Annotated in this window: 61 protein-coding genes, 2 pseudogenes and 2 other annotated features (2 of these 65 running past the window's edge); of the genes and pseudogenes, 18 read left to right on the forward strand and 45 right to left on the reverse strand. The window is 37.8% G+C overall.

Annotated features, from left to right (window positions below; translation table 11 throughout):
- A protein-coding gene (locus AC4PID_RS04815; RefSeq protein ID WP_492134434.1) for an HD-GYP domain-containing protein crosses the window boundary here: on the forward strand, positions 1-802 show its 3' portion. Its footprint begins 314 nt before the window's first position; only the last 802 of its 1,116 coding nucleotides appear in the window; its start codon lies beyond the left edge, outside the window; its stop codon occupies positions 800-802.
- Between the two features lie 207 nt (positions 803-1,009).
- Here the strand turns inward: AC4PID_RS04815 and AC4PID_RS04820 are convergent, their stop codons facing one another.
- Positions 1,010-2,386 (reverse strand): tryptophanase, encoded by a 1,377-nt coding sequence (locus AC4PID_RS04820; protein ID WP_492135359.1) that lies wholly within the window; start codon positions 2,384-2,386, stop codon positions 1,010-1,012.
- Positions 2,387-2,622: 236 nt separating this feature from the next.
- Between AC4PID_RS04820 and AC4PID_RS04825 the strand changes: the two are divergent.
- The 3 genes and pseudogenes from AC4PID_RS04825 to AC4PID_RS04835 all read left to right on the forward strand — a co-directional run.
- Positions 2,623-2,859, forward strand: a pseudogene (locus tag AC4PID_RS04825) (PAS domain-containing protein); the annotation flags it as partial.
- Positions 2,860-2,916: 57 nt separating this feature from the next.
- Entirely contained in the window at positions 2,917-3,204 is a 288-nt protein-coding gene (locus AC4PID_RS04830; RefSeq protein WP_492134435.1) for a helix-turn-helix domain-containing protein, read from the forward strand.
- Between the two features lie 8 nt (positions 3,205-3,212).
- Complete coding sequence (locus tag AC4PID_RS04835) at positions 3,213-4,031, forward strand: alpha/beta hydrolase (protein WP_492134436.1); 819 nt, start codon at positions 3,213-3,215, stop codon at positions 4,029-4,031.
- A 127-nt stretch (positions 4,032-4,158) separates the two neighbouring features.
- On the opposite strand, the gene AC4PID_RS04840 is transcribed toward AC4PID_RS04835, so the two are convergent.
- Together AC4PID_RS04840 and AC4PID_RS04845 are read right to left on the reverse strand one after the other, a co-directional pair.
- Positions 4,159-6,738, reverse strand: coding sequence for an EAL domain-containing protein (locus tag AC4PID_RS04840; RefSeq protein ID WP_492134437.1), 2,580 nt, complete (start codon positions 6,736-6,738; stop codon positions 4,159-4,161).
- 21 nt (positions 6,739-6,759) lie between these two features.
- Positions 6,760-7,776 (reverse strand): pirin family protein, encoded by a 1,017-nt coding sequence (locus AC4PID_RS04845; RefSeq protein ID WP_492134438.1) that lies wholly within the window; start codon positions 7,774-7,776, stop codon positions 6,760-6,762.
- A gap of 163 nt (positions 7,777-7,939) precedes the next feature.
- On the opposite strand from AC4PID_RS04845, the gene AC4PID_RS04850 reads away from it, so the two are divergent.
- The gene (locus AC4PID_RS04850) at positions 7,940-8,572 is read left to right on the forward strand and encodes a TetR/AcrR family transcriptional regulator (RefSeq protein WP_492134439.1); all 633 of its coding nucleotides are present in this window, start codon (positions 7,940-7,942) and stop codon (positions 8,570-8,572) included.
- Positions 8,573-8,575: 3 nt separating this feature from the next.
- Positions 8,576-9,445, forward strand: a complete 870-nt coding sequence (locus AC4PID_RS04855; protein WP_492134440.1) for a GNAT family N-acetyltransferase — start codon at positions 8,576-8,578, stop codon at positions 9,443-9,445.
- A gap of 76 nt (positions 9,446-9,521) precedes the next feature.
- Here AC4PID_RS04855 and AC4PID_RS04860 read toward each other — a convergent pair whose 3' ends face one another.
- From AC4PID_RS04860 to AC4PID_RS04890, 7 genes are all read right to left on the reverse strand, one after another.
- Positions 9,522-10,187, reverse strand: coding sequence for an MBL fold metallo-hydrolase (locus tag AC4PID_RS04860; protein ID WP_492134441.1), 666 nt, complete (start codon positions 10,185-10,187; stop codon positions 9,522-9,524).
- Positions 10,188-10,195: 8 nt separating this feature from the next.
- Positions 10,196-11,929: a methyl-accepting chemotaxis protein gene (locus tag AC4PID_RS04865; protein WP_492134442.1), complete on the reverse strand. Its 1,734-nt coding sequence runs from the start codon at positions 11,927-11,929 to the stop codon at positions 10,196-10,198.
- Between the two features lie 156 nt (positions 11,930-12,085).
- Positions 12,086-13,354, reverse strand: coding sequence for an MFS transporter (locus tag AC4PID_RS04870; RefSeq protein WP_492134443.1), 1,269 nt, complete (start codon positions 13,352-13,354; stop codon positions 12,086-12,088).
- A 322-nt stretch (positions 13,355-13,676) separates the two neighbouring features.
- Positions 13,677-15,971, reverse strand: a complete 2,295-nt coding sequence (locus tag AC4PID_RS04875) for a DNA topoisomerase (protein ID WP_492134444.1) — start codon at positions 15,969-15,971, stop codon at positions 13,677-13,679.
- Positions 15,972-16,107: 136 nt separating this feature from the next.
- Positions 16,108-17,247 carry a DEAD/DEAH box helicase gene (locus AC4PID_RS04880; protein WP_492134445.1) on the reverse strand — a complete coding sequence of 380 codons (1,140 nt, stop codon included), beginning with the start codon at positions 17,245-17,247 and terminating at the stop codon, positions 16,108-16,110.
- A gap of 162 nt (positions 17,248-17,409) precedes the next feature.
- The gene (locus AC4PID_RS04885; RefSeq protein ID WP_492134446.1) at positions 17,410-18,243 is read right to left on the reverse strand and encodes a deoxyribonuclease IV; all 834 of its coding nucleotides are present in this window, start codon (positions 18,241-18,243) and stop codon (positions 17,410-17,412) included.
- Positions 18,243-19,019 (reverse strand): formate/nitrite transporter family protein, encoded by a 777-nt coding sequence (locus tag AC4PID_RS04890; RefSeq protein ID WP_492134447.1) that lies wholly within the window; start codon positions 19,017-19,019, stop codon positions 18,243-18,245. The genes AC4PID_RS04885 and AC4PID_RS04890 overlap by 1 nt, the downstream gene beginning before the upstream one ends.
- 220 nt (positions 19,020-19,239) lie before the next feature.
- On the opposite strand from AC4PID_RS04890, the gene AC4PID_RS04895 reads away from it, so the two are divergent.
- Positions 19,240-20,091, forward strand: coding sequence for a DUF4438 domain-containing protein (locus AC4PID_RS04895; protein WP_492134448.1), 852 nt, complete (start codon positions 19,240-19,242; stop codon positions 20,089-20,091).
- 108 nt (positions 20,092-20,199) lie between these two features.
- Here AC4PID_RS04895 and AC4PID_RS04900 read toward each other — a convergent pair whose 3' ends face one another.
- Positions 20,200-20,853: a hypothetical protein gene (locus AC4PID_RS04900; protein ID WP_492134449.1), complete on the reverse strand. Its 654-nt coding sequence runs from the start codon at positions 20,851-20,853 to the stop codon at positions 20,200-20,202.
- A gap of 41 nt (positions 20,854-20,894) precedes the next feature.
- Positions 20,895-22,817, reverse strand: a complete 1,923-nt coding sequence (locus AC4PID_RS04905) for a HAMP domain-containing methyl-accepting chemotaxis protein (protein ID WP_492134450.1) — start codon at positions 22,815-22,817, stop codon at positions 20,895-20,897.
- Between the two features lie 383 nt (positions 22,818-23,200).
- Between AC4PID_RS04905 and AC4PID_RS04910 the strand changes: the two genes are divergently transcribed.
- The 4 genes from AC4PID_RS04910 to AC4PID_RS04925 are packed head-to-tail and all read left to right on the forward strand — an operon-like array spanning position 23,201 to position 27,774.
- Positions 23,201-23,446 carry a (2Fe-2S) ferredoxin domain-containing protein gene (locus AC4PID_RS04910; protein WP_492134451.1) on the forward strand — a complete coding sequence of 82 codons (246 nt, stop codon included), beginning with the start codon at positions 23,201-23,203 and terminating at the stop codon, positions 23,444-23,446.
- Positions 23,443-25,155: a [Fe-Fe] hydrogenase large subunit C-terminal domain-containing protein gene (locus tag AC4PID_RS04915; RefSeq protein WP_492134452.1), complete on the forward strand. Its 1,713-nt coding sequence runs from the start codon at positions 23,443-23,445 to the stop codon at positions 25,153-25,155. The genes AC4PID_RS04910 and AC4PID_RS04915 overlap by 4 nt, the downstream gene beginning before the upstream one ends.
- Before the next feature lie 10 nt (positions 25,156-25,165).
- Positions 25,166-26,323: a SpoIIE family protein phosphatase gene (locus AC4PID_RS04920; protein WP_492135360.1), complete on the forward strand. Its 1,158-nt coding sequence runs from the start codon at positions 25,166-25,168 to the stop codon at positions 26,321-26,323.
- Positions 26,324-26,346: 23 nt separating this feature from the next.
- Positions 26,347-27,774: a 4Fe-4S dicluster domain-containing protein gene (locus AC4PID_RS04925; RefSeq protein ID WP_492134453.1), complete on the forward strand. Its 1,428-nt coding sequence runs from the start codon at positions 26,347-26,349 to the stop codon at positions 27,772-27,774.
- Between the two features lie 105 nt (positions 27,775-27,879).
- On the opposite strand, the gene AC4PID_RS04930 is transcribed toward AC4PID_RS04925, so the two are convergent.
- Genes AC4PID_RS04930 through AC4PID_RS04940 form a run of 3 tightly spaced genes read right to left on the reverse strand, consistent with a single transcriptional unit; the run spans position 27,880 to position 29,349 of the window.
- Positions 27,880-28,185, reverse strand: a complete 306-nt coding sequence (locus AC4PID_RS04930; RefSeq protein ID WP_492134454.1) for a branched-chain amino acid transporter permease — start codon at positions 28,183-28,185, stop codon at positions 27,880-27,882.
- Positions 28,182-28,874, reverse strand: a complete 693-nt coding sequence (locus AC4PID_RS04935) for an AzlC family ABC transporter permease (RefSeq protein ID WP_492134455.1) — start codon at positions 28,872-28,874, stop codon at positions 28,182-28,184. Before AC4PID_RS04935 ends, AC4PID_RS04930 begins: the two co-directional genes overlap by 4 nt.
- A 4-nt stretch (positions 28,875-28,878) precedes the next feature.
- Complete coding sequence (locus tag AC4PID_RS04940; protein ID WP_492134456.1) at positions 28,879-29,349, reverse strand: GNAT family N-acetyltransferase; 471 nt, start codon at positions 29,347-29,349, stop codon at positions 28,879-28,881.
- A gap of 87 nt (positions 29,350-29,436) precedes the next feature.
- On the opposite strand from AC4PID_RS04940, the gene AC4PID_RS04945 reads away from it, so the two are divergent.
- Positions 29,437-29,736, forward strand: coding sequence for a DUF4870 domain-containing protein (locus AC4PID_RS04945; RefSeq protein ID WP_492134457.1), 300 nt, complete (start codon positions 29,437-29,439; stop codon positions 29,734-29,736).
- Positions 29,737-29,845: 109 nt separating this feature from the next.
- On the opposite strand, the gene AC4PID_RS04950 is transcribed toward AC4PID_RS04945, so the two are convergent.
- Together AC4PID_RS04950 and AC4PID_RS04955 are read right to left on the reverse strand one after the other, a co-directional pair.
- On the reverse strand, positions 29,846-30,442 hold the full coding sequence (locus AC4PID_RS04950) for a GNAT family N-acetyltransferase (RefSeq protein ID WP_492134458.1): 597 nt from the start codon (positions 30,440-30,442) through the stop codon (positions 29,846-29,848).
- A complete protein-coding gene (locus tag AC4PID_RS04955; protein ID WP_492134459.1) occupies positions 30,429-31,643 on the reverse strand; it encodes an MFS transporter in 1,215 nt (404 codons plus the stop codon). The genes AC4PID_RS04950 and AC4PID_RS04955 overlap by 14 nt, the downstream gene beginning before the upstream one ends.
- Before the next feature lie 153 nt (positions 31,644-31,796).
- Between AC4PID_RS04955 and AC4PID_RS04960 the strand changes: the two genes are divergently transcribed.
- Positions 31,797-32,132 carry a winged helix-turn-helix domain-containing protein gene (locus tag AC4PID_RS04960; protein WP_492134460.1) on the forward strand — a complete coding sequence of 112 codons (336 nt, stop codon included), beginning with the start codon at positions 31,797-31,799 and terminating at the stop codon, positions 32,130-32,132.
- A 145-nt stretch (positions 32,133-32,277) separates the two neighbouring features.
- On the opposite strand, the gene AC4PID_RS04965 is transcribed toward AC4PID_RS04960, so the two are convergent.
- The 13 genes and pseudogenes from AC4PID_RS04965 to AC4PID_RS05025 all read right to left on the reverse strand — a co-directional run bounded on the left by AC4PID_RS04965 (position 32,278) and on the right by AC4PID_RS05025 (position 42,881).
- Positions 32,278-33,000, reverse strand: coding sequence for a hypothetical protein (locus AC4PID_RS04965; protein WP_492134461.1), 723 nt, complete (start codon positions 32,998-33,000; stop codon positions 32,278-32,280).
- An 85-nt stretch (positions 33,001-33,085) separates the two neighbouring features.
- Positions 33,086-33,808: an amino acid ABC transporter ATP-binding protein gene (locus AC4PID_RS04970; RefSeq protein WP_492134462.1), complete on the reverse strand. Its 723-nt coding sequence runs from the start codon at positions 33,806-33,808 to the stop codon at positions 33,086-33,088.
- Positions 33,801-34,439: an amino acid ABC transporter permease gene (locus AC4PID_RS04975; protein WP_492134463.1), complete on the reverse strand. Its 639-nt coding sequence runs from the start codon at positions 34,437-34,439 to the stop codon at positions 33,801-33,803. The genes AC4PID_RS04970 and AC4PID_RS04975 overlap by 8 nt, the downstream gene beginning before the upstream one ends.
- Positions 34,439-35,332 carry an ABC transporter substrate-binding protein gene (locus AC4PID_RS04980; RefSeq protein WP_492134464.1) on the reverse strand — a complete coding sequence of 298 codons (894 nt, stop codon included), beginning with the start codon at positions 35,330-35,332 and terminating at the stop codon, positions 34,439-34,441. The genes AC4PID_RS04975 and AC4PID_RS04980 overlap by 1 nt, the downstream gene beginning before the upstream one ends.
- An 18-nt stretch (positions 35,333-35,350) precedes the next feature.
- Positions 35,351-36,745: an argininosuccinate lyase gene (gene argH, locus AC4PID_RS04985; protein ID WP_492134465.1), complete on the reverse strand. Its 1,395-nt coding sequence runs from the start codon at positions 36,743-36,745 to the stop codon at positions 35,351-35,353.
- A 104-nt stretch (positions 36,746-36,849) separates the two neighbouring features.
- A pseudogene (locus AC4PID_RS04990) lies at positions 36,850-38,040 on the reverse strand (argininosuccinate synthase); the annotation flags it as partial.
- Positions 38,041-38,168: 128 nt separating this feature from the next.
- Positions 38,169-38,411: a binding site (T-box leader), on the reverse strand.
- Between the two features lie 89 nt (positions 38,412-38,500).
- Positions 38,501-39,724, reverse strand: a complete 1,224-nt coding sequence (locus tag AC4PID_RS04995; protein WP_492134466.1) for a metallophosphoesterase family protein — start codon at positions 39,722-39,724, stop codon at positions 38,501-38,503.
- A 136-nt stretch (positions 39,725-39,860) separates the two neighbouring features.
- A complete protein-coding gene (locus AC4PID_RS05000; RefSeq protein WP_492134467.1) occupies positions 39,861-40,025 on the reverse strand; it encodes a hypothetical protein in 165 nt (54 codons plus the stop codon).
- 119 nt (positions 40,026-40,144) lie between these two features.
- Positions 40,145-40,365: a binding site (T-box leader), on the reverse strand.
- Between the two features lie 80 nt (positions 40,366-40,445).
- Positions 40,446-40,637, reverse strand: coding sequence for a hypothetical protein (locus tag AC4PID_RS05005; protein ID WP_492134468.1), 192 nt, complete (start codon positions 40,635-40,637; stop codon positions 40,446-40,448).
- Between the two features lies 1 nt (position 40,638).
- The gene (gene aac(6') / locus AC4PID_RS05010) at positions 40,639-41,094 is read right to left on the reverse strand and encodes an aminoglycoside 6'-N-acetyltransferase (protein WP_492134469.1); all 456 of its coding nucleotides are present in this window, start codon (positions 41,092-41,094) and stop codon (positions 40,639-40,641) included.
- 4 nt (positions 41,095-41,098) lie between these two features.
- Positions 41,099-41,608: a cysteine hydrolase family protein gene (locus AC4PID_RS05015; RefSeq protein ID WP_492134470.1), complete on the reverse strand. Its 510-nt coding sequence runs from the start codon at positions 41,606-41,608 to the stop codon at positions 41,099-41,101.
- Between the two features lie 17 nt (positions 41,609-41,625).
- Positions 41,626-42,144: a YcxB family protein gene (locus tag AC4PID_RS05020; RefSeq protein WP_492134471.1), complete on the reverse strand. Its 519-nt coding sequence runs from the start codon at positions 42,142-42,144 to the stop codon at positions 41,626-41,628.
- Positions 42,144-42,881 (reverse strand): metallophosphoesterase family protein, encoded by a 738-nt coding sequence (locus AC4PID_RS05025; protein WP_492134472.1) that lies wholly within the window; start codon positions 42,879-42,881, stop codon positions 42,144-42,146. The genes AC4PID_RS05020 and AC4PID_RS05025 overlap by 1 nt, the downstream gene beginning before the upstream one ends.
- A gap of 141 nt (positions 42,882-43,022) precedes the next feature.
- On the opposite strand from AC4PID_RS05025, the gene AC4PID_RS05030 reads away from it, so the two are divergent.
- Positions 43,023-43,565, forward strand: coding sequence for an HD domain-containing protein (locus AC4PID_RS05030; protein WP_492134473.1), 543 nt, complete (start codon positions 43,023-43,025; stop codon positions 43,563-43,565).
- Here AC4PID_RS05030 and AC4PID_RS05035 read toward each other — a convergent pair.
- From AC4PID_RS05035 to AC4PID_RS05055, 5 genes are read right to left on the reverse strand one after another with little or no spacing between them, the layout of a single operon-like run.
- Positions 43,535-43,771 carry a DUF2164 family protein gene (locus tag AC4PID_RS05035; RefSeq protein WP_492134474.1) on the reverse strand — a complete coding sequence of 79 codons (237 nt, stop codon included), beginning with the start codon at positions 43,769-43,771 and terminating at the stop codon, positions 43,535-43,537. The genes AC4PID_RS05030 and AC4PID_RS05035 overlap by 31 nt on opposite strands.
- Positions 43,764-44,147 carry an iron chaperone gene (locus tag AC4PID_RS05040; RefSeq protein WP_492134475.1) on the reverse strand — a complete coding sequence of 128 codons (384 nt, stop codon included), beginning with the start codon at positions 44,145-44,147 and terminating at the stop codon, positions 43,764-43,766. The genes AC4PID_RS05035 and AC4PID_RS05040 overlap by 8 nt, the downstream gene beginning before the upstream one ends.
- A gap of 11 nt (positions 44,148-44,158) precedes the next feature.
- Positions 44,159-44,608 (reverse strand): 2-thiouracil desulfurase family protein, encoded by a 450-nt coding sequence (locus AC4PID_RS05045; protein ID WP_492134476.1) that lies wholly within the window; start codon positions 44,606-44,608, stop codon positions 44,159-44,161.
- Complete coding sequence (locus AC4PID_RS05050; RefSeq protein ID WP_492134477.1) at positions 44,609-45,265, reverse strand: MBL fold metallo-hydrolase; 657 nt, start codon at positions 45,263-45,265, stop codon at positions 44,609-44,611.
- 7 nt (positions 45,266-45,272) lie between these two features.
- On the reverse strand, positions 45,273-45,995 hold the full coding sequence (locus tag AC4PID_RS05055; RefSeq protein WP_492134478.1) for a YdcF family protein: 723 nt from the start codon (positions 45,993-45,995) through the stop codon (positions 45,273-45,275).
- Between the two features lie 173 nt (positions 45,996-46,168).
- On the opposite strand from AC4PID_RS05055, the gene AC4PID_RS05060 reads away from it, so the two are divergent.
- From AC4PID_RS05060 to AC4PID_RS05070, 3 genes are all read left to right on the forward strand, one after another.
- Complete coding sequence (locus tag AC4PID_RS05060) at positions 46,169-46,663, forward strand: hypothetical protein (RefSeq protein WP_492134479.1); 495 nt, start codon at positions 46,169-46,171, stop codon at positions 46,661-46,663.
- A gap of 102 nt (positions 46,664-46,765) precedes the next feature.
- Complete coding sequence (locus AC4PID_RS05065; protein ID WP_492134480.1) at positions 46,766-48,145, forward strand: GGDEF domain-containing protein; 1,380 nt, start codon at positions 46,766-46,768, stop codon at positions 48,143-48,145.
- A 6-nt stretch (positions 48,146-48,151) separates the two neighbouring features.
- Positions 48,152-49,042, forward strand: a complete 891-nt coding sequence (locus AC4PID_RS05070) for an MBL fold metallo-hydrolase (RefSeq protein ID WP_492134481.1) — start codon at positions 48,152-48,154, stop codon at positions 49,040-49,042.
- Between the two features lie 57 nt (positions 49,043-49,099).
- On the opposite strand, the gene AC4PID_RS05075 is transcribed toward AC4PID_RS05070, so the two are convergent.
- The 10 genes from AC4PID_RS05075 to AC4PID_RS05120 all read right to left on the reverse strand — a co-directional run bounded on the left by AC4PID_RS05075 (position 49,100) and on the right by AC4PID_RS05120 (position 56,532).
- Positions 49,100-49,993, reverse strand: coding sequence for a DMT family transporter (locus AC4PID_RS05075; protein WP_492134482.1), 894 nt, complete (start codon positions 49,991-49,993; stop codon positions 49,100-49,102).
- 68 nt (positions 49,994-50,061) lie between these two features.
- Positions 50,062-51,423: a sensor histidine kinase gene (locus AC4PID_RS05080; protein WP_492134483.1), complete on the reverse strand. Its 1,362-nt coding sequence runs from the start codon at positions 51,421-51,423 to the stop codon at positions 50,062-50,064.
- Positions 51,423-52,103 carry a response regulator transcription factor gene (locus tag AC4PID_RS05085; protein WP_492134484.1) on the reverse strand — a complete coding sequence of 227 codons (681 nt, stop codon included), beginning with the start codon at positions 52,101-52,103 and terminating at the stop codon, positions 51,423-51,425. Before AC4PID_RS05085 ends, AC4PID_RS05080 begins: the two co-directional genes overlap by 1 nt.
- A gap of 45 nt (positions 52,104-52,148) precedes the next feature.
- Positions 52,149-52,394 carry an SHOCT domain-containing protein gene (locus tag AC4PID_RS05090; protein WP_492134485.1) on the reverse strand — a complete coding sequence of 82 codons (246 nt, stop codon included), beginning with the start codon at positions 52,392-52,394 and terminating at the stop codon, positions 52,149-52,151.
- A 56-nt stretch (positions 52,395-52,450) separates the two neighbouring features.
- On the reverse strand, positions 52,451-52,954 hold the full coding sequence (locus tag AC4PID_RS05095) for a GNAT family N-acetyltransferase (RefSeq protein WP_492134486.1): 504 nt from the start codon (positions 52,952-52,954) through the stop codon (positions 52,451-52,453).
- Positions 52,941-53,480 carry a GNAT family N-acetyltransferase gene (locus tag AC4PID_RS05100; protein ID WP_492134487.1) on the reverse strand — a complete coding sequence of 180 codons (540 nt, stop codon included), beginning with the start codon at positions 53,478-53,480 and terminating at the stop codon, positions 52,941-52,943. The genes AC4PID_RS05095 and AC4PID_RS05100 overlap by 14 nt, the downstream gene beginning before the upstream one ends.
- A 4-nt stretch (positions 53,481-53,484) precedes the next feature.
- Positions 53,485-54,048: a GNAT family N-acetyltransferase gene (locus AC4PID_RS05105; protein WP_492134488.1), complete on the reverse strand. Its 564-nt coding sequence runs from the start codon at positions 54,046-54,048 to the stop codon at positions 53,485-53,487.
- Positions 54,049-54,185: 137 nt separating this feature from the next.
- A complete protein-coding gene (locus tag AC4PID_RS05110) occupies positions 54,186-54,998 on the reverse strand; it encodes a TspO-related membrane protein (protein ID WP_492134489.1) in 813 nt (270 codons plus the stop codon).
- 67 nt (positions 54,999-55,065) lie between these two features.
- Positions 55,066-56,172 carry an HD domain-containing protein gene (locus AC4PID_RS05115; protein WP_492134490.1) on the reverse strand — a complete coding sequence of 369 codons (1,107 nt, stop codon included), beginning with the start codon at positions 56,170-56,172 and terminating at the stop codon, positions 55,066-55,068.
- Positions 56,173-56,397: 225 nt separating this feature from the next.
- On the reverse strand, positions 56,398-56,532 hold the full coding sequence (locus AC4PID_RS05120) for a hypothetical protein (protein WP_492134491.1): 135 nt from the start codon (positions 56,530-56,532) through the stop codon (positions 56,398-56,400).
- 94 nt (positions 56,533-56,626) lie between these two features.
- Between AC4PID_RS05120 and AC4PID_RS05125 the strand changes: the two genes are divergently transcribed.
- Positions 56,627-56,705, forward strand: the beginning of a protein-coding gene (locus tag AC4PID_RS05125; protein WP_492134492.1) for a helix-turn-helix domain-containing protein. 884 nt of this gene lie beyond the right edge of the window; 79 of the gene's 963 nt are visible here — the first part of the coding sequence; it begins with the start codon at positions 56,627-56,629; the stop codon falls past the right edge of the window.

Genomic DNA, 56,705 nt, shown 5'->3' on the forward strand with positions numbered 1-56,705 from the left:
TGATTCTAAGTTTTCTGAGGAAATCTTGCGCACTTTTAAAGCATTAGGTACTTACGAAGATTTTACGTCTCTTTATGCACCTTTGGTATATGATCGTCAAATTATTGGACTCATCAGTCTTGAAAAATTTGTAAATACACCATATTCGAAGTTATGCCAAGATGTTTTAAAGTTTTATGCACAATCTATCTCCAATCATTATGCATTGAAGTTAAGATACGATCATGAAAAACGTCTCTATGACCAGACTATTATGTCCCTTGTAACTGCGATAGAAGTTAAAGACCCATATACAGAAGGTCATGCAAGACGCGTAATGCTTTATAGCGAATGGATTGGCGCTGCACTTCAACTCCCCTCAAGAGAGCTTGAAAAGCTTAAGATTGCTGCACTCCTACACGATGTAGGGAAAATTGGCATATCAAATGATATATTAAATAAACCTGGAAAACTGACGGTTGAGGAGTTTGATCAGATTAAACAGCATCCTGAAAACTCAAAAAAAATTCTGAACAATCTGTCCGATTTTAATGACATCGTCATGATGACTTATATGCATCATGAACATTTTGACGGCAGTGGTTATCCGCAAGGTTTGAAAGGCGATGAAATTTCATATGGTGCGCATATCATTCAAGTCGCAGATGCTTACGATGCTATGACATCCGAACGCTCTTATCGTAAAGCAATGACACATGAGGCGGCCATTCAAATTTTACTTGAAGCCTCAGGCAAGCAATTTCATCCTGATGTTGTCACAGCTGCTGTGGCTATTTTAAACTTAATCAAACAAACGCAATAGAACTAGAACGGGAAACAAAAATAAATAGAATTAAGCAATCAAATCAAATATGACATCAAAATAAAAAAGGAGAAGGTACCCTTCAAATATTTGACGGGAACTTCTCCTTAATTTTAGTATGATTAAAATCTAGCTCATTTAAAAATTCAAGCATTTAAATCATTAGTTTTGATATTGTAAATACTTATCGCATTTGGATTAAAGCATTTATTTAAGTGGTCTTAATCTCGCTAGGAAGTGTCTTAACACAGGTGGTTCATAGTCGAACGTCAAGCCAACAAGCTTGTCTTTATTTTCCATAACGCGCTTAAATCCTTCAACGATTTCATCCATATGGCTTTGTGTGTAAACACGTCTTGGTATCGTTAGTCTAACTAGTTCAAGCGCAGCTTCTTCTTGCTTACCAGTCTCTGGATTTCTACCGAGTAAGAACGAGCCAATCTCAACCGGTCTTACACCAGATTCTAAATAGAGCGCATTACAAAGTGCTTGTGCAGGGAACTGGTCACCAGGTATATGCGGTAAAATTTTTCTTGCATCGACGAATACCGCATGTCCACCCGTTGGATATTGAATTGGAACGCCAATTTCCATCAGCTTGTCACCAAGGTACTTAACTTGACCCAATCGATATTCAAGGTAAGATTCTTCGATCCCTTCATAAAGACCTCTAGCAAGCGCTTCCATATCTCTTCCAGAAAGTCCACCGTAAGTTGCAAAGCCTTCCATCGGTACGCATCTTACTTGAGCAGCTTTAAAAATTTCTTCATTTTCTTTTACTGCAATCATACCACCCATGTTAACAATAGCATCCTTTTTCGCACTCATCGTCAATACATCTGCATAAGAAAACATCTCTCTAATGATATCTTTTATGCTATGATTTTCATAACCAGCTTCTCTTTGCTTGATAAACATCGCATTTTCTGCAAATCTAGCTGAGTCCATAACGATCATTTTTTGATATTTATCTGCAAGTTTCTTAAGCGCTTTCATGTTAGCCATAGAAACAGGTTGACCACCAGCAGAGTTATTTGTAACGGTCATGATTAAAAACGCAACATTTTCTGCACCAACTTCTTCGATAAATGCTTCAGTTGCTTCTATATTAAAATTACCTTTAAAGTCATAGTAAGTCGTTGTATCTACCGCTTCTGGAATTAAAAAGTTTCTAGCTTTACCACCAGCGAGTTCAACATGCCCTTTTGTCGTATCAAAATGATGATTGCTAAGCACGTATTGACCTGGTTGAATCATTATTGGAAAAAGAACTTGCTCTGCACCACGGCCTTGATGTGTCGGTACGATATACTCATATCCAAAAATGTCATGAACCGCATCAACGATGTTGAAGTAGTTGCGGCTACCTGCATAAGCTTCATCGCCAAGCATGATTCCAGCCCATTGATTATCGCTCATCGCACCTGTTCCACTATCCGTTAAAAGGTCGATATAAACATCTTTGGACTTTAAAAGAAATGGGTTGTAACCAGCTTCCTTTAGAGCTTCTTCTCTATGTTCTCTTGTGGTTTTATAAAGTGGTTCTACCATTTTAATCTTAAATGGTTCAGCAGGATGCTTAATTTGTGACATATTGGCCTCCGTTTTCAAATAATTTATTACAGTGATAAAAATTTATTACACCTTGATAATACACTAAAAGAATCAAAAGTACAAGTCGTTTACAAAAGAATCCAACAGATGCTACAATGTTGTTAATAATACTTTTTAGATGAGGTGATTTTATTATAGAGTTCGATTTTACCCCTTACAAACATCTGGTTACTTTTTTATCCGGTTGTTTTGACGATGCAACCGAAATAATATTATACAGTTTAGATGATCTGCGCCAATCAGTTGTCGCTGTTCACAACGGACATGTTAGTGGCACTAAAATTGGCGATCCACTCACTGGATTTGCAGTTTCAAAACTGAAAGATAAAGGTAACGATGCTCCCCCTTATTACAATCAGCACCCTATTTATGCAAAGGATAAGACACCACTTCGTGGCAATACTTACTTCATTCTAGATAAAAACGGCAATCCACGAGCGGTTTTATGTATTAATACAGATGTTTCAAGATATCAAAAAGCAGCAGAGTTACTACAAAGTATGGCATTTCTGCCAAGCCTTTCGGAGGCACATACCGATACCATCGAGCTAGAACGTTTGCAAACCACACCGAGAGAATTAATCCTCAAATATGCCATAGAAGCATCAGGGGATCCAAATGTTGATCCATCAAGGCTATCGCCTTCTGAGCGAATGAAGGTTGTAGAAAAGCTTGGCGAGGACAACTTTTTTCTTATGAAGGGCGCTGTTAGCCAGACAGCAATGGTTTTAGATAGTTCAGAGGCGACCATTTATAGATATTTAAGCAAGTTGAATAAGAAAGGTTAGGTTACATCATGTTTGATGTCCGTTATTCACTGCATCCATCACTTTCATATCCAGAGCTTAGGGTGATTGGTCCCTCAACTGAAAGCGATTCACTTTCACCTGCTGTGCTACTCTGTCCAGGTGGTGGCTATATCAGCACACAAGAAAAAGAAATTGAATTTATTGTGCTTCAGTTTCTAGCGAGAGGTTATACCTGTTTTGTTCTCTATCATGGTGTTGAAGCACCATTTGCTCAAATGCCTCAGCCAATTGAAGCATTTAATGCAGCGCTAAAATATATCGAACAAATCGCACCTAACTATGGAGTTGATATCAGAAAACTTAGGCTTATGGGATGGTCCACTGGGGCACATCTAATCACACAATCGTTCTGCAGTGTTCAGAGCGATCGACATGCCAGCTTTAAGGAATTAAAAATTCATTCTATCTGTCTACTTTATCCAATACTTGATCTAAAAACACTGATTCCTTTTTCGGGAATGGAAATGACCTTTTCGGCACTGTCAGGCAGGAGAACACCAACGGATTCATTTTGGTCTAAATACAGCTATTGTAAACCATCGAAAGGTCTTCCACCTGTGTGTATCGTCGAATATCAAAATGATCCTTTCTTACCTGAAGATACTTTGACCGATTATCTCCATGGACTAAAACAGAATGATATAAACTACCTTTTGATATCGATTCCAAATAAGAAGCATGGTGATCCTCATTTTTCTATGTTGAAAAACAGTGACTTAACACTTCGCAGATCTTTTGAGTCGGGTAGCGTTACGATTCTCTCTAACTATCTAGATCAATACCTACTTTGGGACAGTCAATTATAGTATAGATTCTCATGTATCTGCTAATTAAAAAGGAGAACTGCAATTCTATTTTTAGAATTGAAGTTCTCCTTTTATTTATATGTGACATATTTGCTTTAATATTATATCTTTTGCTATATCTTTGCTTCTATATCTTTGCTTTTATTTCTTCCGCCTTCAGTGGTTTTGAGAACAAGTAGCCTTGATACAAATCGCAGCCCATACGCTTAAGAGCTTCGTACTGTTCAATGGTTTCAACGCCCTCCGCAATGATTTTAAGTGACATTTGATGGGCGGTATTAATGATAAGCTCAGTTAAATAACGCATCTTGTCATCTGTCTCAAGCGCCCAAACAAAACTCTTGTCAATTTTAAGGACTTGAACGGGCATTTTACCCAATTGATAGAGAGAGGAATACCCTGTACCAAAGTCATCCATATGCACTTCAAAACCTAATGCAACTAACTCTGTCAGCTTCTCTCTGACGATATCAATATACTCAGAAATCATAGACTCTGTAATTTCAATATGGATTTGAGATACAGAAACGTCATTTGCCTCAACTTGACTGAGTAGATAAGACACATAGTCAATTTGTAAAAGCTCTTTATATGAAGCGTTAATAGACACACTTACCAATTTGCCTTTCCGTTTAAGCTCCCCAACAAAGCTAACTGCCTCCTTAATGACGAACCGACCAATTGGGTTGATTAAGCCCACATCTTCAGAAAAAGGTATAAACTCAATTGGAGGGACATTGCCAAGGGTTTCATTGTGCCATCTTACAAGCGCTTCATAACCTTTGATTTTCGGACTATCAAAGGTTTCATATTGCGGCTGGTAAACCAAATAAATTTCATTTTTATCAAGTGCTTTGATGAGCTGCTGCTCGATGGTAAGCATTCTTTCTTTTGCATCTTTCAGTGATGCGTCATACCAATTAATCTTATGAAAATTACCAGTCGCAACTGCACTCTCAAAGGCAGTTTCCGCTTCCGATATAGCGCTGGTGGTTTCAGTATGATCCCTTCCAATAAGCGTTGCGCCAAATGCCAAATCGATTGGCATTTCTATGTTAGCAAATTTTCCAACGCGCTCTACGACCATTTCCTCAAATTTTCTTATTTCATCACCTAAGCAATCATCCGGATGATCGCACTTCATCCATACTGCAAATCGACCACTGTGAAGCGTCGAAATATAATCCGCGGTATCGAAAAACGCACTTACTTCGGCACTTAATTGGAAAGCCATGATGTCAGTAAGATTCTTACCATAAGCATTTAACAGTCTTGCATAGCCCACAACCCCAACTACTAAAAGCACATGTTTTTCCTCATCGTCAATAAAGTGAAGCGTATTTCGAATGGTATCGTTGAAAAAGTCCATGTTATAGAGTCCAAGTACAGGATCATGAAATGCATAAAATTCGATTCGCTCTCGATTGATGACTTCCTGATGAATGTCTGTTAATGAACCAAAGATTAGGTTTTCTTCTCGAATACCAATCATCTGATGCCAATGATAAACCTCATTTTCTGATTCCATCAAAAATCTCAATTTAATATTGAAAATAGGTACATCTAAGTTGCCCTCTAAATTTTGGGTTAATAGCTCGCGATCTTCTTCGTGAATCATTTCGATTAAGTGGCTAAAATCGAAGGTCTCTGTTTGTCCTTTCCGCTTTAAGTTAGTTAATGTAACTAGATTTTCCGCAACGGCATACTGCCAGTAGGTTTCATTACTTGCAGCCATAACTCTTCGATAGTTATCCTGCTCTGATTCCAAAGCCTGTTTGTATTTAGCAAGCTCATCGTAATTATATCGAAGCATTTCCTCGGATGCTAACATTTGTTGGTACAGTGCTTGTATTTCAGTATTGGCTTCAGCCAACTCTTCATTGCGATTTAATAAAACTTCTTCGTTTTCCTTAATCGCCTTTGCCATGCGATTATAGCCTCTCGTGAGCTTGCCAAGTTCATCCTTTCGGCTGGTATCGGTGATTAGAAAATGTTCCCCATTTTCTAATGCTTCCATAGCAGTTACAGTTGCATTTAAAGGCTCGATCATCTCAGTAAAGAAAAGCTGAATCACAAAAAATAGGAGTATTAAAACAATTGCAAAGGCTTTAATTCCCTCATTTAAAATTGACATAACCACATGATTATAATCACTCAGATAGGTCGAAGACGCAACCACCCAGTCCCAAGGTTCAAAATACTGGACATAGCTCAATTTCTCATCCAGTTTTCCAGTTGCTTCATTCATCCACTTATACGTGACAAAACCACCACCCGATTTTGCCGTTTCGATGATTTCTTCGATAAAGGCTTTAGGTGGTGAACTATAATCCATCGTATGAAGGATATTTTGACCGGTTAGTGTCGGATGATAAATCATCTCACCACCAGAATTCAGCACATAATTATAGCCATTTTCACCAAGATCAATAATGTTTTGATTCTTAATAATTTTTAATGCATCCCTTTGCGCATCCAGTTTGGTTATTTCTCCGTCTGAAATATCGGTTTCTTGGAGCTTTAACATTTCGATGTTGAGCTCAGTTGCATTCTTAAGAATCACTTCATATTTTTCTTTAATGACAAATATTGATCTATTGTAGTTCACAACTCCAGTAATTAGAACGGCTACAATTACTAACCCCATTGTCCAAATCCATAATTTTGTGGATAAGTTAATTGATCGAATAAGTTTTATTTTTTTCATATCCACTCCTAAGTTTTAGGATTATTTTTTCTCAGTTGATCCATTGATATACTTGGCAAATCTGCCTGAAGCTCTATCATTTACAGGATCAGGTCTATCCCATGGCCAACCGCCAAAGTGCGTGTGTTGATAGTCACTAAACGCCTGTCTAATTTCAGCTTCAGTGTTCATAACAAATGGGCCATAGCTTACAACTGGTTCATGAATTGGCTCACCCTCAAGCAATAAAATATAGCTGTCATGCTTGCCATTGTAGATATCAACCTCTGCATTGCCATCTAGCTTTATTCTCATCCCTGAAGGTATGGAATTACTGCCGATAGTAATATTGCCATTGCCTTGATAAAAATAAAGATTTCTATTAAAGGTTGAGGATACTTTATCGAGATGAATTTCAGCATATGGGGTCATTTTTATTAAAAATATACCCACCTTTGATTCCGAATTTGCCGCATAAGATGCAAGACAAGGCTGTAATGCAGTTGTACCATAAAAGCTGCCTGCAATTACTTTCACTTGGCTATTCGCACCATATTCGGGACCAATTGTGATAACAGGAATATCTTCATTCCAAAGCATTTTATAATCAGGAGCAGTAAACTTATCTTTTGCAGGTAAGTTCAACCAGACTTGAAACAACTCAAGCGGATTTTCTTTCTCTTCATAGACAAGCGGAAACATCTCTGCATGTTGACATCCTGATCCCGCAGTCATCCATTGGACATCACCATCACCATATCGACCACAAGCACCATTAGAATCAAAGTGATCCACAAAGCCTTGTGTTACAATGGTTACAGTCTCAAAGCCTCTATGTGGATGAACAGGAAAACCTGGCACCTTAGTCCCATGATACATTCTAAAGCCATCCTTAATAGCAAAATCCTCACCCAGCTGTCTATCTGTCAGTGGCACAGTAGGCCCTTGATGCGCATCTCCTTTTGGATATAAATCTTTATGATGTGCGCAAAATAAAAATGGATTGTCCATCTCCCATTGAAAACCAATTTTTTGCATTCTAATAATCCTGTGCGACATAACGCTACCCCTTTCCCTAACTTCATAATTTGTAGTGATTATACCCAAGAAGATTGCAAAGTAATTATATTTTTGATAGAATTAATTAAAAGACTGACAAGTCTTTTATTTTCATGTTATTGTGAATGCTTTGTTATCTACACATTGTGAAAGGTGGAATATAATGCCAAAAATATCTCAGGAAAAAATGGCAATTCGGAAAAGACAAATTCTAGATGCTGCACTTTATGTCTTTAGTGATAAAGGTTATACACAAACAAAGGTCGATGATATTGTCGAATACTCAGGGATTAGCAAAGGTGGTATATATACTTATTTTGATAGCAAGGAAGCACTTTTTATAGAAATCGCCAATCAAAGACTTCTTTTAAGACGTAATCTCTTTGAAACTTTAAAGTCAGAGTTGGGCGATCAAGTATCCTTCCGCCAGCTTTTTAAAAACTATTTTCATAGCGTACTCGAAGGTCTTAATCAGCCTGAAACACAAGCCATTGCTCGATTTTCTTTTGAATTTTGGTCCACACTTTCAAAAGAGAAACATATAAAATCCTTAGCTTCAGATCGCTATCAAGCTTTTTTTGACGATCTTTCTAAGGTAATAGAACAAGGAATAAAATCCAAGGAGTTTCATCCCCATTTACCAGTTGATGATTTATGTTATGTCATTTTATCTAGTCTAGATGGCATGATGCACACGCACGTGGTCATGAACATCCCTTTCAGTCAAAATGCTATTGAAGCTTATGCAGATGCAATGCTAAGTATATTAGTTGGAAATCCAACAAAAGGAGCGTGACATATGAACGTTATTCAAGACAATGTGATCTATCTAGATGGTATAACCGCTGGTGACAAAGCCATCTACGATGCTTTTTCACTGGGCTTCTCAGACTATCAGATGCCCTTTAATATGCCATTTGATGTGTTTATCGAACGTTTTTTTGGTATTGAGGGTAATGAGCGAAGGCTGAGTTATGTGGCTTATGATGGCGAAAATCCTATCGCAGTTTTACTTGGTGGCTTTAATACTTATGACCAACTACCAACAATTCGCTGCGGTGCATTATCAGTTGCGCCAAACTATCGAGGTAAAGGCGTCAGCAAAATGCTCATGCAATTACATGAACAAGACGGCGTCAAGTCATCAGCAAGGCAGCTTATGCTTGAGGTACTCGGAGATAACGATCGCGCCATTCGATTCTATGAGAAATGTGACTACTTCAAAACCACACTTCTGTACTATTACAGTCTTTCAAAGGAAGGCTTTAGAAAACGAAATGATTCTCCAAACCTTGATTCATCAAATCCACCGATTAGTGAAGCTTCATTGGAAGCACTCAAGATATCAAATACACATACGAATTGGCAAAACGATCTGCACTATATCGCAAATGATCCTATTTCAAAAATCTACGCGATAATGCAAGACGATGAAATTTGTAGTTTTATAGCGCTTAATACAAAAGGAAAGCTCTATCGTATTTATACATCGCCTAAGCACAGGGGCAAGGGCTATGCTTCTGCTCTATTAGCCTATGTTTTAGAACGACATGCGTTTGACAAAATGGTATTCAGTTGCCCAGCCTCTAGTCAAATGATGCATTTCCTATACAAGCGTGGTTTTCAAAAGGATGCGCTTTACCAGTTTGAAATGAACAAACCTTTATAAGAAAAAGCTATTGCTACACTAACGAAATAGGTTAGAGAGCAATAGCTTTTTTAACTTTTCTTTTAACTTTGTTTTTTCAACTTTGGTCCACTGGTGCTAATAATAGATACCGACTTCTTTCATCTTCTTTCAGATGATTGATATAGTTCTCAACACTTTCAAATGATTTCCCAAAATGAATTGGAATTACCTTTGCCTCTTGATTGACTGAAATAAAATAACTCGCGGCCCAAGCCATAGCAGATTCAAGTCTCGGATCAATTGGTACACAAGCATAGTCAATTTTATAGTTTATCACTTGATTAATGATTTGCTTATATGCAACCGCTTCTGCGTGCTGCTGTGTCGCACTGGATGATGACCAATGCCACCAGTTTAAATCCCCACTGTGAAAGAAGGATTTTCCATCACATTCGACTAAAAATGCGACACCACAATCTGTACTGTCAAACGTTCTTATCCTAAGGCCATCGACCACATACATCTGATTTTTCACTACATAGGTGACATCATTCTTAATAAAGTTAGCATTTACATCATCAGAAAGAATATAGTTCACCCAGTTGCCACTTGGAAACACTTTGGGTTCAAAGTGGTCACCATGTGCATGCGAAACCAGCCAAAAGATTTTTTTATCCGTATTTAAGTAGTCCTTTACATCTGTAATAACATCTATAAAGAGTTGATAATGATCGGTTTCAAATAAAACACCGCTGTGTTTTAACAAAAGTATTTTTTCCATCTTTGCTCCTAAAATTTAAAACGACCTACATTTTCATCTAGCCCATCTGCAAGTGAAGCTTGATTATTGGCTACTTGTGCTACTTCTTCTATGGCTCTAGTCACATCATCGACATTATGAGAAATCTCTTCAGTATTTGAAGAAGCATGCTCTACTGCCGTTGCCACCGCTGAAATCGCTTCGTTGATTTGTGAAATCCCATTATTGATTTCATTGGCACGTTCATTAAAGTGAGACATGGTATCTTTTACATAATTGGCATCTGTCAGATAACGGTTGCCTGTTTCTACGAGCTTGTCATAGTCTGAGATGACCTTAATATCGATGAATGATAGAACACCATTTGCACTTTCAGACAGCTCATTAAATGCCTTTGACACTTGCTCTACTAGAACAAATATATCCCCTGCAGTTTTGGTTGAGGCTTCTGCGAGTTTTCTAACTTCATCGGCAACCACTGCAAAGCCTCTGCCATGTTCACCTGCTCTTGCCGCTTCTATAGCGGCATTGAGTGCAAGAAGGTTGGTTTGCTCTGCAATTTGTTGGATTGACTCAGACATCGTCTTGATTTCCTCTACGATTTCGCCTTTTTTTATCGCTTTAAGAATATCTGCCTGTTTTTCATGATAAACTGTATTGGCATCTAGCTTAGACTGTTCCGCCTCCTGCTTCATCGTTTCGGCACGCTTAGCTATCTCTCCTGCGTTCTGACTGCCTTTCTCCGCTTGATGCGCAAGTGAACCTGAGAGTCCAGAAATCTCTCTTCCTGAGGTATTGACCTGTTCTACTGCCGCTGCAGTCTCTTGCATCCCAGCTGAAATTTCTTGAGTTGAGGCGCTTACTGCTTGAATTTGAGCATTGATTTCTTCTACATTGCCACTTAAGACCTCCGCAGATTCACTAAGCTTACCACTGTCTTCATTGATTTGTTGTAGCAGATTTTTGAGGCTCACTGACATTTCAAAGAAAGCCATACTCAGCTTGCCGATTTCGTCTCTTCGGCTGAGCCAGTTCTCTTCAATTTCCACACTGAAATCGCCATTTGCAAGACTTTCAGCAAAAGTAACCGCTTTGTGAACGCCTTTTACGATATTACCTGAAATAATGATTCCAGCCAATATAGAGAATGCGAAAGCAAACACAGCCAAGTAAATTGTAATTGCCGTTGCACGCTTTTCAGCATTCAAGCTTTCCTCGAATAACTGTTGAGAAATGTCTTTATTATAATCCATAATCGCAATAATATTTTGTTCAGTTTCTGCTCTTGCCTCTTCAGATTCTTCATTCGCTTTATAAGCTTCATCCATCTTGTTCATGTAGGCAAGTGAAATAACGTTTTGACGCATAGGCCTATATTTTGTAAGTGAAGCCTTTAAAGCATCCATCATTGCCACTTCATCATCAGAAAGATCTAACGCTTCAACTTTAATAATGTTTTCATTGGTTTGTGTGCTTAAAAGCGAGAGCGTATTACTCGCTTTAGTGATTACACCACGATCTTGAGTTTTGCCATACTCCCATACTACATGTAACATCTGTGCCTTCGACTCTAAAATGATCGCTTGAATCTTTGATAAGTAAATATTAGCCACTAAGCGTTGCTCATACATTTCCTTTAAATGTTCCGTTGTTTCATTTAAAGTCATTAAACTGATGCCACCCAAAGCACCCGTCAATATGGCAACCAACAAGAAAGCGACTAGGATTTTAGAGCGTGTTTTTGCATTGTCAATTAGCCTCATACCTAATTCTCCTTTTACCCCATTCTGTTAGCCCATCACCCTTACAGGTAAATAGCGTACAACACTATTATACCTTTGAGCTGACGCCTTTGCACTTAATATTTACATTTTATTAATATTTTTGATATAATTTTTCTTTTTTAAAACAAATACAATTTACTCAGCCTTTTTCCCTCTCGTTTGATACACAGTGTTGATGAAAGTAAGTGTGGTTCCCAGTATCGCCATCACTAAGAATGCTCCCTTTAGGGTGATGTAATCCCCTAAAATACCGACGATTGGAAATAAGGTAATCATAAAGAAGCTGAACACCATGCTCGCCATTGAGAGTAGCGTTGCACGTTTTTCACTTGGAATCACTTTATTGATATAATCCCCAAGTGCTACAAAAATCAACCCTTCTGCAAGCGAAATTGGGATATAGAAGAGGAAGTGGTATTTCGCAAGAGCTATGCCCCACGTGCTCAGTGCTATGACGATGGGCATAGCGACCAGGATACCTTTTTCTTTGATAACCGCTTCAATCCGAAAGACCTGTGGTGCCATAATTGCACCTAAAACGCCTGTAACCGCGTACACTGAGCCTATTGCAAATTCACTATAATCATCGCCCTTCATGTAATTCTGAAGATAGAAAAACACCGTTGTGGTAAAGCTCATTAAAAACTGCGAAAAAAGAATTAAGAACATCAACCGCCTATGCCCTTTAAGGATTTTAAAGCTCTCTGTCAGCTGCTTATACATGCTATAGCGTTCTTTTGTGTCTTCATTTTCAAGAAGTTCGGTTTTTTGATTGGATTCAGTTGTCTGGTTGGATTCACTTAACGATTTTGGTGCAAGTGGCGGCTCCTTAAACCCAAATGCATAAATCACTGTGAAAAGCCCAATAGCGATGGTAACTGCAAATGCCAAGGGATAGCTCTTCGTAGCAAGATAACCTCCCGCTAGGAAGGACACAACATTTGCCAGCTGGAAAATCATCTCCTTGTTGCCCCCAACCTTCATGTACTCATTTTCTCTGCCCACCGCCTTCATCGAATCATAGACCAACGCGTCGCCAGCACCGGACTCCATGTTATAGGAAAGTGCTGTTATAATGAAGGAAATGGCATAGCCTACAAAGCTATGGGAGAACAAAAGTAGCATGACGCTTATAACAGAACAGATTCTCCCTACGATTCTTGAAACCCTTCGACCGTATAGGTCAGCAACAGCACCGGTCGGCACTTCCATGGTCAAAGAGGTAATGTGAAATATCGTTTCTAAAATACCGAGTTGTGTTAGACTCATGCCTTTACTTGCAAGGTAGATCATCCAGATGCCACGGGTGAGATCCACACTTTGTATAAATGTAAAAAAGTAGTTTTTTGTAATATTTTTATTTAAAGCCGTTTTCTCTGAAACGCTTAAGTTGTAATTTTCCATGTTGTATTTTCTCCTTAAATTCAATGATTTAAAATGGTCTTTACCACAAGTGAAAGTGTGGCTAAATAAAAAACCCTAAGTAGCATCTACTTAGGGTGAGGTGACCATTATATTCCGACTTTAAAGAACCATCTGAATGGGTTTAATAAGACTTTCGGCATATAATTTTGGACAGACCTCTCCCGTCATGTACCAAATTTGCTGAAAATCTTTTAAATTCTGCGAAAAAACCGTTTGTTCCTAACATGAATTTCTCCTTGTTAATAAGCCTATAATACTACAAGTTAGTTTATCAAAGTGTTTTGTAAAAGACAAGCAAAAATTAGAAATGCATTTTCCAATTATAATAGCCTGAATCTTCATTTTTTACGTAAGTAAGGTGCGCTGAAAACTTCACACCCTTTTTATTGACGAAGCTGTTGCTATAGAGCTCACCATTTTCAAGTAGCCTTTCAACCGTTTGACGCGTCGCTCTCACTTTTAAAGCTTGTAAAAATCGGTCTTCCTTCCAAACCACAAATTTACAGCCACCCTTCCAGTTGGTGCAGCCAAATCCTTTTTCACCTTCTACGACTGGCGAACCACAGGCAGGGCAATTGCCCAGCGTTTGATCCGAATAATCTCTGCCCTTTTCACCACTATCATCAATCACATGAAAAGCATCACCTTTAATAGTTGCTACCGCTTCAGTGGTAAAATCAGTGATGACAGACATAAACGCATCACGGGTAACTTCACCCTTGCTAATATCAGATAAAGTTTTTTCGAGTCTCCCTGTATATTCTAAGTCAAAGAGCGTCTTCACTGGGAATTGCTCTACCATTCGCTTACCCATATCGGTGCAAAACAAGGATTTCCCCTTTACGCCAATGTAACCGACGCGTTTTAACTTAGCAATGGTTTCTGCACGCGTCGCAGGTGTTCCGATGCTATAACCGCTTAAAATAGCTTTTAAAAGCTCGATCTCCTCTTCATTCTCAACAGGAGCATCTAAATCTTCAGAGGCATTGACCTCAATCGTTTCAAGGCCTTCATCTAACTCGTCTCCATCCTCTGCATCTCCGTCAGATTCAGACTCTGATGCTTCAATTTCTTTTTTGGACTTTGACTTTTTACCGCAGGTTTCCATAACCTTTAAAAGTGTTTTTTCTGTATGGTGCTTTGGTGGCGTTGTCCCTTTGGTCTCGATTTTAAGCTGCTTCGCAGTAACGCTCTCACCTTCTGATAATTCAGGTAAGAATTTTTCCTTACTTTGAATTTTTTCAACCTTACGCCAGCCTTCTACCAGCTGCGTTCTGCCTTTTGCATTAAATCGGCCAATCGCTTCCTCATAAGGTTCACTAGGTGTCGCCTTAATCCATATGTTAACCTCTTCATGCTCAGCAACTGGCATGAACTGCATGATAAATCTATTTTTTACTGCTTCATAGACGATTTTCTCATCTGGCGATAGTTTATTGCCCACGATATATGTTGGAATGATGGCACTATGGCTTTCTACTTTTGAGTTATCAAAGATGCGTTTGCTGGTCGAGAACGTCACTTCATTTTCATAGGGCAAACCTCTTTTATGCACGTTAAGCACCTTTGACGCTTTATCAATTAGTGATTCTTCAAGTGCCAGCGAAGCAGTTCTCGGGTAAGTTATGAGTTTTTTCTCATAAAGCTCCTGAGCGACCTTTAGTACCTTTTCAGAAGTCCATCCTTTGTATTTGCCTGTCACATAGCCCTGTAAACCAGAAAGATTGAACAGCGAAGGCGGATACTCTCGCTTCTGTTCAACGATTTTCTCATCGATCACATAGACTGCTTTTGTAAGTGCTTTTTTAAGACGCTCAAGTGCTTCCTTATCTTCAAACTTGTCTTTTCCGTCAAGCATATAGACTGCATCAAAAGGCTCTGCTACACCCTCTTTTAAAAATTTTGCTGTGAGTTTGTGAAACTCCTCCTTAACAAAATTAGCGATTTCCATATCTCGATCATAGATGATTTTCAGGGTTGGCATCAAAACTCGACCGATATTAAGGGGCTTGCCACCGCCTCTTTTATACTTAAGTGTTGCCACTGACGTTAGGTTGATCCCGATGATCCAGTCAGCCCATTGTCTGCCGATGCCAGCATCCTTCAGCGGTCTCATATCGATATTGTTTACGGTTTTTTTAAGGCCTTGTGACACCTCTTCTGGCGTCCATTCGTTTAAAAGGAGTCTTTCAACTGGCTTTTCTACTTTGAGATAGTCGATGATGATATCCCCGATAATCTGCCCTTCTCTATCGTAGTCACAGGCATTGATAACTGCTTCGACAGCAGGCTGATTAATGAGGTTCTCAATGGTAGAAATCTGCTTGAGTGCACCTTGGTCGACCTTTGAACGATCGTTTGAATCGTGCTTGACTTTATATTTAAATCCGTCAGGGATAAAGGGAAAATTCGTCATGCGCCAGCTTGAAAGTGCTTCGTCATAATCTTTCGCATCAAATAGCTCAAGTAAATGACCAAAAGCCCAAGTGACATAAAACCCATTTCCTTCAAAATAACCATCTCGTCTTTGTGTGGCTGAAACGGCGTCTGCTATGTTTTTTGCCACAGAAGGTTTTTCTGCTATGATTACTTTCATGTTTGCTCCTAACTCATTTTGATTTGAAAACGTTCTATTTCTCAGTTTTGAAAATATACTTTTATTAATTTATATGCATGTGTCTAATAAAATCATATTGAATCCTATTGAATCCTATTGAATCTTTTTAAACCATTTACTTCTCATGTGTCCGATCCACATGATCCTCTGGCCTCTCAAACTTTATCAGCTCAAGTGAATAGCCTAAATGTGCTTCAAGCGCTTTAATTTGTTCACCATCTTTATCTGTAACGATAGAGATGACACAACCCTCTGCCCCCATACGGCCTGTTCTTCCAAGTCGATGAATATAGGTTTCAACGGTTTCAGGTAAATCTAAGTTATAGATGTGCGTCACATGTGAGATATCGAGGCCTCTTGCTGCAAGATCTGTGGTAATCAGATATTGAAACTCACCTTCCTTAAAGGCTTTCATCGTTCTAAGCCTTACGTTTTGCGATAAGTCCCCATGGATCGGTTTGACATCAAAGCCTTCTCGAATAAGTTCTCCAGCCACTTTTTCAACCCGTCTAATCGTACGACAGAAGATTACCCCCATATAAGGATTGGTCGTTCTAAGCTGTTCGATCAGCGCTACGGTTTTCCAGCGGTCTGTGGTTTGAATCAATTTTTGGTCTAGACTTAGATGGACTTCCTCATCTTTAGATTTGACTTCAGCTGGATCGACAAGGTGTTTATAAGCTAACTTCTTAACCGCTTTGTCCATGGTTGCCGAAAAGCAAAGCGTTTGCTTTCTGAGCTTTAACGTTTTAAGTAAAAAATCAAGTTCGTCCTTAAAGCCGAGTAGTAGCATCTGATCGGCTTCATCGATTACTAAGAAGGGAATCTCAGTTACATCTAGTATTTCTTGTCGCATCAGGTCAATAAGTCGCCCCGGCGTTGCAACAAGAATCGTTGCGCCTGAGTCGATTTTCTTTACTTGCTTCTGTGTCTCCACGCCGCCATAAATGGCAGCCGCTTTAAGAGAGGTGTCTTTAATCAATTGATTGACGTTCTCAAAAATTTGTTGCGCCAGCTCACGTGTTGGCGTCAATATCAAAAGCTGGATGCGATCCGAGGCCATGTCTATCTTAGAGAGCGTCGGCAATAAAAAGGCATAGGTTTTACCTGTGCCAGTTGGTGCTTGCCCGATAACGTCTTTCCCAGCCATAATCATTGGAATTGCCGTTTCCTGTATACTCGTTGGCGTCTTGATGCAAACGCTTTTAAGTGCCTCGATGAGCCAAGGCGAAATTTCTAATGCTTCAAATGTCATAAAATACCTTTCTATATGAATCGTGTCCGATTTTCATTTCACTTTTTGTAATAAATTAACACTTCTATTCTATCATAAATCTGATTTTTATGCCTTTAGAAAAAAAAGAGAGTCCACTGATCATTTATACCAATCAGTAAAACTCTCTATTCATACGATCAACTACTTAACTGTATTTTCCCTTATCCACTTGATTTCAGCTGCATAGCCGTCTAGTTCGTTTGGCGTTTCTAGATACAGCGGTAAATGTCTTAACTTAGGGTGGTTAATGAACTTTTTAAACGCTGCTTCACCAATATAACCTTGCCCTAACTTTTCGTGTCTGTCTTTATGACTTCTAAATGGATTTTTACTGTCATTTAAGTGAATGGCTTTTAGGCGATCAAGTCCAACGACCGCGTCAAAGTGTGCCAGTACACCGTCTAAATCGTTTACGATATCATATCCGGCATCATAGATGTGGCAGGTATCAAGACACACGCCGATGTGGTCTTTGTAAAGACATCCATCGATGATCGACTTGAGCTCTTCGAACTGGCTACCAACCTCTGTACCTTTTCCCGACATGGTTTCAAGTAAAATAATCGTCTTTTGCTCTTTGAACATCACTTTATTTAGAAGATTGACGATTTGCTGAATGCCCACTTCGACACCAGTTCCAACATGGCTGCCTGGGTGAAAATTATAGTAGGTACCCGGTAGTGCTTCGAGTTTTTCTAAGTCTTCCTCAAATACCAGTTGTGCAAACGCTCTAACCTTTTGATCCTGTGAACAGGGATTAAGCGTGTAAGGAGCATGTGCTAGAATCGGACCAAAGTCATTTACCCTCATGAGTTCTAAAAGTGCATTTGCATCAGCCATATCAATCGGTTTAGACTGTCCGCCTCTGGGATTTCTTGTGAAAAACTGAAAGGTATTGCCCTGAATAGCGAGAGCCTGTTTTCCCATCGCCAAATAGCCTTTACTAACTGACAAATGGCAGCCAACCGCTCTCATTACTTCTTACCTCTTACATATACAGCCCAGTAGACTATCCCGATAAAGAGACCGCCACCAATAAGGTTGCCAATCGTCACAGGGATAAAATTGTGTAAAATCGCTTCAGACCATGTGAAGTTACCACCGAGAAACTTGCCTAGTGGGATAAAAAACATATTGGCAACGCTGTGCTCATACCCAGATAAAACAAACAGCATAACTGGGAACCACATCGCAAAGATTTTTCCGATTAAATCTTTTGAAGCCACTTGAATATAGACTGCACCTGCGACAAGTACGTTACATAGAATGCCTCGAATGATTGCCGCATCAAAGCTAAGTGAAACCTTGCCTTCTGCAATCGCAATTGTTTTTTCTGCTAAATGTCCTGTATATAAACCTGATTTATATAGCATAGCGACTAATAATAACGCACCTATAAGGTTCGCCAGATAGACGAGTGTTAAATTCTTAATATAGCTTGGAAGCTTTACTTCACCCTGTGCCCATGCGGTAGAGATTAATGCGTTACCTGTATAGAGTTCACCGCCAGCGATCACCACTAGCATAAGACCTACTGGGAATACTGCTGCACCCATGAATTTTGCAAGTCCCACATCGATGTTACCTAGTGTTTGCGAAACCACTAAATAGCCGTGTCCACCTAAAGCGATGAAAAAGCCACCCATAATCGATAATAAAAGTACCGTTATAAAAGGATAGTTTGCTTTTTGTTTTCCTATTTCCACCCATTTGTTAGCAATTTCCTTAGGCGTCAAGTAATTATTGTTCATTTCAACTCCTAAAATGTTATTTGGTCAAAAACCCTAATGTTTGTATTATAGTGTATTTGAGGATGATTTTCAACTAAGCACGAACATTCTCGTTTTTTAAGGACATAAAATAGACTGAAAATAGTCGAAACGGTTGCAAAATACCATATAAAACTTTCCTTATGTCCGCCTAAAGATGTGATATAATGACGTTAACTGAATTTATTGGAGGATATACTTAATGAAAACGAATATTGACAAACTTGTCAAACAATCGGTACAAGGTACCATTCGTCATCCTTTGTTCGTTAGTTATCGCGTCGATACGGATGGCAATGTCCATGTAATTCCAGCAACTGGCGGTATTACATACAATGTTAAGGTCGGAGATCCTGCTTTCGGCTGGGTTGGCGATCACGTTGAACCAGGCGTCTCTCTTTGTCACAGTGACAATGCGACTTCAGGTGGCTTAAATGTCTTTAGCTGTATTGGCAATGAAGCAAGAATCGTTACTGGTGATGCAAAAGGTAAAAAGGGTTTTGTGACGGGTACACATGGCGGCGTCGAGCATGTTTTAGTATATTTTGATGACGAAACTTTAGATCTTCTAACACTGGACGATAAAATCATGGTTAAATGTCATGGACAAGGGTTGGCTCTAACAGACTACCCAAATATTAAGGTCATGAGCATCGATCCAAACTTATTTGAAAAGCTTGGCATTGAGGAAGTGGATGGAAAAATCATTGTCCCTGTCACTCATAAAATTCCACAGAGATTTATGGGTTCTGGCGTTGGTGCACCCTACAGCCAAAAAGGGGATTACGATATACTTACCTCAGATACAGAAGCGGTTAAAGCACTCGGCATTGATCAGCTAAGATTTGGCGATATTGTGCTCCTTGAAGACAGCGATAACTCATATGGACTTGGTGCAATGAAAAAGGGTGCAACCACAATTGGAGTTATTATTCACTCAGACTGCATCAAGTCAGGTCACGGTCCAGGCGTTACTGTGATTATGTCTTCAAGCGAAGGCTTGATAGAAGGTAAAATCGATCCAAACGCCAACATAGCGAATTACCTCCTTTAATAAAAATCTTCAGGCATCGAGCCTTCAGATTTTACCACAAACGAGATTGTGGCTTAAAAAAAAGTAAAGCGTCTTTACTGAATCTCAGTAAGACGCTTTTTCTTTGCTTCATTCGGATTGAATCAAACGAGGTGAAAGTGTTAGGATAACTTGTCCTGGTAAATAAAACGCCCACATGCCTACAGCAACTACTGAATACAGCCATGTGAAATGGGTTTTAATCACATCTAGGTTAAACATTGCCACTTGTATATCACAGATCGCGTATAATAATAGTCCTATGAACATCCAACGGTTGTATTGACTTAATTTACGCGCTTTATGTGCTACGAAAAGGTTTCGAACAAACAGAACTGCATATAGAAGGGATAGGCCTACTGTTACATCGAACTTTAACAAGATCATCGAAATGACGATTAAGGCACCTGAAACAAGATACTCAGTTCTAGTTAGATATTGATTTTTCGCTAGTTTTAATGCACCACTATAACCTAACTGTACCATTATAAAAGTTACAATGCCCACAGAATATGCATTTGTTAGTAAAAGAAAATAATCGGAAATCAGTGTAAATCCTAGTATGCATACTTGCAAAAATGCGATTCTTGTATGCTTTAAATAAAATTGAAAGATTGCAAAGGCAAAGCAAAGGACAATAGAAATCAACTTAATTTGATTACTAACTGCGATTGCCTTGCCAGTCATATCTAATACGATAAAGCAAATATAAAGCATGAATTGAAGCGATATAAACGATTTCATTTTTGCCTCTTTTTATATCCTATTTTGCTTTATTCTATCATTTAGACGGTCTTAAAGCCACCCATGATTTTATGAAGATCTTTCGCAAACTGTGTCAATTTAAGTGACGCATCATCTAAAGTCATCATCGCTGACAGTTGTTCTTCTATACTACCACTAATGGTTTCAGTTCCTGAAGCAATTTGGTTAGATGATTCTACGATTTTCATCATACTTTCTTCTATTGTACTTGTATTATCCGCAATACGGTCATTGGCCACTTTGATTCTATCAATTTTACTTACCATTTCTCTAATGTCATCGATCATTAGCTGAATGGTCGTCTCAACTTGTCTTGCAATACTCTCACCAGATGCAATTTTCTCCATAACGCCTTCTACAGATACAAACACGCCACTTGATTTTTTTTGATTGTCAACAACGAGTGCTTCAATCGCCTTAGAGGCATTTTTACTTTCATCCGCCAGTTTTTTAATTTCGGATGCAACGACATTAAAGCCTCGCCCTGCTTCACCAGCTCTAGCCGCTTCAATAGAAGCATTTAGCGCAAGTAGATTGGTTTGATCTGAAATATTAGAAATCATTCCGATAATATCACCGATTTCTTTTGATGAAGTTTCAAGTGCCTGAACCAGTACAGAAACCTCTTTTGCGGATTCCGCTATCCCGTCCATTGCATTTACAACTTCTTTAATATCTTTGGCACCTGTTTCCGCCATGTTACGTGTTTGTACGCCTTGTTCTGCTGCTGTAACACTAAATTCAGCTGTTTCACCTGAGAACTTAGTCGTTTCTTCCATGTAAGCACTTATTTGTTCTAAAGATTTTGCGTTATTGATACTAAATTCAGCAATATCTACGACTGTTTTTGAGAGCATTTCTATGGAATCTGTCGTATTCCCAGTAACATTTTTTACCATACTTCCGGATTCTTCTAAATCTCTTGAAATCTCTTTGGATGCTTTAATCATATCGTTTAACTTATCTATAAATTTATTAAATGTATCTGATAGTTTTGAAATTTCATCTTTACCATGTACTTCGAGACGTCCTGTTAGATCGCCATCGTTTTCAGAGAACTCTCTTAATTTTTCTGTCACAAGTCCAATTGGTTTAACAATACTTCTACCTATTAAAATGATTAAGGCAATCATAGTTACCAAGCTAACGATAACGATTACGCCTGTAGAGATTAGTATACCTATAAAGCTCTTCTCACTGATCTCATAAGTTGACTGCGCATTTTGAACCATTAAGTCTACATTTGTTTCTAATATTTCTATAACAGCTTCCCTAGCATCATCGTACTCTGCCATCTGAGTGTTCATACCTTCTACTTGTTCACCTGTTGTATCGACTGCAGTCTCTGTAGTGGTTTCAGCTATGCCTTCAGTTGTTAATTCTGCTGCTGTTTCTGTTGCTGTTTCTGTTGCTGTTTCTGTTGCTGTTTCTGTTGTTGTTTCTGTTGTTGTTTCTGTTGTTGTAACTTCTTGACTATTCTCTGATACGGCTTCAGTGGTTTCCTCTGTTTGTGCACCACCCATTCCCATCATTGATACGGTTCCAACACCATTTGTTGATAGAAAATTATCTTTGTTATCTAAAAATACATTAACGGCTTCTTTTAATGAAGTGTAATCGCTAATATCGCTTACTAATGCAAGGTGCTCTTCTAGCAAAGCTGCTCTCGCTTCAATTTCCGCTTGAATGGGCTCTTTAATTGTATCATCATTACCTGCATCGATAAGATCGTTGGAACTTGATCGAATAAACTCAATATCACTCTTAACCGCTTCTAGTCTGACAATTGGCGTTAAATCCTCATTATATATCGACACGAGTAATTGGTTCATATCTGATACTTTAAAAATTGCAGTTGAACCAATAAAGAGTATCATCAAGAACATAATAAGTCCAAGTGCGCCGATTTTTTTTGATATGCCTATCCCTTTTAGTTTTTTCATTTTTCCTCCACTAACCTCGTTTGAGTTGATAGGGTAATTTTAAAGTCCGAACCTTAAACTAAACTTAAAGATTGTGGCAATTTTTATGAATTTAAATAATTTTGTTCGTTATATTTTTAACTATTAATGTGTTTTAACTTTTCAGTCTCCCTGTTCGTCTGAAGTGGAAATACATTTCATTTTTGTAATATATGTTTCGCGATTGTAATACAAATGCCTTTATTTACCTTTTTATCTAGATTATATCATCTAGAACAATGCAATTGTTTCTATTTCGTAACATACCACCTCGATATACTACGATTTTATATTACAAAAAGTTCTTGTATACAATTGAAAGACCTTTTCCTTTGTGATATTATTAACATGTCTTGGAGGTGCGTATGGAAATCAAAATTTGTATCGGAAGTGCATGTCATTTAAAAGGCTCATATGACGTCATCAAAAACTGTCAGAGCTATATCGAATCTAACCAATTAGAATCTGAAATTGAACTCAAATCAGCGTTTTGCTTAGGACGTTGCTCCGAAGCGGTTTCAGTTCAAGTTGACGGGTCAGAAGTCTTTTCAATTTCTCCAGAAACCGCTGAAGGGTTTATGAAGATGATGCATACGAGGATTAAGTTATGAAATTCATAGAATTTGATCACACTAAATGCGACGAATGTTATAAATGCTTAAGAGAATGTCCCACAAAGGCCATTGCCTTTACAAATCACAGTCGCCATATTATAGATGATCTGTGTATCAAATGTGGTAAGTGTCAGATGCACTGTGCGACTGGCGCTCTGAAAATTCAGCTCGATTTAAAATCGGTGCAGACGGCCATACACAAAGGTAAACGTGTGATTGCTTCACTTGCTCCCTCTTTCCCTGGTGCATTTAAACTCAGTCATCCAGGGCAAATGGTCACCGCACTTAAACGACTTGGTTTTTTGAAAATTGAAGAAACTGCAAGAGGTGCTGAAATAGTTTCTCTTGCATATGAATCCTATATTGAATCTGGTTTCAGCGATAACATTATCACCAGCTGTTGCCCTTCAAGCAACTACCTTATAGAGCATTATTATCAAGGCGCAATAGATTCAGTAATTCCTATAGTCTCCCCAATGATCTCGCATGGCTTTGATATAAAAAAACGCTTTGGCGATGACACATATGTCGTATTTATTGGTCCTTGTCTTGCTAAAAAAGCAGAAGCCGTTGACATATATGGGAGCATAGATGCAGTTATCACCTTTAAGGAGTTGTCGGAATGGCTTGAGGCAGAGAAGCTTGTTTTAGACTATCTTGAGCCTTCACAGTTTGATACCCCAGTTACTCAGCGTGGTCGTGCTTACCCATTAGGTGGCAGCCTTTGGCGAACCGATCTTGAAACGCGAATCAATCCAAACTATAAGTACATTCATGTCGATGGCATTGAAGATTGTAAAAGTTTTCTTGAGGCGGTTTCGAAAAAGGAGATTAAAGGTTACTGTGCTGAACTAAACATCTGCTCAAGCAGTTGTATCAACGGTCCAGATATGCCATGTGACGCGCCAAATTTATATAAAAGAATGAGTTTAATGAACACGCATATTAACCAGATTGAACGGACTGGCCACATCGATCCATCGGTTGTCACAAACGAACAGATGGTGCGTAGCTTTATCCCTAAGAATACTGGATTTCCACCAATCAACGATCATCAAATTTCCGAGATTCTTATTCAGATGGAAAAATACAGTGAAACCGATCAACTGAATTGTGGTGCCTGTGGCTATAGCTCTTGTTATGAAAAAGCCATCGCCATATCAAGAGGCCATTCAGATATTAACATGTGTTTGGATAGTCTTAGAAAAAAAGCGGAGAGTTTACAGAGCATTATCTTTGACAATAGTCCCAATGCCATCTGCATCCTCGATAGTGAATTCCGAATTCAAGAAGTTAATCCGTCGTTCAATCGTTTACTAAACGCTTCAAAGATCAAGTTAAAACATTGGCCAATCGCTGCATTGATCGAAGATTCAATCTTTGAAGAAACACAAATAGCGGTTAATGGGCATATCGGTAAAAAAATCTATTTAGAAAGTATAGAGAGAACCTTCTATGCCAATGTTGTGAATATCCAAAATGGCAAATTCTATGTAGGGATTTTTACTGATATTACAGAGTATGAAAACAGTCGTGAAGAATTTGAAAGAGTGAAATCAGAAACCCTAATTACTTGTCAGCAGGTTATCGATAAGCAGATGCGAATAGCGCAAGAAATCGCTAGTTTGCTTGGTGAAACCACTGCTGAAACTAAAGTAGGTCTAAATAAATTAAAGAAACTGGTCCTCACTAACGGAGGTGAGTGATTTGGAAAAAGTGCCACATTATATCGATCTATCGACCCATTCGCTCAACAAGTTTGGCGAAGAGCTCTGTGGCGATAAAGTCGAAATTATAAAAGGGAATAAAAGAACCATTGTCGCTCTTGCTGACGGACTAGGAAGCGGTGTGAAGGCGAATATTCTCGCTACGCTAACCAGTAAGATTATGATCACCATGTTGGAACAAGGCGCAGACTTAAAGGAAACCATAGACACCATTACAAACACCTTACCCATCTGTCAGGTAAGAAAAATTGGTTATTCTACTTTCTCAATTTTAGACATCGATGATGATCTTAATCTTCGAATCATAGAATACGATAACCCACCTGCTTTTATCGTTAGAAATGGTCATTTAATCAATGTGCCAAAAACACAACTAACATCATTTGACAAGCGCGTTTGGATTACTGAATTCAAACTCGAACTTGGCGATACGATTACGCTATGCTCAGATGGCGTCATACATGCAGGCGTTGGCGTGATGTTGAATCATGGTTGGGAATGGCAACACGTCGGTGATTTCATAGCAGAACAAGAAATTGCCTCTGCGGATAAATTAACCCGTCGCCTTTTGGAAACTTGCCACAAACTGTATGATGGCAAACCTGGAGATGATGCAACCGTGGTCACTCTAAGAGTTCGAGATCCACAAATCACACAGATATTAACTGGCCCACCAGATTTAAAGGAAAAAGATTCAATTACAGTCAGAAATTTTATGCATCAGTCTGGCGCTAAGGTCGTCTGTGGCGGAACTGCTGCTAACATCATCTCACGTGAGCTGGGAAGAGAGATCGAAACAGAAATAGAATACATCGATCCCTTTGTACCACCAACAGCACGAATTAAAGGCATCGATCTTGTAACAGAAGGTGTTCTCACCCTTAAAATGACACTTAACAAACTTATTAGCATTAACAACTGCTGTGATGAGCCTGTTTTTCACAAGAAGGATGGCGTTTCTAGGCTTCTTAAACTACTAGTCGAGGACAGTACTCATGTGCATTTCTGGGTGGGGAGAGCAATCAATCCAGCACATCAAAATCCCGATTTTCCAAGGGATTTAAGTATAAAGATCAATATTATTAGAGAGATAGAAAAAGAACTAAAAAAAATGGGGAAATTTGTTCATATATTTTATACCGATTAATCGGCCTATCAGAAGGTGAGTTTATGAGAAAGTTTGAAAACCAAGTTCAATTGATAAAACACGAACTATTAACGGAAGTAGCAAAGCACGCATTTAATGGCACACTTGAAGAAAATCTGGACCAGATTCCAATAACAGTCAATCCTGGTCCAGATGAAAAATACAGATGCTGTATTTTTCATGAAAGAGCGATTACATCCGATCGAATCAAAATGGTAATGGGTGGTGATCCAGAAAAGAACGGTATTGTTGAGGTATTGGATTCTGCTTGTGATCAATGTCCAGTTGACCGCTATGTCGTAACCGAAGCCTGTCGAGGTTGCTTGGCACATCGCTGTGAAAATGCATGCCCGGTTGATGCTATCAGCATCTGTAAAGGCAAAGCCATTATTGATCAACAAAAATGCATCGAATGTGGTAAATGTAAGGAAAGCTGTCCTTATAATGCAATCGCAGATGTGATGAGGCCTTGTCGTAGGGACTGCCCTACCAATGCAATTACAATTGATCATAGAAAAAAAGCAGTCATTAACTATGATGAATGTATCTCTTGTGGCGCTTGTGTCTACAATTGTCCATTTGGTGCGATTCAGGAAAAATCTGAAATTGTAGAAGTAATCGATATGATTCGAACACCAAATCAAGCCGTTTACGCAATGCTTGCACCAGCCTTCTCTGCACAATTTAACTACGTTCCTCTCGGCAATGTCATAACTGGTCTAAAACAAATGGGCTTTAGAGATGTAATCGAGGTTGCATTAGGTGCAGACTTAATCACACAGCATGAAGCTGAAGAACTTGTTCAGTTTAAATATAATAATAAAACTTTAACCAGCTCCTGTTGTCCTAGCTTTGTTGAATTCGTTCATAAAAAGTTCCCAGAGCTAATCGACAACATTTCACATACTGTATCTCCAATGACAGCAACTGCACGTTTAATCAAATCCATTGATCCAAGCGCTAAAGTTGTATTTATTGGACCTTGTATCGGTAAAAAACTCGAAAAAATGAGAGTCAAGGACACCGACTACGTACTAACATTTGAAGAACTAGCCGCCATGATTGATGCAAAATCCATCGATTTAAACGCCTTAACCCCGCAACCCCTCGATAATGCTTCCTATTTTGGAAGAAAGTTCGCATCAACAGGCGGCGTCGCTTCATCTGTTAAACACTATCTTGAAGATCAAGGCGTGGTAGATCTTAAGCTTGAGAGCTGTGATGGCATAGAAGCCTGTTCAAAAGCACTCACACTCCTAAAATTCAAAAAATCAAATGTTGATTTTATTGAAGGCATGGCATGTAAAGGTGGCTGTATTAAAGGCCCAGCGACGATGCATCATGGTCCAAAAGATATCAAGGCACTAGAAGATTATGCAAAATCAGCTCTAGAAGCAACTCCTAAAGACGCTTTAAGAGTATTTGACACCACAAGCATCTCTTTCATATAAAAATAGTCATCCTATGCCCTTAGGATGGTGTGTATACCCCCATATACACACAAAAGCGAAAGCGTATGTCAGTCTATTAAATCCCAAATAGACCGACATACGCTTTTATCTTATCAAAAGCATATAAACCAAAGTTCCTCCGATAATGCTAATGAGATTGTTGCGTTTCCAAAGATGTAATCCAACGGTTACGCCAATCCCAATTACAACCGGTAAAAACTCACTTACAACACTGATGTGTACGTGTTTAATACTATATACAATAAGCATCCCCATCACAGCAGGCGGCAAAACCTTTCCAATATAAATAACCCAATTCGGGGTTGATCTACCTTTACCAAATAATACAAATGGTCCTAGTCGAGTAAAATAGGTTACAAGTGACATAACAATTATTGCTGCCCAAGTCATAAGTCACCCCCTACTCTAATTTTCTTCTTAGCACTTAAAAGTACAACCAGCATAAAAACCATCGCCGGTAGTACCATTTGAGAAGGCCCAAAAAGATTCAATGCGATAACTGCAGAAGCGACGCCTATCAAAGCAGGTAAATGCGACTTAGCGCTTAACCACTGTTCAACAAATATGACGACAAAAAGTGCAGTCATAGCAAAGTCAATCCCCGTCGTATCAAAGGTAATCAAATTACCTACTAACGCGCCAAGTAAGGATCCGATAATCCAATAAGACTGATTGAGCGCTGCAATCGTAAAGAACAATTTTTCTGTTTCCACATCTTCTTTCTCTGCAACGCCACATAATAATGAATAGGTTTCATCTGTCATCCCAAAAATGAGATATTGCTTGCGCCAGCCAAAGGATTTAAACAGCTCTATAAAGGACAAGCCATAAAACAAGTGGCGTATATTTACAAATAAGGTCATGAAAGCAACCTGTACAAGCGCAATAGGACTAGTTAATATGGAAATTGCCACAAATTGCATAGCTCCTGCATAAAGGAATACGCTCATTCCCAATCCCACCCAGATGGACAAACCTGACTTTACAACGAGAAGCCCATAGGCAATCCCGACTGAAATGTAGCCCAATAACACTGGTATCGTATAGGGGATCGCAATTTTAAGTATTTTCTTATTCATTTGATTACTCCTGATGTTTTGGAATTTCAAAATAAAATTTTGGGATTTTTTGATTTGGTATCATAACAGAAGTTACCCAATCAACAATCTTAGCGCCATTATGCTCATAAAATCCAGCAGCTTCTGGGTTGGTAACAAACTCAAAAGATTGGATATGCAGGGACCTGCAAATACGAATTAGCTCTTTCCACATAGTTGAGCCAAAACCCATTCTAACATAGTCTGCTTTGATATAAAAATACTCTAAAATAGGGGAAGATGGCATTACTTCTAAACCAAAAAATCCAATTAAGCTTTCATCATCGTTTAAAAGTTTGTATACAGGATGATTTTTAACAAACTGCTGGGTTACAGAATAAAGCAGTTCAAACAATGACATATATTCTTTGTCATAACCCCATATGGATTCTGATTCTATCGCTAAGTTAGTTAATACTTCAACATCTTCAAATACCGCTCTCACAATTTTCGTCATAACACCCTCAAATATTTATCATATTATCGTTACTTTTAAGTTAAATAAGGTATATATGTAGTAAATTTGCATCTTATGGAGGTTCCTATGGAAGATAAAAACACAAACATCTACGCTGCACTTGCTTATATTTTATTCTTCATTCCTTTAATTGTCGATAAAGATTCTGAATATGGCAAATTTCATGCAAATCAAGGTCTAAACTTATTATTGCTTGGAATTGCTGTAAGTGTTTTAGGTGCACTTATACCTTTTATCGGTTGGTTTATTATTTCACCTGTTGGTGGTTTGCTTGTATTGGTTCTTGCGATTATGGGCATAATCAATGCACTCAACGGTGAAGAAAAAGAGCTCCCTATCATTGGAAAATACCGTTTGTTAAAGTAACCTAACTTTCCTCAGCGTTCTAAAAAGAACTTCGTTTATACGAAGTTCTTTTTTTACGCATTGACCCTCTTTAACTGAATTTGATTCACTATTGACTTTATAAGTGCCCTTAAAGTTGTTCATAGGGCCTTGATCGTTTGATGATTTCATTTAATTGAGTCAAATCAGTATGAATATAGTGTAAAGCTTCATCCATGATTGTTTTAACACGTTCAACAGGATACGACACATTTTCACCTAAAGCATATAAAAACATCTTTAGTCCCCCCATGGGCGTTGGTAGATAATATTCCCAATTTAATCGAATGGCATCCAGATTTTCATAATATTTAATACGTCGTTCTCTGTTGGGATCTATACCATCCGGTATTTCTACCTCAAACAAAAGTAATTTAAAGGTTTCCTTTAAATATATGAGTAATTTAGAGCCATAGCCCTTACTTTGACTTGTTGGATCGATCACAATATAATCTAGCCAACCAAAAGTATTCTCAACAGATACATATAAAAGTGCAAAACCGACTATGCTATCTTCGGTTTTACTTACCTCAGTTTGATCATGCATAAGGATTAATCTATATTTTCCTCTACTTATTAGAGCTTTCAAATGCTCAAAGGATTTTCTTTCTTCCTCTGGAAAAGCATTACAATACAAATGATAAATCTGCTCTAAAGCGTTAACGTCACCATTTTCATATCGAATCATTGTCTACTGTCTCTTTCTTTTTTCTATAGTTACTAACGACAAACGAAGTAATCGCATTTAAGCCTATAAACAACAGAAGGATCCAAAAGATTGATTTTATACCAAACTTTATGGAAAAATACGTGCCAACAGCCGGTGAAACCATCCAGCCCAAGGACCCCACCAAGCCCTGAATGCCAAAGAGCGTGCCTCTTTTATCTGGACTAGTCATCTCAGCAGTTTGCGAAGTTAACAGTGGCTCAATACCGCCAATAATGAAAAATAATAACGTATATAATATCATAAATGGCCACATGCCTCTTGAGAAATTTAAGACCAACACATCTACAAAGGCGATTAAAAGAAGCGTTCTAATCATCCATATCTTATTGTATTTTTCACTGAGTTTACTGATTGCTATTGCAGATACTGCAGTCACTGCGCCAATAACACCATTTAAGGTCCCAGTTATCGAAGCTGCTCCTTGGCTGGTATTTAAAAGTTCTTGTATATATAGTGGCAAAAATGGCGAAAATAAAGTTCTAATGACACGTTGGAAAAATAGCATCAATAATAACATTAATATCCCAATTGCAAAAAGCTCTTTATATTTTGATGATCCTTGAATCACGGATGTCTTTCTGGATTGTACTTTTTTCTCACCTTTTAAGAATATGGTTACTACCATAAATCCAATCAGCATTAGCACACTTCCAACGAAGAAACTAACTCTATATCCGAAATGTTCTGCCACGAGTCCCCCAAATAGTGGTCCAAGTGAATAGCCTACAAAGGTTGATGAAGATAGAAATCCTAACGCATATGAAAGTCGATCATTGGGAGTATTGACTGCAACAAATGCAGAAGATGCAGTAATCGTTCCTGTAAACAAGCCTTGCATAAATCTTAAGATAACAAGATGCCATACGTTTGTAGATAGCCCCATTAATCCAATAATGAAAACAGCCGCAAACATGGCTCTTTGTATCATCATTTTTTGACCAAATCGATCTGATAAAATCCCCCAAATTGGAGACATAACTGCCATTGTAATCGCTGGTGCGGCACTAAGGATTCCGGTAAATAAATTAAGCTGATCTGGATCGGTAACCCCTAGTTCTTGAATAAAGAACGGTATAAAAGGGAGTCCAAATCCAAAGCTAGTCAATGAGATGACTTGAGAAATCCAAAGGATGTAAAGATTGATTTTCCAACGTTCCATGTTGTCCTTCCTCTGAAAATGCTAATTATTTCGGTACACTATATAATTGTACGCCTATTCCCTATCTTTTACTAGTCTAAATTAAGTTTCATTTAAGGTTACGATGATATACTTTGCCTAAGATAAGATTTTATACGATATGAGGTGTTAAGTATGAAACAAGAAATTTATGAACATCGACCAATGAGTACCTTAAAAAATGATAGAAAATATGAAATGTATATCAATACGGCTGCACAGTGCGCAGAAGTTAATGGTAAAAATATTAGGTTAACACGACTTGAATATAAAACGCTAGCTTATTTAATGGCTAGAAGAAACATGGCAGTCAGTCGCGATGAATTATTAAAAGTAATTTGGCAATTACCTTGTCCAATTGAAACACGAGCAACCGATGATACGGTGAAAAGACTTCGCAAAAAATTACGTGATCATAAAGTCAATATTAGCATTGAAACCATTCGAGGCTATGGCTTTATTATTCGATAAAGCAATCATCCTTTTTCAATATCCCCCCTCTTAGTAAAGCATGTGTCGTAGACATGCTTTTTTTTATTTTTTGGCACTGAAAAATACCGTTAATCGAGTTCGGTTAACGGTACTAAAACAGTTTAAGGATTCATTTTTTTGAGGATTAAATCTCAAGAATTGATTTCAAATCATCCTCAGTCCAGTTTTGAGTTTTCATGTATTGCTCTATAGCGGCTTTAAAACGTGTTGCTTCAGTAACTGCATCTGTCTCCGTAGTATCTGTGTCTTCATCTTCTTCTGATCCATAAAGCGCTTCAAGCATCGCCTCTAAGCTACTAACTTCATCATCCTCTTCTGTCGATGAGGTGCCACCAGGACCACCTGGACCACCAGGACCACCTGGACCTCCTGGACCACCTGGACCTCCTGGGCCGCCTGGACCTTTAGGTCCCTCAATCGCTTTGGTTTGAATATCTGAAAGCTTTTGATCGACTTCTTCTAAAGTTAAAGATGAGTTGTCTACCGTACTCGTTTGACCTGTAACTGCAGCAAAAGCTGTGTCAAGTTCGTCAAGTAAGGCTCTTTTGTCGGTCTCATCTAAACTTTCTAAATCTGTTTCGGCAAGTTGATCCATCAGTGCTTTCATTTGCTCATGATTGGCTTTGCTCGTTTCATCCTCAGAACTTGTTCTTAGCTTCATTCGCATTGCCATTGCTTCGCTGTTCATGCCACTGCTGATAGAACCTACGGATTCATTAGAAAGTGCACCTACAGCCGAGTAGTTAATAGTTGAAGATCCTGATTCACTGGTTGATACATTCTGTGTTTTGTTTAGGATATTGTATAGGCTTGAATATCCACTGGTATAAGTTGAGTCTATTCTCATAATTGCCTCCTTTCTATGAAATATCTTTCGTCATTAAATACCCAGAAAATCAACGAAATTTTGTGGCAATTAAGAGGCAGATTACTTATAAAACTTTAGATAAAAATGACTTTGTACGCTCTTCAGCTGGTGCATTAAATAGAAGGTTTGGAGGATTAATTTCTACAATTTGCCCCTCATCCATAAAAATCACACGATCGGCTACTTCTTTTGCGAAGCCCATCTCATGGGTTACAATCACCATGGTCATGCCATTTTTTGCAAGCTTTTTCATAATCTCAAGCACTTCGCCAACCATCTCAGGATCAAGCGCTGAAGTTGGCTCATCAAATAGCATAACGTCTGGCTTCATCGCAAGTGCTCTTGCGATAGCAATTCTTTGCTTTTGTCCACCAGATAATTGATTTGGGTAAGCATCTCGCTTGTCGAGTAAGCCAACACTGATTAATAAAGCTTCTGCTTCCTCTATTGCTTTTGCTTTATCTAATCCCAACAGCTTAATTGGGCCGAGGGTGATGTTCTCTAAAACGGATTTATGAGGAAATAAGTTAAATTGTTGAAACACCATTCCGATTCTTCTTCGATGCAAATCGATGTTTATTTTAGGATCTGTTAGTGGATATCCCTCAAAGATCACATCTCCTGAGGTTGGATGCTCTAATAAATTTAAACATCTTAAAAGTGTACTCTTCCCTGAGCCACTAGGACCAATAATTACGACAACTTCACCTTGAACAATAGTTTGATTGATGTTCTTTAATACTTCTAAATCTCCAAATGATTTGTGTAAGTTTTTAATCTCAATCACCGACACTCATCCTCCTTTCAAATTTTTGCATAAACTTCGAAAGGCCGAAAGTTAAAACAAAATAGATAAATGCAGCCACTACAAGGGGTTCAAACGCTATAAAGGTGTTGCCTCGAACCGTATCTGTATTGTACATTAAATCGTGAATTCCGATTACTGAAACGATAGCAGATTCTTTTATAAGGACGATAAATTCATTGCCAAGGGCTGGTAAAATATTTTTCATCGCTTGCGGTATGATAATCTCTTTATAGGTTAAAAAAACTGGAAGCCCTAGCGATCTTGCCGCTTCCATTTGCCCTTTGTCTACTGCGCCAATTCCCGCTCTTATAATCTCAGCGATATAAGCTGCACTGTTGATACTCATCGCTATGACACCTGCTGTTAGCATGGGAAGATCGGTTATACCGTAATAGACGATATACAGTTGTATCAGTAGAGGCGTCCCTCTAATAAATTCAATATAGCTTACGGCAATTGACTTGAGCACTTTATTCTTTGACGTCTTCATCAAAGCAAGCGCTAAGCCGCCGATGAGACCAAATACGACGGTTAGCGCTGATAGTAATAAAGTGTAGCCAGTTCCCGAAAGAAAGAATTTATAATATTTCGGTAAAAAGCTAAAATTCATTATTCACCTTCACTTAATAACATTGCATCCGAGATAATTTTGTCCATTTCACCTGAGTCGAGTAAACTTTGAATGCTTGCGTTGATAGCATCTAGGTAATCTTGTGAGCCTTTTTCGATAGCAATAGCCGAACCGCCTTCACTTCCTAAATCCACGCCATTAACAGATAGATCTGGATTTGCTGCAGCGTATTGCTTTGCAACTGGTTCTGCTAAGATTAAACCATCCACTTTGTCTGTTTTAAGTTCCATAATTAAGTTTGGAATCTTATCGATCGATTTTGCTTCTGATGAAGTAAAGATTGTTTTTGCTAATTCTTCTTGGATGGTTGCTTTTTGTACGCCTAATGTTTTACCCGCAAATGCTTCAACTGTGTTTAAAGTATTTACATTATCTGTTTTAACGAGCATCGTTTGGCGAGAATCATAATATACGATTGAGAAGTCTACAGATTGCTTTCTTTCATCTGTTGGCGTCATACCTGCGACGATTAAGTCAATTTTACCTGCTGTAAGAGCTGGTAGAAGACCATCAAATTTCATATCGATAATTTCAAGTTCTACACCAATGTCAGATGCGATTTTCTTAGCGATGTCGATATCAAATCCAACAATTGTATCTTTTCCATCTACCTCTAAGTGAAACTCAAAAGGTGGGTAATCTGCTGATGTACCAAGTACTAAAACGCCTTTTTCTTTAATTTCATCTAATTTTGTTTTTGCTACCGCAGCAGTTGTTTCAGAAGCTGCAGCTGCTGTTGTTTCTGCAGCAGTAGTATCAGTTGCTTTCGCTGCATCAGAGCTAGCACAACCCGCTACTGAAAGTATCATCACTAGCATAAGTGATAGTGCCATAATCGACTTCAACATTTTTTTCATTCCCAATTTCTTCATTTTTATTTCCTCCACGAGTTATTTTTTATATTTATTTAGGATGGCTTTGCCATTTTCAATACTTTGTTCGATGGCCTTCCTAGCCGTAGAACCATAAGAAACCTTTGCTTCAACAACCTCAATCGGTTTTATTTTTTCATAAATATCGGATTCTATCTGTGGACAAAGAGCTTTTAGCTGTGACAAGCTCAAGTCCTCTATTGAAGCCCCCATTTTTTCACATATTCCAACGATTTGACCAGTGATGTGATGGCTTTCTCTAAAGGGAATTCCCTTTTTAGTCAGATAATCCGCTAGGTCAGTTGCATTTAAAAACCCTTTTTTTACTGCAAAGAGCATCCTGTCTTTGTCAAACGTGGTCTCAAGCCACATTTTTGTCATGACGTTCAAACACATCTTTATTGTCGTAACGGTATCAAATAACCCTTCCTTATCTTCTTGCATATCCTTGTTATAGGCTAATGGAAGTGCTTTCATGACGGTTAATATTGACACGAGATTACCATATACACGACCTGTTTTTCCTCTGATTAGCTCGGCTGCATCTGGATTTTTCTTCTGTGGCATAATACTACTACCCGTAGTAAATTTGTCGCTGATTTTTATGAATCCAAATTCACTGGTGCTCCAAATAATCATTTCCTCTGCCATACGACTTAAATGCATCATGATAATTGAAGCAGTGGCATTAAACTCAATTACGTGATCGCGATCCGATACCGCATCAAGCGCATTATCACTCACTTCGTCAAATCCGAGTAATTGAGCTGTGAAAAAACGATCATTTTCATAACTCACACCAGCGAGTGCACCTGAGCCCAGTGGTGAAATCTTAATCCTTTTAAGACCATCCTCTAGTCGCTCGATGTCTCTTTTAAACATTTGAAAGTAAGCCATAAGATAGAAGCTTAAACGAATTGGCTGCGCCCTTTGAAGATGCGTGTAGCCTGGTAAAATTACGTCTTTATGCATTTCAGAGAGCTCAATCAAAAGTGTATTTAAAGCGACTAACAGTTCAATGACATCATGTGTGGCATTGATTAAATATAACTTTAAATCTACCGCGACTTGATCATTTCGACTTCTAGCTGTATGGAGCTTTTTACCAACATCTCCGATAAGTGATGTCAACCTCGATTCAACTAACATGTGAATGTCTTCTTTCTCAAGGTCACACCAATCTGAGCTTAGCTTCATTTCTTCTATCAAATCTTTTTCAACCTTTACTAAACCCTTTTCAATTAGAGTAAGCTCCTCAGACGTTAGAATGCCAATTTTCTCAAGCATCTTTGCATGTCCCTTTGATCCGGTTATATCTTCTTTCAAAAGCTGGTAGTCAAATAGTAGCGAAGCATTGAATTGAACCATCAGTTCATCTGTATCTTCACTAAAGCGCCCTGACCATGCCTTCATACTGCGATCTCCTCCCCACCATACACTTGAAGGTTAAGTGTAGAAACTGACACTTCTTTATCATTCTTATTACCTATGGAGCTTTGATTCTTACTAGCCAAATCTTCTTCCATCAATGCTTTCAGCTTAATCGGAAGTGTAAATAGGTTGATAAAGCCATGTGCATCGTACTGGTTATAAACCTCATCTTCTGAAAATGTCACGTAGTCTTCACGATAAAGTGAATAAGGTGACTCTGATGCTACTGCTTGACAGCTGCCTTTGAAAAGCTTTAGCTTTACATTTCCAGAGACGTTTTTCTGCGTCGTTGCAACAAACGCTTGAAGTGCATCCATCAATGGTGTGAACCATTGTCCGTCATAGGTGAGTTCGCTATATTTCAAAGCAATTTGCTTTTTAAATGACATCGTTTGTCGATCTAATACTAATTTTTCAAGTGCTTTATGCGCTTCATAAAGCACAGTACCTGCTGGTGTCTCATAGACACCTCTCGACTTCATTCCCACCAATCGATTTTCAACGATATCGATAATGCCAACACCGTGTTTTCCAGCCATCTGATTTAATGTTTCTATCAAGGAAACGGGTTCGTATGCTTCTCCATTAATGCTGTAAGGAATGCCTTGTTTAAATCCAATTGTAATCGTTTCAGACTGATCTGGTGCTTCATCTGGTGAGGTACACCATTTGTAAATGGCTTTTGTATGCTCATTCCAAGGGCTTTCTAATTCTCCGCCCTCATGACTGATATGCCATAAATTCTCATCTCTTGAGTAAATGTCTTTTTTAGTGACACTAAGAGGTATATGATATTTGGCTGCGTAATCGATACAATCCTCACGAGATTTGAGTGACCAGGTACGCCATGGTGCGATAATATCAAGATGAGGTGCTAACCCTTTAATACCAGCTTCAAATCGAACTTGATCATTACCTTTACCAGTTGCACCATGTGCGATAGCAACTGCTTCCTCTTTAAGCGCTATTTCCACAAGTGCTTTTGCAATCAATGGACGAGCAAATGCTGTACCTAGTAAATAATCTTCCTCATATACGGCACCTGCCATCAATCCTTCAAATAAGAACTCTTTAACAAAAGCTTCTTTAACATCTGCAATATATACTTTTGATGCCCCTGTTTGAAGTGCTTTCTTAGCAACTGCTTCAAAATCATCCTTTTGACCAACATCTATACAAGCTGCGATAACGTCAAAATCGTGTTCCATTTGAAGCCATTTTAAAATAACCGATGTATCCAGTCCGCCTGAATAGGCCAAAACCACTTTCTTTTTCATACCTACCTCCAATATATATACATTTATTTGGATATTTATACATTATGAGCATAAAAAAATAACCCTCAGAGGATTATTAAATGTGCTTAGTCAGCGTTTATATGTCACACCTGAAATATCCATCCTTTTCTTGGGACGAATTACTCCGCGGTGCCACCCAAATTAGCTTAAGCTCTCTCTGATTCAGTACGGGCAACACTTGCCGATACTTATTCCCTTTAACGGTGGACCTCCGACTTGCCTTACTTGTTACTTTTTTCTTGCAAGTTGCTTAAAAAAGTTCTCAATAACTTCGCTTTTGTATGGGCTCACACCATCCCCATATCGCTGAACCAGCTCGGTTATATTTTCTTTTTTTCGAACGCATTTTTATATGAACTTGTGGTTAATTATACATAGGTGGTATGGACCTGTCAACACTCTTTTTTATATTTTTTTTTAAACAACCATATTAATTTATTTATACATTTTTTATCTTTATGGTTTCAACTTCACCAGTCGTAGCAAGACGAATCAATGCAGGTTGCACATGACCATATGCTGTTGTTTCAGTACTGCCACTTGAGAAAACCGAAATCACCTGATCTGCATGGAATTTTTCAATTCCCATAACAAAAACTTCGTGTCCTCTAAAGAGACCTTTTAGATTAAACTTTCTTAGAAATGCATCGGTTGATGACGCTCTAAATTTGAAGCGCTTGTTAAGAAATTTAATTTCTTCATTTCCCCTTTGTGGATCACTCCATATGAGTTGCTCTACAATAGTGGCACCGCCATTATCAAGCGCCTTATATTGTGTCAGGTCACTAAAAGAATGAAGATAGTCATAAGCATCTTCTACATTTGTTTTTTCAAGGAAATCAACGACATCGATTTGTCCGAAATAGGGTTTCGGAAGCCCGCCATGAACACAAAGAAAATTACCTATATTGGTTTTAATGAGCCCTAAGTATGGAAGTTTATCAAACCAATCCAGATAGCTGCAGAGTAATTTGCGTTCGTCTCGAAGCATCTTTTTTTCCAACTCAAGCAGATAAGGTGGGAAATAATCCAATGGATTATCTTGATCAGGGATTCGATACGGTAGCTTTAATTGCCCCTCATGATCCAATTTACCACCGTCATGGTTACCTCTTAGCAGGGTCACATGATCACTAAATAGATTGGCAATTACCAATAAAAGCTCAGTGGTTTTTAGATGTGCCATTCCTCTATCCACATAATCGCCCATGAAGATCCAGTGATGCTCAAAGCAATTGTCATAGAAGTGTGTGGCTTCAAGTATATTGATTAATGACTCAATATCTGAGTGAATATCCCCAATAATAAAATAATGGCTCGGAGCATTAAGCGTTACAATTTGATCAGTATAATCACCATGTATGGCTGTCTTTAAAATCAGTTCGCTATTACAATGTTCATTTAATAATCGCTTATTAATTGAACTCGATTTACCTTCAATAATCGCATTGTTTAGTTGAATTAAGTATAAATGATAATCATATGCCTCTTGAAACGAATTACTTTCATTTAAAACAACACCATTATCAGCCTTAAAACCAAATTGGTTGATCAGTCCGTTAATGCGTTCTCTAAGCTCCTTTGAAGATAGTGACTTATAGACACTTTTAAGTAATTCAAAATTTTTAATCGCAGCATTGGATTGATTTAGTATTTGCTTCATGATTGTCTCCCAAAATAGATTAGTCTTTTACACATCATACACTATAACAGCTTATGTAGGAACCTGAATCTATGATTCTATTACAAAAAAAGAAGGAAAATTCACTTAGAATTTTCCCCAAGGTAGGTAGGTATGGCTAATCCCATTTGGATTTAGTCCCGAAGAAATTATAGCCCTGGAATGGTGCTACCGTCTGATTCTTTTGATAATCAGTTTTAGCGATATTACCTTTCACATGTTCTGAGCCCTTTGGCATTGCGTTGCTTGATTCCATTTGTTTAGATTGCATTTCCATTTTCATAAAAACCTCACTTTCAAATATGGACGAAACGTCCTTCAGATGCCATAGTTTGCTTAAAACCTACAGTGTTTAGTTATAAGCACTATGGAAGATATAAAAAACCTCGTCACTACAGAAACTGTAGGGACGAGGTTTACTCGCGTTACCACCCTAATTGCCTTTGGCCACTCAATGGATTCTATCAAATCCTTCGTCTATAACGGGACGTCCCGTTCACCTTTACTCTAATTTCGAGATGAAAGCTCCGGAGTGATTTGTATTAATTGATTTCATCGATTTACACCAACCATCGACTCTCTACAGAAACCTGATTAACACCGCTCTCTTTCAACACTGTATATGTTATATTGAATACGATTTTAACAGTGTCCTAATTATCTGTCAATGAGTTTTTAGAAAATTCCGACAACATTTTTTGTCTTACAATTTTTTTTGAATTTTATCTTTGATTTTAACTGTGTTTCCCTTTAAATATCGTCTGTATGCAAGATTCGACAGCAAGCTTAAGCCTGTAAAAATACCTACTAAAATAAACGATACCAATGCAAAAAAAGTAAATATACTTTGGAAAGCATTTTTTACCTTCTTCACATTCTTTTTTGATGTTTCCATTTTACACCTCGATGTCTTTTATAAAACAAACAATTCTGTTAACCTCTCTGAATCCAATAGATTTATGGAACAACAAACTCGACTCATTTTCTTGTATCACATCAGAAGCAAGCTCGACACAGCCTTTGGTCTTAGACCATTGTTCAGCTTTTTTTATCAATGCCTCTGAGACTCGTTTTTTCCTAAATTCAGGACATACATACACACCTTCAATATAGCCAACTGGCGAAGTATGGCAGCCTTCAACATAGTCCGTTCTTAAAGACACGTGAACGAATCCAATAGGTAAATCTTCAAAAGCAGCTATAAAAACCTTATCTTTTTCAGAATTTAATAGTTGCTTAAATTCAGCTTCAAGCTCATCAAACTCATTTTCAGGCCATAAATCAATCGCCATACTGGTTAGGTCATCTAAATAGGCTTCAGTGCAGGGTACAATTTCATAGATGATTTTCATACATTTAACCTCTCAACATTTTATTTAGAGCTGAAAATGTCAATCCCTCATTGATGTCCATCACAAATCTGATACGTTCTTTGTCACCACTAGCAATAGCACCTCTTAACAATAGCGGCGTATAATCTAAGTCTTGTGCGCCTCTGTACGTTGATAAAACACAGAACTCTGCGCAATATCCTGTGACAATCACCGTATCTACACCTTGTTCTTTTAAAAATGAATCCAGCTCCGTCTTATTAAAGCTGTTACCATAAAACTTATGAAAGTTTCTTTCGAAGCTTGCATTTTCAATATAATTTGGAGAAAGCGCATCGATAAACTCAAACCCTTCTGTGCCTGGGACAACGCCATCGTATTCAGAAACATCTTGAATCCATGCGATCGGCAATTGTTTTTCTCTAAACCACGGTAACACTGCATTGATATACTCACAAGCTTGATCCATACTTTCTTTTGCAAAGCCATTATAATATGCTTTTTGAAGATCAATGATCAATAATCCAAGTTTCATACGCCCTCCTATAAATACTATTTTACCGGTATCAATTTGGATACCATTTCTATAAAGCTCTCTTTTTCAGAGTCACTTTCAAAAGCAGTTAAAGGTACAATATACGCCATTACTTGACTCACATAAACAAAAATATGGGTTTTAGTCTCATTGACCTTTTCAACAGAATTATAATAAGTAAAGCTCTCTTTAGTCTTATCTGAAATCTGAGACGCATCCACTAATAGTTCATGTTTCCCAATAAGTCCAGGTACCTTACCACCTTCAATCAATTTGCTTATTTTTCTCTTTATACTTTTACGATACCATTTGTCATAAAAAGCCATCCAAACGACGACAATGATTCCCATCATAATCAGCAATGGCACCAACTCCATTTCTAAAATCGGTTGTAAAAATTTTGCAATGACCAAAAAAATCAACGGAAATAAGAATCTTTGAACCAGAAGCGAACGTTTCATAGCCTTTGATGTGTCAATAAAATTCATATTAAACGCAATGTAATCCTCTAACTTGATCTCATATTCTAACTTCATTATTTACGCCCCCTGTAAATTGCTGTTCTAAGCTCATTTGAGTAATCCAAAAGCTCAGGCATATTCATTTTTTCTGCAACCTTTATTTCAACCTCTACATCATATGGCACTCTACATATTGAAATGCCATACGCACTTTTGGTGAGATTCGGCTGCCATTCCTCTTCAAAGTCCCCTTCTACAATTGCATATGAAGCCACATTAAAGTCTAATGGATTACCGACACTACCAGCATTAAAAAGTACTTTATCACCAATACTGTCCACGTATGCCCCGTGAATATCACCATATCCTACAATATCCGAAAAATAAGGTAAAGTTGGTGTTTCCTCAAATAATTTTATTCGCTTCTCATTGTCTGTCGTAAGGTGTACTCTGTAAAAAATATCATTTGGTGCTGCGTGGCAAAGTCTCAACAGATAGCCACTCACACTGACCTCATAATAATTCGGAAGCGCATCTAAATAGGCTTCTCGATCAGCGCCGATTTGCCGTCTATGCCACCATATCGTTTCAGAATCAGTAACATGCGTTAAAAAATAATCCCAGTTCCCTTTTACGACGATAGCACATTTTTCTCTAATAATATCAATCGCTTCAGCCGACCTCGGTCCTTTACCCGCGATATCACCTAAGCAAATGATTTTCGTAATATCTCTTTTTTCAATATCTCTTAGTACGGCATTTAAAGCAGTTAAGTTGCCATGTATGTCCGAAATAATTGCATAGCGCTCCATTTTATCTCCATCTGTATCACATTTTTCGTCAGTTTGTTATAATAGAATTGCGGAATTGTTGCTCTCATTATAGCATGAAAATTTTCATGAAATGATGTCTCTTGCTGATTTAATCAAATTCTAATAATCAAGGCGGTTTGTATGTTATCTACTAAAAAACAAAATCAACTAGACGATGAAATAAAACAGTTTATAGAGTTAACTGCCTCTATTTTATTGCATCCTAAATTTGAAGAAATGCACAAATACATTCAACATGGAACCATTGATTGTCTAGATCACTCAATCAGTGTAGCCTTTCATAGTTTTTTACTTGCAAAAAAACGACACCTTGATTATAAAAGCGTCGCACGTGGCGGCTTATTGCATGACTTCTTTTTATACGATTGGCACCATCCACGAGCATCCGAGGGACTACATGGATTTACACACGCACGCAAAGCACTTGAAAATGCTGAGCTTTATTTCACCCTGTCTGAGACAGAACGCGAAATTATATTAAAACACATGTGGCCACTCAATCTTACACTCCCTAGAAAAAAAGAAGCCTTTGTCGTCATCTTTGTGGATAAATGGATCTCATTAAAAGAGTCTTTCCGTTTTAAAGAATCTGAAGCCTTCGTCTATTCTATCAACAAAATAAGAGAATATGTCTATCTTCCTGTTGGTTTCTCCAACACATAGAGTGCATCTTCAAGTTGATTTTGATATGCCTTTATCACTTTATTCACATCAAATAGTGCTTCATTATAAATATGTGGTTTAACCATCTCTACGATGTAATCCATCACCTGTTCTGTAACGATTGTGCCCATTTCCTCTACACCGAGGTCTTCTGCATAGCTTTTGATCAAACTGATCATTCTATTTTTTTCTTCTCGATTATACACAAGCTGCTCCTTTTGCCCGTTTTTGTTCCACTTCAGATTTTCTATAGTGTATCATTTCCTTAATCAACAACTCTGGTAAAGGTTCACCATTAGGAAACTGAACCGATCCTTTAGCATACTTGTATTTGTGTTCTTTAATGGCTGCTTCGAAAGCTGAAATCGCACTCGGTGTCGGATAAAAACCTAAATGCTTGGGATAGGCAGCAAAATGAACAAGGTTTTCAAAATAATAAAAGGTTGGCATTTGATAGCTTATTTTTTCAGTGGCATCAGGTACAATTTCATGCACCCATTTTCTAATCTGCTTCATTTTATCTTGTAATTCTTCAGAGAAAGCATTCATGTACACATCAATCTCATTACTCATTTTTTCCATGATTTACTCCTTTAAATTAAATTACTCTCTACAAACTGTTTGAACTCTTTCGCCTCATTTTCATTAAAAACGACAATTCCTTTTTCTTCTAAAGCCTTAACCGTAACACCTTTGCCTTCAACCAATCCGCCATCAAAATTACCATTATATACCTTGCAGTTGCCACAAGACGGACTGTTCGCCTTAAGTATCGCAACTTTTGCACCAACTATTTTTGCAATTTCTGTCGTTTTCTCTGCACCCATTTTAAATGCACAGGTTACATCAGCGCCGTCCTGGCTGTATACTTTTTCTCCAGTAATTTCACAAGGCAATCTCGGTATAGATAATCCCCCTAAAACCTCAGGGCAAACTGCTATTGTTTGACCTTGTTTAGATAGATGATCTACCCATTCTACCACCTTAGACTTACCGTCATATCGACAGTTTTGTCCGATCAGGCAAGCACTAATAACGATCATCTATTTTTCCCCCAAACTTAATCGTATTTTATCAAAAACCTCAGGTAACATGATTTGGTTGTGCCCAGATACAATTGTAGCTGCTTTAAGAGCCATTAATTTTTCTATTGTGGCTCTGTAGACTGCTTCAGTACAGTCCAAATCAGGGACGATTTGTTCAGGTGTGTCCCCAATATTATCACCGACATTAAGAACACCCTCTAAATAGTCGAAAACGCAAATAGAATCACTTGTATGTCCAGGCGTATGAAGTAATTTGATTTGGTCATCTTCAAAGTCTAGCTCATCTGTAAACGTCAATGTCGGCAATTGCATACTTAGCGGTTCTTTTATATAGGATTGATTTGCAATTAAATCCTTATCCCAATTGGCTTGAATTAAAGCACCACAAGTTTGATGCGCAATAATTTGCCTTGCTTCACGTAACCGATTGGCCCAAATGTGATCCCAATGAAAATGCGTGTTAATTATATAGATCTCTCTTTGATTTCTTAGCCTTATAAAATTGATCATTGGATTTAACATATGCGACCCCATTCCAGAATCAACAATATAGTTTCGATGCGCTCCAATAATCACTTGTAAATTCAAATTCCATTCAGGTGAATCAAAAAAAGTAAAAACAAAATTTCTTTCACTTAGCTGCTTAATTTTCATAATAACCTCATTTCATTAAGACAAAAGTAAAATCATTTACTATAGCAAACCATTCTCTTATAACAGGTTGTATCACCAAAGCTTTTGGTGTATTTGCCGATTGTGTACCATAGTTGTACTCATAATAGTCTGCCAAAAGATGCACTCTATAGAGGTGAAACCAACTTGAGACAATCAAGACCTGAGGGACTTCTGACGCCTGCCAGTCCAAGTTAATTATACTTTTCGATAACAACAAATTTTCTCTCGTTGAAGTTGCTTTTGATTCAATTAAGATAACATTTTCAGGGATGCCTTTAGAGATGAGATATCTTTGCATAGCAATGGCTTCTGGGATATACTCATCTTTTCCCATCCCACCCGACACAATGATTTTTAAGTTTGGATTCTCAGCGAACAAACAGTACTGGCTGATGCCTTCTTCTAGACGTAAAGCCAAGCGTTCACTTGGTCGTTCTCCTTTTACAGCGTCCCCTAGGATTAGAATATAATCCGGAAAATCTATCTTTTTATCTTTGTATGTAATAATTAAAGACATACATAGAATGCCAACTGAAAAGTAGGTGATGATTAAACCTTTTGATAAAAAATTTATAATTTTTATAGATTTTCTTGACGACGATAAAGTGAGAACGTTGATGATAATTGCACTACCAAAAAGAACAAATGCAATTCTAATTAAAAGCTGATAAAAGCTAAAAAAAGCCCAAATGACTAGGAGTGTCGTCATGAGAAACAAAACCCTCTTTTTCGTTTTTACCACCTCCTATTCTTGCTTTAAAGTATACCAAACTCCACTAAAAAAATCACAATTTTAGAAACTGTTTATATATTTTTTAGATTTATACGTTATAATACGTATATGAAGGCGTTATTGTTAATTTTTTATCGAATGGTGTGTGTATGAATAAGATCATCTACCGGCTAGGATTAGTCGCTGTTATTTTTACTGCAATTGCATATGCTTTGTTTTTCCAGCCTAAAGTTAACGTGGACGATTCCGAATTACGTGCCAAAAGGTGTTGTTTCGATTTAAATGAAGATTACCTAGTTGGACAAAACTACATTCGTGAGGGTGCGATACCAGGAATATTGAAATCAGCCTATTTTGTTGACAAAACGGGAAATAGAATCACTGATGATCATCTCCCTTTTGAATACGATATTTGGGTCGCTGAGAAAAGTACATATGGTTTTTTACATGTCACAAAAAACGAACTTTTGAAGCTTCACAGAAAAACCATACAAAATCATCCAATGCTCAATCGTGCATTCGCTTTAATTTTGCATATCACACCGAAGACTAAGAACAAGGTACCTCATGACTATTATCTTCGACTTGAATACGAAATTATGGGCATTCGTAAATCCATAACGAGAAAAGCAATTAGCTTGTAAATTATATAAAGACCATTATTGGTCTTTTTTTTTGATTTGCATAAGGTTATTTTATTAACCTGAATATACATGGGTATAATCAATAAATAAGGAGGTGGTGTCATGCCAAACATCAATAATGCCACAAATTTTGATTTCTTTAAAGTGCTCCTTGAAACGCTACCTCATCCAGTTTTCTATAAAGATAGAGCTGGCTACTACCGTTTTTGCAATAGTGCATTTGCTAACTTTCTTGGTTTAGATCTCAAGGATATTATAGATAAAACCGTTTATGACATATCCCCCTATGAGCTTGCAAAGGTTTATGACGAGCATGATCAAGAAATTTTCGAAAGTAGGCAACTCCAGATTTATGAAGCACAAACGATGCACTCTGATGGCACCATTCATAATGTAATCTTCAGCAAAGCGCTCCACTACGATAGCTATGGAGAGCCTATTGGTTTAATTGGTTTGATTCAAGACATCACCGCAAAGAAGGCTGCTGAAAAAGAGATTGAAATGCTCCATACCTTAAAGGATGCTTTTCTTCTTTTAAGTCAAAGAATCATCTCCTATAAAAACGAAACCGAATTTTTAAACGACCTTTTAAAAGAAGTACAAAACATTTTTAGCCAAAGTCAACAGTCAACTGTGCTTGAACTAGATGAAAACGAAACATTGAAAGTTGTTGCTTTTACAGGGTATGAAACCGTAGACATGTTTGATTTTAGCATCCCACTTGCTGAAAGCTTTATCCTTTCAGACTTGCGAGGTAAATTTCACCACGCCCATATCGTCAATGATATCGATGATTTCACACTCAATGGCCATCAACCAGTTGCAATACCAGTATCTAAAAAACCAGTTCAATCAACATTGGTCGTACCAGTCTGGATTAATGATAAACTAAGATGGATCTTTGCAATTGATAGTTCCTACAATCATGTTTATACTGAAACCGATCGAAAAGTGGCTGACTATATCAGAGAGCAACTGCCACTCTTTTATAAAATTTATGAGCTTTATATGCAGACACTTCATTTAAGTCAATACGATGCCCTTACAGGTTTAATCAATCGAAGGTATTTCGATGAAAAACATCTGTTATTCTTTAACGATGTCAGTAACATATATACCTTGGCACTCTTTGATTTAGATGGATTGAAGCATATTAACGATCAATTCGGACACCAAGCAGGTGACGCTTACTTGATCACTTTCTCGAACTGGTTAAAGCAATCTGGTATTGAAGGTATGTATTTTTCCAGACTCGGTGGTGATGAATTTGCTTGTCTTTTCCCATTTGAAGCCAATACAGAGATTATGACGCGAATTATTGCATTCCGTAAATCGTTTGAATCCATTATAATAGAGACAAATGATTCTATGTTCTATGGTAGCTTTAGTTTTGGACTCGCAACTTTTCCTAACGACACTACTGATAAGATGAAGTTATTCCATATAGCCGACACAAGGCTTTACAAGGATAAAAGGAGGTAGTATCAAATGCAGCACATTCGCGGTAACAGTTATTTCTTTAACTCCCCAGCCGCCATAGGTGGCTATCTTTTTGAGCAGAATTTGATTTTGTTTGATACGGGAAACGATGATTCCAGTGTAAAAAAGGCAATAAGAGATTTAGGTGAAATAAGCGTTCAAGCCATTTTCAATACACATTCACATGCAGATCATTGTGGTGGCAATGCCTACATTCAAAGGCAGCATTTAACGACCACTTATGCACCTGCTCTTGAATCCGCCTTTATTGAAAATCCTTTGCTTGAACCTACCTATCTCTATGGCGCAAATCCAGTTGCTGAGCTACAAAACAAATTTTTAATGGCAAAACCCTCTCATGTCAATATGATATTAGTTGATGATACACCAATTACCATACCGCTCTCCGGTAAAGATGTAACCATTCGACCCGTATTACTAAAAGGGCATTCACCTAATCAGATGGGTTATGTCACTGAAGATGGTGTCGCATTTTTAGGAGACGCACTAATCTCTATATCCATGATTGAAAAGCATCCACTAATCTTTACTTTTGACGTTAACTCTCACCTGAAATCGCTAAATAAACTATTTGAGATACAGGCAGATACATTTGTAATCGCGCACGGCGGTATCGTTGAAGATAAATCGCTGACCATACAGAAAAACATAGATGCCTTAGAATTGACACAGTCTTTGATTTTGGAATCTGTCGGAAAAGGTGCATATACGATTGACGAAGTGCATCGTTATCTTTCATGCTACTATCAGTTAAATGAGAACTTGGGGCAACACCTTTTAAACCGATCTGTTATTAAGGCACATTTAACACATCTCGTGTCTAAAGGCGAGATCACTTTTTCTGTAAAAGATGGCATTTTACAAATCAGTCACACATAAAATAAAGGTTCTGTCGCCTATCTTTTAGGATAGCCAACAGAACCTTCTTTTATTCCCCTAAATAAACATTATGCCCACACCACATAGTGCCAAGATGGTACCAATCACTTCCTTCGTTGTCACCTTTTCCTTTTTAAAGAACATCGCATAAGGAATTAATAAAACTGGCGTTATCGAAGTCAGTGTTGAAGCAACACCTGGATTAATCCTTTGTACCGCATAAAGCGACAGAGAGATCCCTAGAAAAGGTCCAAAGAAGGAACCCAAGGTTACAGAAGCCAAAGCATCTGTACGTTTAAGTGATTTGAAAAAGCTTCCCCAGTTGTTTCTAAGCGTAAACAAAATCATAAAGCCGATCATACCAGCGATTAATCTAATCTGAGTTGAAGCAAATGGATCGTAGTTTGCCATTCCAAACTTTCCAATGATGTAACCAGCAGCTTGACCAAATGCCCCACCAAAAGCGAGTAAAATTCCCTTTAGAGGATGAGACAGCTTTACTTTCTTACTATCCGCTTCACCGACCAAAATCACAAGTGCTATACCCGACATAGTAACGAGCATGCCGACGATCTGCATCAGGTGCATGGATTCGCCAAGAAAGATAAACGCTAAAATTCCACTTAACGGTGGGACACTTGCATAAATTAACATGGATATTCTTGACCCAATCTGTACAAACGCTTCAAACAATAATAAATCGCCAACGACAATCCCCACAAATCCGGAAAGCAGTAGCCAACCCCATTCAGATGCACTTGCATCGGTTGGTAATAAAACCCCTCTTGTAATTAAAGTAAAGGCTGAAAGAAAAACCATCCCAATTAACAATCGCAGTAAGTTCAAGTTCATAGAACCGATTTTTTTTCCCGTGTCTTCAAACGCTGTCGCTGTAATTGCCCAGCATAAAGCTGTCGCTAGAGCAGCAATTTCTCCCATATAAGCTGTCATAATTACCTCACATATTATCTATTTATCTTTGAATTATAGCCTTAATTGAGATTAATTAAAAGAGTGAATTACGAATTATCTTCTAGAGGTAAGTTTATAGTGAAGTTGGTTCCATTCCCTAGCTTTGACGCCACTTCGATAGTGCCACCAATTTCAGTTACTAATTGTTTTACTATAAAAAGGCCTAAGCCTTCACCTTTCCCAGCTTGTTCATCACCTCTAAAATATGCGTCAAAAATATGTGATAGATGTGCTTCTTCTATTCCCTTACCCGAGTCAGAAACTATAAGTTGGCAGCTGCTCAATGTCTTTGCAACACTTATTTCAATGAGGCAAGGAGCATTAGAATATTGGTAGGCATTTGCGATTAAATTATAAAGTATTTGAGTTATTTTAAAGCGATCAGTTACTAGGTTGATTTTACCTATACCAGTTACCTTTATGTCCCCGTTTTTCTGCTTAACTGCTGGTAGAAAACCAGAGGTAACCTGATGGATTAACTTTACAACTTCGACTGTTTCCATACGATTAATCTCAGGTGACTGTTCAGTTTCGATTAATCCAGCTATATTGGTGATCACTTCTGTCAAATTATCAATTTGAAGGGTTAAATTTTCAAACTCAACTGTTGAAGGTTCAATAATGCCATCTTGTAGGCCTTCCAAATGTGTTTTAACAATCGTTAGGGGTGTTCTAGACTGATGCATCATTTGATCTATTAGTGTTTTTCTTCCTATACGTTTTTGCTTCAACCTTTGATTAAGTGTTCTCAAACTATCATTGATAACATCCACTTCCTTGATGCGAGTGGTTTTCAAAGGTTTTTCTATACCTTGCTGTAAATTTGAAGCATACTTCGCGGTTTCACTAAGTGCTTTGGTCACTCTACGATTAGCAATTATACCTATTGCTAATGAAACAGATAAAGCTAGAACAATTGATAATGCAGCATTCATCCAAAGAGATCTTTTAAAACTTGTCGCAATTAAAGAAGACTCCACTGTACCAGTTGTTGTAATATGTAGATAACCTACAGTCTGATTGCCCTTTGATAAAGTGTACTGAGAGACGGTTTCCTCTGTGGGGCGGTTCATCCCCATCATATGACCCATTTGCCTGCCATTTACCCATTCTGATGAGTTGTCTACTGTAACAAGCTCATTGCCATCAGTATTATAAACACGTATTTTGACAATTGGATCTACAAGATGCGTTTCAAGTTCCATTGCCATCTGATTATACGAAATATCGTTCGAAGTTAAGACATTTACCGCATAAGAAGAAACTTGAGCCACATGCGTTTCGTAATTCTCAGTTAAATAACTTTTGAAGTAACGATCGATCAGCAGATTTAAAACAGATGTATTTATGAGCACTGATAATAAAGCAATGCCAATTACGATTCCTATCCAAATTCGTTTAATAGACATTAGCTACCTCCAAAGACATAACCCATCCCGTATTTTGTCCTTAAAAAGACTGGGTTCTTAGAATCTGCTTCAATTTTTTGCCTTAACCGTTTTACGTAGCTATCAATATTTCGATCAAATCCTTCATAATCATATCCAAATGCCAAAGCTATCAGTTGATCACGCGATAATACATTACCGATATTCATCATAAAAACGCGCATCATTTGGTATTCTGCTGTTGTAATTTCAATTAAAGTATCCTCTTTATAAAGCTTCATCGATTCTTGACAGAGCTTAAATGGTCCAAAGACTAAACAATCCGATACGGTCTCATGTACGGTTCTTCTCAGTATCGCACTTACCCGTCTCACAAGCTCTTTAGGGCTAAATGGTTTAGTCACATAATCGTCTGCGCCATAATCAAACCCTAGTATTCTGTCATTTTCACCAATTTTAGCCGTAAGTAGAATCACTGGTACATCAGAGGATTGCCTTAGCGTTTTTAATATCTCAAATCCATTGATACCAGGAAGCATGACATCCAAGATCAACAGATGAAAGGTTTCATTCGCAATTATCTCCATGGCTTTCAGACCATTCTCACAGATTTGACACTGATAGCCTTCACGTTCCAAGTATTTAGCTACGATATCACTGATTTCACTTTGATCCTCTACAATTAAAATACGATACTTCATATTCACCTTCCTTGGCTAAGAAAAAACCGCCACATGGGCGGTTAGCTATTTCAACAATGCTTTTTTAGCAAGATACTCTTCTTCTGATATTTCACCCTTCGCAAATCGATCCTGAAGAATGGTCAATGCAGAAGATTCAGTTTTGCTACGCTTAGACACCTTCATAATTACTATTATACCCACAGCGACAACAACTACCAATAAAATCATCATCGGGATCATGCCATAGAATCCGTATCTACTCAATCCAAAGCAATCTCCTATACCGTAAAAACCTCTTCCAAACATCATAATGTTCACCTACCTTTGCTAGTAGATTAGCACTTAATTATGTCAGAATTATGATATTAGAGTCGATCTGCTAATTGACCTAAGGCGTCTCCTGTCACACGATATACGGTCCACTCATCCATAGGAATAGCACCCATTTCCTTATAGAAGTCAATAGAAGATTGATTCCAGTCAAGACACCACCAATCCAAACGCTCACAGTCTCTCTCAATGGCAATCTTACCGAGACAAGCAAGAAGTGCTTTTCCAAATCCTTTTCCCCTAATTTCAGGTGTCACATATAAATCCTCAAGATAAAGATTGGCTTTGCCTAAAAATGTGGAGAAATTGTGGAAGTAGAGTGCAAAACCAACCGGTTTACCTTCAAACTCACCTATGATTACCTCAGCTTGATGATGATCAAATAATGATTTTTCAAGCACCGCTTCAGTTGCTACAACTTCATGTAATAGTTGCTCATAATCCGCAAGCTCTTTAATGAACTTCAAAATGAGTGGCACATCTTCTCTTTTCGCTTCTCTGATAATAAACCCCTCAATAGATGTCTTATATTGTTTCATCAATTTTCACCCTCCATACCATATGATCTATTCCTGGTCCCCAATAATCCTGTAACAAAAATGTAGGTTCACCGTATAAATGAATCCAAATTCCTTGCGCCGTTTTATAACCACTGTCGATACAGAAATGCGTTTCTCCAATACTTTTTAGCCTAAGTTGCATCGCTCTCATAAGCAATTTTCCCACGCCTTTGCCTTGATATTCAGGGAGAACAAATACAGTTCCGACCTCTTGCAGTGCATTCAATTCTTCAGAATTACAGGATTTAATCGTATCATTTGCTGGTCCATGCTCAGCAACGCCTACGATTCGTTCACCATCCTTAGCAATAATAAAATGCCTTGCTCCTTTAAGGTTTTCCAAATCTGCTTTGACAAACCCTAATTTTGTCTGTATCTCATCGTTCAAATCATCTTCTAAATCATCCAGTTGATTTCTTTTCCAATTATCTTTTAAAACTTCGATAATTAAGGCCACTATTTCATTTTGATCCTCAATTTTTGGTCTAACAATTTGATAACTCATTTATCTATCCCCTCTGATCTTTCGTAATGGCGTAGGTTGCTAAATCGTAAAATTCATCGCCTCTTCGTTTTGCTTGGCGCGCTGTTCCCTCATAAAAGAGTCCCGTCTTCTGCATCACTCTTCCCGATGCTTTATTTTGTGTGTCATGATTGGCACTGATACGATTCATGCCGACTTCATCAAATAAAAATGGGATGATTGCCAAAAAGGCTTCTGTTGTAATACCGTTTCCCCAAAACCGTTTTCCAATACAATAGCCTATTTCGCATGAAAAATGCATTTCATTCAACGCCACGACTGAAATACCACCAATCAAAGCACCAGTTGCCTTCAATTGTATTCCCCAATTATAGATATTATCATATTGATATTGATTCATCCATATCTCAATAATTTCTTTGGTCATTTCAATGTTTTTATGAGGTGACCATGAAAGAAATCGCGTCACATCAGAATCACTGGCCCAATTATGGAACATATCAAAAGCATCTTCTAATCGATACCTTCTAAGAATGAGCCGCTTAGTCTCAAGTGTCAAAGTGCCTCTATGATTTAGTCTATCGTGCATTTCTCCCTCCAAAATTATGACACATAGTGTATATTCAACAAATAACTAAAAATTCCTTTATAAAAGACTTTCTATCAAAACTAATACTAAAAAAGCAACTACCCAATACGAATAGTTGCTTAAAATCATTTACAAAATTACGCTCTGTATTTAATTCGCATACGCTTTAATCGCCAGTAACTTAAATAGCCAATTAGGCTAATTAATGCAATTAAAATTATTATGAGTACGCTAATAACGACTGGATAATTACCTGCAAGCTGTTCTGAATTAATATGTCTAAATAGTATTCCTGAGAACGACCAAACTGCTACTATAGCAAAAGTAATATCTTTGTAACGCGATGTAATTGAAATAATAATAAAAAATCCAATTAACAACCCTAAAACCGTCATTATTTCATCAGACAAACTACCAAAGTCAATTCTATGTTTTACCAAAAAAGTGGCTACATTTGCAATAAGAGCCACATTAATCCAGCTATAATAAATGCTAAAGGGTTTGTGTACCCAAATTCTCTCCTGAGAAGTCAGCTTTGATGAGTGAACCTGCTTCATAGCTTTTTGTAAAGCAATCCTCAACCCAACCATAGCAAAGAGTGACAAAAATATTAAATCATAATGCCAAAGCACAATCCAAAATGCATTTGCCAAGCAAGAATATGAAAATAACCTTCTCAGTTGAATCATCATTCTATTGGTTTCAGGGGAGAAAAATGCATCACGCCACTGAAATATAACAAATCCCCCTAATCCCAAGTAGATTAGGCTCCAAATGATGAAAGTAAATGAGATTGGTACGAACAAGTTGTCGTATCTATTTGAAATTTGTCCAGTTGTAACCCCATTGATTGGTAATGTATTTGCCAGTATATTGATGAAGATCATAAATAGATACGCTAGTGTTACAGTAAATTTTGAATCCTTATCGCGTTTAATTGTCTTAACCATAATTCCCCTCGGACGCTTTATTCAACTCTGAATTTATCACGTTCTAATGCGTCTTACAAGAGGTATTTTAAACCGCTTTCAAAGATTTCGAATTCTTAATGGTTTCGTATTCTACAATTGCACCTGCATCGCCAAACCACTGGATAAAATCCGTTAAAACACGTTCTAATCCTAAAATTTCAAATGTTTTAGGTGTAATATTCGCACGCTTTATAAGCGCCTCTGGATGCTTGTAATAGTAATGGTAAATCGTACTTATAAGCTCATAAGCCATTTCATCGTATTCAAGCAATTGTCTAGACTTTAAAATTCGTTCGTCTATATAATTCTGAACCGCTGTAAATGCACAACTAAAATGATCGCTAAAGGATATATGTGTGCTCTTACCATATTGTTCAATCAAATCATTGATAAAAGCGTAGTGCCATCTATTTCTGTCAAAGGGTTTATCAAAAAACGGGTGCCACACACTTTCTTCAAACTCTTCATATCGTGCAATCCCATTTTGTTCCGCATCGTATAAATCGTGCAGCACATATGAGAATTTATCTGCGATTTGAACGACCTGTGCTTCCAAGCTTCCTGGGCTTTGAGGATTTAGTTTATCCAAAATCTCAACACCAAAGCTCTCACTCGGTTGAAAGATTGTATGCTTCCAAATGCCCTCTAATGTGTCATGCGTTAGATTCATGCCACTATAGAATGCTCCTTCTATATCTCGTCTATCTAAATTTAGCTGTTCTGCTAACCAAACCGATTGTGCATTATGATGAAAACTCTTGCCACTCTCTTGTAAGAGTTTATGTAAAGCCTTCCCACCCGCATGTCCAAAAGGTGTTTGTCCTAAGTCATGACCAAATGCAATCGCTTCAATCAAATCACAATTAAGGTAGTTCGGTTTAGCGATGGTTTTTGCAATTTGATTGACTTCAAGGGTATGCGACAAACGCGTACGGTTAAGGGGATCACCTGATCTAGAAATAAAAGTTTGTGTTTTAAGTCTAAGTCTCCTAAATGCTTCTGAGTACAGAATTCGATCGATATCTCGTTGATATTCGGTTCTAAAAGTGTCCTTTTCTTCATCGTGCGTCCTTAAAGAGAGCATTGATTTCTTTGCTCTTTTATCCAAAGTCTTCAGTTCGAAAAGTTCTTGCTGTTCTCTGTAATCCATCATACTGTTATTCCACCTCGAAATACATCAAAATCCACATTTGATATCCACTGCCATGACTATCGCTTTATAAAAATCTTCAGGCAATGAGCCCTTAGATTTTACCACAAGCAAATTTGTGGCTTAAAAAGACAAAATCCACCTAGAGGTGGATTATGTTTTATCTTGAGAATAATAATTAAATTTATGGAATGTCTTAGGTATCGGTCTCCCGAACTTATTAAATTATTATTCTTCTAAGAGTGACATAATTACGATTCTAGGCACTGGAAAATCATCATCTGCAGCAAAAGTTAAGTCAAATCCTATAGTCATCGTTATCAAAGTTAAAGCAACCACCAAACCCAATTTAAACTTTTTCATATCCAACCTCTTCTTTTTCTTTTTTCTAATTCAATGATATAATTAATTATAAAAAAATAATACCCGTATGAATACGGGATTTTTGAGGTTGACGATGTTAAGCAGTTATGATTTGAAAACATTTGCAGAACGACTTAGAACCATTCGCAAATCATTGGGGTATTCTCAAAATG

The sequence above is a fragment of the Fusibacter sp. QWL-12 genome (genome assembly GCF_058683495.1).

What these genes read in the sequence shown, in the direction of transcription:
- AC4PID_RS04840 (WP_492134437.1), bottom strand. Translation starts at nt 6,738, where the DNA reads ATGAAAAAAATAAAACTTATTCGATCAATTAACTTATCCACAAAATTA.
- AC4PID_RS05115 (WP_492134490.1), bottom strand. Translation starts at nt 56,172, where the DNA reads ATGATGGATTACAGAGAACAGCAAGAACTTTTCGAACTGAAGACTTTG.
- AC4PID_RS05090 (WP_492134485.1), bottom strand. Translation starts at nt 52,394, where the DNA reads ATGATGTTTGGAAGAGGTTTTTACGGTATAGGAGATTGCTTTGGATTG.
- AC4PID_RS05030 (WP_492134473.1), top strand. Translation starts at nt 43,023, where the DNA reads ATGTTATCTACTAAAAAACAAAATCAACTAGACGATGAAATAAAACAG.
- AC4PID_RS05040 (WP_492134475.1), bottom strand. Translation starts at nt 44,147, where the DNA reads ATGGAAAAAATGAGTAATGAGATTGATGTGTACATGAATGCTTTCTCT.
- argH (WP_492134465.1), bottom strand. Translation starts at nt 36,745, where the DNA reads ATGAAGGCATGGTCAGGGCGCTTTAGTGAAGATACAGATGAACTGATG.
- AC4PID_RS04885 (WP_492134446.1), bottom strand. Translation starts at nt 18,243, where the DNA reads ATGAGAGCGGTTGGCTGCCATTTGTCAGTTAGTAAAGGCTATTTGGCG.
- AC4PID_RS05025 (WP_492134472.1), bottom strand. Translation starts at nt 42,881, where the DNA reads ATGGAGCGCTATGCAATTATTTCGGACATACATGGCAACTTAACTGCT.
- AC4PID_RS04955 (WP_492134459.1), bottom strand. Translation starts at nt 31,643, where the DNA reads ATGGAACGTTGGAAAATCAATCTTTACATCCTTTGGATTTCTCAAGTC.
- AC4PID_RS05105 (WP_492134488.1), bottom strand. Translation starts at nt 54,048, where the DNA reads ATGCACGATAGACTAAATCATAGAGGCACTTTGACACTTGAGACTAAG.
- AC4PID_RS05095 (WP_492134486.1), bottom strand. Translation starts at nt 52,954, where the DNA reads ATGAAACAATATAAGACATCTATTGAGGGGTTTATTATCAGAGAAGCG.
- AC4PID_RS05075 (WP_492134482.1), bottom strand. Translation starts at nt 49,993, where the DNA reads ATGACAGCTTATATGGGAGAAATTGCTGCTCTAGCGACAGCTTTATGC.
- AC4PID_RS04965 (WP_492134461.1), bottom strand. Translation starts at nt 33,000, where the DNA reads ATGAGAATAGACTCAACTTATACCAGTGGATATTCAAGCCTATACAAT.
- AC4PID_RS05070 (WP_492134481.1), top strand. Translation starts at nt 48,152, where the DNA reads ATGCAGCACATTCGCGGTAACAGTTATTTCTTTAACTCCCCAGCCGCC.
- AC4PID_RS05065 (WP_492134480.1), top strand. Translation starts at nt 46,766, where the DNA reads ATGCCAAACATCAATAATGCCACAAATTTTGATTTCTTTAAAGTGCTC.
- AC4PID_RS05050 (WP_492134477.1), bottom strand. Translation starts at nt 45,265, where the DNA reads ATGAAAATTAAGCAGCTAAGTGAAAGAAATTTTGTTTTTACTTTTTTT.
- AC4PID_RS04925 (WP_492134453.1), top strand. Translation starts at nt 26,347, where the DNA reads ATGAGAAAGTTTGAAAACCAAGTTCAATTGATAAAACACGAACTATTA.
- AC4PID_RS04830 (WP_492134435.1), top strand. Translation starts at nt 2,917, where the DNA reads ATGGCATTTCTGCCAAGCCTTTCGGAGGCACATACCGATACCATCGAG.
- AC4PID_RS05100 (WP_492134487.1), bottom strand. Translation starts at nt 53,480, where the DNA reads ATGAGTTATCAAATTGTTAGACCAAAAATTGAGGATCAAAATGAAATA.
- AC4PID_RS04910 (WP_492134451.1), top strand. Translation starts at nt 23,201, where the DNA reads ATGGAAATCAAAATTTGTATCGGAAGTGCATGTCATTTAAAAGGCTCA.
- AC4PID_RS04995 (WP_492134466.1), bottom strand. Translation starts at nt 39,724, where the DNA reads ATGAAGCAAATACTAAATCAATCCAATGCTGCGATTAAAAATTTTGAA.
- AC4PID_RS04890 (WP_492134447.1), bottom strand. Translation starts at nt 19,019, where the DNA reads ATGAACAATAATTACTTGACGCCTAAGGAAATTGCTAACAAATGGGTG.
- AC4PID_RS04865 (WP_492134442.1), bottom strand. Translation starts at nt 11,929, where the DNA reads ATGAGGCTAATTGACAATGCAAAAACACGCTCTAAAATCCTAGTCGCT.
- AC4PID_RS04975 (WP_492134463.1), bottom strand. Translation starts at nt 34,439, where the DNA reads ATGAATTTTAGCTTTTTACCGAAATATTATAAATTCTTTCTTTCGGGA.
- AC4PID_RS04915 (WP_492134452.1), top strand. Translation starts at nt 23,443, where the DNA reads ATGAAATTCATAGAATTTGATCACACTAAATGCGACGAATGTTATAAA.
- AC4PID_RS04900 (WP_492134449.1), bottom strand. Translation starts at nt 20,853, where the DNA reads ATGAAATCGTTTATATCGCTTCAATTCATGCTTTATATTTGCTTTATC.
- AC4PID_RS04960 (WP_492134460.1), top strand. Translation starts at nt 31,797, where the DNA reads ATGAAACAAGAAATTTATGAACATCGACCAATGAGTACCTTAAAAAAT.
- AC4PID_RS04935 (WP_492134455.1), bottom strand. Translation starts at nt 28,874, where the DNA reads ATGAATAAGAAAATACTTAAAATTGCGATCCCCTATACGATACCAGTG.
- AC4PID_RS04850 (WP_492134439.1), top strand. Translation starts at nt 7,940, where the DNA reads ATGCCAAAAATATCTCAGGAAAAAATGGCAATTCGGAAAAGACAAATT.
- AC4PID_RS05005 (WP_492134468.1), bottom strand. Translation starts at nt 40,637, where the DNA reads ATGGAAACATCAAAAAAGAATGTGAAGAAGGTAAAAAATGCTTTCCAA.
- AC4PID_RS04905 (WP_492134450.1), bottom strand. Translation starts at nt 22,817, where the DNA reads ATGAAAAAACTAAAAGGGATAGGCATATCAAAAAAAATCGGCGCACTT.
- AC4PID_RS05000 (WP_492134467.1), bottom strand. Translation starts at nt 40,025, where the DNA reads ATGAAAATGGAAATGCAATCTAAACAAATGGAATCAAGCAACGCAATG.
- AC4PID_RS05085 (WP_492134484.1), bottom strand. Translation starts at nt 52,103, where the DNA reads ATGAAGTATCGTATTTTAATTGTAGAGGATCAAAGTGAAATCAGTGAT.
- AC4PID_RS05055 (WP_492134478.1), bottom strand. Translation starts at nt 45,995, where the DNA reads ATGACGACACTCCTAGTCATTTGGGCTTTTTTTAGCTTTTATCAGCTT.
- AC4PID_RS04950 (WP_492134458.1), bottom strand. Translation starts at nt 30,442, where the DNA reads ATGATTCGATATGAAAATGGTGACGTTAACGCTTTAGAGCAGATTTAT.
- AC4PID_RS04880 (WP_492134445.1), bottom strand. Translation starts at nt 17,247, where the DNA reads ATGACATTTGAAGCATTAGAAATTTCGCCTTGGCTCATCGAGGCACTT.
- AC4PID_RS04940 (WP_492134456.1), bottom strand. Translation starts at nt 29,349, where the DNA reads ATGACGAAAATTGTGAGAGCGGTATTTGAAGATGTTGAAGTATTAACT.
- AC4PID_RS04895 (WP_492134448.1), top strand. Translation starts at nt 19,240, where the DNA reads ATGAAAACGAATATTGACAAACTTGTCAAACAATCGGTACAAGGTACC.
- AC4PID_RS04930 (WP_492134454.1), bottom strand. Translation starts at nt 28,185, where the DNA reads ATGACTTGGGCAGCAATAATTGTTATGTCACTTGTAACCTATTTTACT.
- AC4PID_RS05120 (WP_492134491.1), bottom strand. Translation starts at nt 56,532, where the DNA reads ATGAAAAAGTTTAAATTGGGTTTGGTGGTTGCTTTAACTTTGATAACG.
- AC4PID_RS05060 (WP_492134479.1), top strand. Translation starts at nt 46,169, where the DNA reads ATGAATAAGATCATCTACCGGCTAGGATTAGTCGCTGTTATTTTTACT.
- AC4PID_RS04835 (WP_492134436.1), top strand. Translation starts at nt 3,213, where the DNA reads ATGTTTGATGTCCGTTATTCACTGCATCCATCACTTTCATATCCAGAG.
- AC4PID_RS04870 (WP_492134443.1), bottom strand. Translation starts at nt 13,354, where the DNA reads ATGGAAAATTACAACTTAAGCGTTTCAGAGAAAACGGCTTTAAATAAA.
- AC4PID_RS04945 (WP_492134457.1), top strand. Translation starts at nt 29,437, where the DNA reads ATGGAAGATAAAAACACAAACATCTACGCTGCACTTGCTTATATTTTA.
- AC4PID_RS04860 (WP_492134441.1), bottom strand. Translation starts at nt 10,187, where the DNA reads ATGGAAAAAATACTTTTGTTAAAACACAGCGGTGTTTTATTTGAAACC.
- AC4PID_RS05015 (WP_492134470.1), bottom strand. Translation starts at nt 41,608, where the DNA reads ATGAAACTTGGATTATTGATCATTGATCTTCAAAAAGCATATTATAAT.
- AC4PID_RS05080 (WP_492134483.1), bottom strand. Translation starts at nt 51,423, where the DNA reads ATGTCTATTAAACGAATTTGGATAGGAATCGTAATTGGCATTGCTTTA.
- AC4PID_RS05110 (WP_492134489.1), bottom strand. Translation starts at nt 54,998, where the DNA reads ATGGTTAAGACAATTAAACGCGATAAGGATTCAAAATTTACTGTAACA.
- AC4PID_RS04875 (WP_492134444.1), bottom strand. Translation starts at nt 15,971, where the DNA reads ATGAAAGTAATCATAGCAGAAAAACCTTCTGTGGCAAAAAACATAGCA.
- AC4PID_RS04845 (WP_492134438.1), bottom strand. Translation starts at nt 7,776, where the DNA reads ATGTCGCACAGGATTATTAGAATGCAAAAAATTGGTTTTCAATGGGAG.
- AC4PID_RS05045 (WP_492134476.1), bottom strand. Translation starts at nt 44,608, where the DNA reads ATGATCGTTATTAGTGCTTGCCTGATCGGACAAAACTGTCGATATGAC.
- AC4PID_RS04855 (WP_492134440.1), top strand. Translation starts at nt 8,576, where the DNA reads ATGAACGTTATTCAAGACAATGTGATCTATCTAGATGGTATAACCGCT.
- AC4PID_RS05020 (WP_492134471.1), bottom strand. Translation starts at nt 42,144, where the DNA reads ATGAAGTTAGAATATGAGATCAAGTTAGAGGATTACATTGCGTTTAAT.
- AC4PID_RS04980 (WP_492134464.1), bottom strand. Translation starts at nt 35,332, where the DNA reads ATGAAGAAATTGGGAATGAAAAAAATGTTGAAGTCGATTATGGCACTA.